This is a genomic window from Bacteroides sp. D22 (assembly GCF_000163675.1).
Classification (GTDB): domain Bacteria; phylum Bacteroidota; class Bacteroidia; order Bacteroidales; family Bacteroidaceae; genus Bacteroides; species Bacteroides xylanisolvens.
This window is the reverse complement of the sequence record NZ_GG774799.1, coordinates 167,907-225,577: the sequence shown is the minus strand read 5'-3', so window position 1 is coordinate 225,577 and position 57,671 is coordinate 167,907. Positions and strand designations below refer to the sequence as shown.

General features: G+C 43.2%; 48 protein-coding genes (1 of these 48 only partly in view). 24 read left to right on the top strand and 24 right to left on the bottom strand.

Annotation, left to right across the window (positions count from 1 at the left end):
* The 12 genes from HMPREF0106_RS18425 to HMPREF0106_RS18480 all read left to right on the top strand — a co-directional run.
* A protein-coding gene (locus tag HMPREF0106_RS18425; protein WP_009039298.1) for a TonB-dependent receptor crosses the window boundary here: on the top strand, nucleotides 1-267 show its end. The gene continues 2,580 nt to the left of window position 1, outside the view; only the last 267 of its 2,847 coding nucleotides appear in the window; its start codon lies off the left edge, out of view; its stop codon occupies nucleotides 265-267.
* A gap of 135 nt (nucleotides 268-402) precedes the next feature.
* A complete protein-coding gene (locus tag HMPREF0106_RS18430; RefSeq protein ID WP_009039297.1) occupies nucleotides 403-1,083 on the top strand; it encodes a hypothetical protein in 681 nt (226 codons plus the stop codon).
* 40 nt (nucleotides 1,084-1,123) lie between these two features.
* Nucleotides 1,124-2,998, top strand: coding sequence for an alpha-L-fucosidase (locus HMPREF0106_RS18435; RefSeq protein ID WP_009039296.1), 1,875 nt, complete (start codon nucleotides 1,124-1,126; stop codon nucleotides 2,996-2,998).
* A gap of 103 nt (nucleotides 2,999-3,101) precedes the next feature.
* The gene (locus HMPREF0106_RS18440; protein ID WP_009039295.1) at nucleotides 3,102-3,416 is read left to right on the top strand and encodes a nucleotidyltransferase domain-containing protein; all 315 of its coding nucleotides are present in this window, start codon (nucleotides 3,102-3,104) and stop codon (nucleotides 3,414-3,416) included.
* Nucleotides 3,413-3,817: a HEPN domain-containing protein gene (locus HMPREF0106_RS18445; protein ID WP_009039294.1), complete on the top strand. Its 405-nt coding sequence runs from the start codon at nucleotides 3,413-3,415 to the stop codon at nucleotides 3,815-3,817. Before HMPREF0106_RS18440 ends, HMPREF0106_RS18445 begins: the two co-directional genes overlap by 4 nt.
* Nucleotides 3,818-4,055: 238 nt before the next feature.
* Nucleotides 4,056-4,928, top strand: a complete 873-nt coding sequence (locus HMPREF0106_RS18450) for an electron transfer flavoprotein subunit beta/FixA family protein (protein ID WP_004314244.1) — start codon at nucleotides 4,056-4,058, stop codon at nucleotides 4,926-4,928.
* A 2-nt stretch (nucleotides 4,929-4,930) separates the two neighbouring features.
* Nucleotides 4,931-5,950 carry an electron transfer flavoprotein subunit alpha/FixB family protein gene (locus HMPREF0106_RS18455; protein WP_007748503.1) on the top strand — a complete coding sequence of 340 codons (1,020 nt, stop codon included), beginning with the start codon at nucleotides 4,931-4,933 and terminating at the stop codon, nucleotides 5,948-5,950.
* A gap of 6 nt (nucleotides 5,951-5,956) precedes the next feature.
* On the top strand, nucleotides 5,957-7,663 hold the full coding sequence (locus HMPREF0106_RS18460) for an acyl-CoA dehydrogenase family protein (RefSeq protein ID WP_008644789.1): 1,707 nt from the start codon (nucleotides 5,957-5,959) through the stop codon (nucleotides 7,661-7,663).
* Nucleotides 7,664-7,814: 151 nt separating this feature from the next.
* Nucleotides 7,815-9,569: a rhomboid family intramembrane serine protease gene (locus HMPREF0106_RS18465; protein WP_009039293.1), complete on the top strand. Its 1,755-nt coding sequence runs from the start codon at nucleotides 7,815-7,817 to the stop codon at nucleotides 9,567-9,569.
* 7 nt (nucleotides 9,570-9,576) lie between these two features.
* Nucleotides 9,577-9,996, top strand: coding sequence for a hypothetical protein (locus HMPREF0106_RS18470; RefSeq protein WP_008644787.1), 420 nt, complete (start codon nucleotides 9,577-9,579; stop codon nucleotides 9,994-9,996).
* Between the two features lie 37 nt (nucleotides 9,997-10,033).
* Complete coding sequence (locus tag HMPREF0106_RS18475) at nucleotides 10,034-15,094, top strand: DUF4132 domain-containing protein (RefSeq protein ID WP_009039292.1); 5,061 nt, start codon at nucleotides 10,034-10,036, stop codon at nucleotides 15,092-15,094.
* 7 nt (nucleotides 15,095-15,101) lie between these two features.
* Nucleotides 15,102-15,572, top strand: coding sequence for a GAF domain-containing protein (locus tag HMPREF0106_RS18480; protein WP_009039291.1), 471 nt, complete (start codon nucleotides 15,102-15,104; stop codon nucleotides 15,570-15,572).
* A gap of 112 nt (nucleotides 15,573-15,684) precedes the next feature.
* Here the strand turns inward: HMPREF0106_RS18480 and HMPREF0106_RS18485 are convergent, their stop codons facing one another.
* From HMPREF0106_RS18485 to HMPREF0106_RS18510, 6 genes are all read right to left on the bottom strand, one after another.
* Nucleotides 15,685-15,999 carry a chaperone modulator CbpM gene (locus HMPREF0106_RS18485; RefSeq protein ID WP_008025905.1) on the bottom strand — a complete coding sequence of 105 codons (315 nt, stop codon included), beginning with the start codon at nucleotides 15,997-15,999 and terminating at the stop codon, nucleotides 15,685-15,687.
* Nucleotides 16,000-16,013: 14 nt separating this feature from the next.
* Nucleotides 16,014-16,979: a DnaJ C-terminal domain-containing protein gene (locus HMPREF0106_RS18490; RefSeq protein ID WP_009039290.1), complete on the bottom strand. Its 966-nt coding sequence runs from the start codon at nucleotides 16,977-16,979 to the stop codon at nucleotides 16,014-16,016.
* 94 nt (nucleotides 16,980-17,073) lie between these two features.
* The gene (locus HMPREF0106_RS18495; RefSeq protein WP_009039289.1) at nucleotides 17,074-18,777 is read right to left on the bottom strand and encodes a phosphoethanolamine transferase; all 1,704 of its coding nucleotides are present in this window, start codon (nucleotides 18,775-18,777) and stop codon (nucleotides 17,074-17,076) included.
* Complete coding sequence (locus HMPREF0106_RS18500; RefSeq protein ID WP_009039288.1) at nucleotides 18,764-19,963, bottom strand: BamA/TamA family outer membrane protein; 1,200 nt, start codon at nucleotides 19,961-19,963, stop codon at nucleotides 18,764-18,766. The genes HMPREF0106_RS18495 and HMPREF0106_RS18500 overlap by 14 nt, the downstream gene beginning before the upstream one ends.
* An 89-nt stretch (nucleotides 19,964-20,052) precedes the next feature.
* Nucleotides 20,053-21,066, bottom strand: coding sequence for a threonine aldolase family protein (locus HMPREF0106_RS18505; protein ID WP_032851077.1), 1,014 nt, complete (start codon nucleotides 21,064-21,066; stop codon nucleotides 20,053-20,055).
* 170 nt (nucleotides 21,067-21,236) lie between these two features.
* Nucleotides 21,237-21,455, bottom strand: coding sequence for a winged helix-turn-helix domain-containing protein (locus tag HMPREF0106_RS18510; RefSeq protein ID WP_004301053.1), 219 nt, complete (start codon nucleotides 21,453-21,455; stop codon nucleotides 21,237-21,239).
* Between the two features lie 236 nt (nucleotides 21,456-21,691).
* Between HMPREF0106_RS18510 and HMPREF0106_RS18515 the strand changes: the two genes are divergently transcribed.
* From HMPREF0106_RS18515 to HMPREF0106_RS18530, 4 genes are all read left to right on the top strand, one after another.
* Entirely contained in the window at nucleotides 21,692-23,431 is a 1,740-nt protein-coding gene (locus HMPREF0106_RS18515) for a thiamine pyrophosphate-dependent enzyme (RefSeq protein ID WP_032851109.1), read from the top strand.
* Between the two features lie 155 nt (nucleotides 23,432-23,586).
* Nucleotides 23,587-24,504: a DUF2157 domain-containing protein gene (locus tag HMPREF0106_RS18520; RefSeq protein WP_009039285.1), complete on the top strand. Its 918-nt coding sequence runs from the start codon at nucleotides 23,587-23,589 to the stop codon at nucleotides 24,502-24,504.
* Entirely contained in the window at nucleotides 24,488-25,462 is a 975-nt protein-coding gene (locus HMPREF0106_RS18525; protein WP_009039284.1) for a DUF4401 domain-containing protein, read from the top strand. Before HMPREF0106_RS18520 ends, HMPREF0106_RS18525 begins: the two co-directional genes overlap by 17 nt.
* A complete protein-coding gene (locus HMPREF0106_RS18530) occupies nucleotides 25,449-25,946 on the top strand; it encodes a GDYXXLXY domain-containing protein (protein ID WP_004314003.1) in 498 nt (165 codons plus the stop codon). The genes HMPREF0106_RS18525 and HMPREF0106_RS18530 overlap by 14 nt, the downstream gene beginning before the upstream one ends.
* A gap of 286 nt (nucleotides 25,947-26,232) precedes the next feature.
* Here the strand turns inward: HMPREF0106_RS18530 and HMPREF0106_RS18535 are convergent, their stop codons facing one another.
* From HMPREF0106_RS18535 to HMPREF0106_RS18550, 4 genes are all read right to left on the bottom strand, one after another.
* Nucleotides 26,233-29,088 carry a PL29 family lyase N-terminal domain-containing protein gene (locus HMPREF0106_RS18535; protein WP_032851076.1) on the bottom strand — a complete coding sequence of 952 codons (2,856 nt, stop codon included), beginning with the start codon at nucleotides 29,086-29,088 and terminating at the stop codon, nucleotides 26,233-26,235.
* Nucleotides 29,089-29,462: 374 nt separating this feature from the next.
* Entirely contained in the window at nucleotides 29,463-30,401 is a 939-nt protein-coding gene (locus HMPREF0106_RS18540; protein WP_008025888.1) for a tyrosine-type recombinase/integrase, read from the bottom strand.
* Nucleotides 30,402-30,562: 161 nt separating this feature from the next.
* A complete protein-coding gene (groL, locus tag HMPREF0106_RS18545) occupies nucleotides 30,563-32,200 on the bottom strand; it encodes a chaperonin GroEL (RefSeq protein ID WP_004314006.1) in 1,638 nt (545 codons plus the stop codon).
* Nucleotides 32,201-32,243: 43 nt separating this feature from the next.
* Nucleotides 32,244-32,516: a co-chaperone GroES gene (locus HMPREF0106_RS18550; RefSeq protein WP_004314007.1), complete on the bottom strand. Its 273-nt coding sequence runs from the start codon at nucleotides 32,514-32,516 to the stop codon at nucleotides 32,244-32,246.
* Nucleotides 32,517-32,760: 244 nt separating this feature from the next.
* Between HMPREF0106_RS18550 and HMPREF0106_RS18555 the strand changes: the two genes are divergently transcribed.
* The gene (locus HMPREF0106_RS18555) at nucleotides 32,761-33,810 is read left to right on the top strand and encodes a L,D-transpeptidase (protein WP_008025885.1); all 1,050 of its coding nucleotides are present in this window, start codon (nucleotides 32,761-32,763) and stop codon (nucleotides 33,808-33,810) included.
* Nucleotides 33,811-34,220: 410 nt separating this feature from the next.
* Here HMPREF0106_RS18555 and HMPREF0106_RS18560 read toward each other — a convergent pair whose 3' ends face one another.
* From HMPREF0106_RS18560 to HMPREF0106_RS27370, 3 genes are all read right to left on the bottom strand, one after another.
* A complete protein-coding gene (locus HMPREF0106_RS18560) occupies nucleotides 34,221-34,928 on the bottom strand; it encodes a DUF5039 family protein (RefSeq protein ID WP_009039282.1) in 708 nt (235 codons plus the stop codon).
* Nucleotides 34,929-34,987: 59 nt separating this feature from the next.
* A complete protein-coding gene (locus tag HMPREF0106_RS18565) occupies nucleotides 34,988-35,536 on the bottom strand; it encodes an NUDIX hydrolase (RefSeq protein ID WP_004314010.1) in 549 nt (182 codons plus the stop codon).
* 70 nt (nucleotides 35,537-35,606) lie between these two features.
* Nucleotides 35,607-35,780, bottom strand: coding sequence for a hypothetical protein (locus HMPREF0106_RS27370; protein ID WP_008015767.1), 174 nt, complete (start codon nucleotides 35,778-35,780; stop codon nucleotides 35,607-35,609).
* A gap of 147 nt (nucleotides 35,781-35,927) precedes the next feature.
* Between HMPREF0106_RS27370 and HMPREF0106_RS18570 the strand changes: the two genes are divergently transcribed.
* From HMPREF0106_RS18570 to hydF, 4 genes are all read left to right on the top strand, one after another.
* Nucleotides 35,928-37,397 carry a 4Fe-4S dicluster domain-containing protein gene (locus tag HMPREF0106_RS18570; RefSeq protein WP_009039281.1) on the top strand — a complete coding sequence of 490 codons (1,470 nt, stop codon included), beginning with the start codon at nucleotides 35,928-35,930 and terminating at the stop codon, nucleotides 37,395-37,397.
* Nucleotides 37,378-38,454, top strand: coding sequence for a [FeFe] hydrogenase H-cluster radical SAM maturase HydE (gene hydE / locus HMPREF0106_RS18575; RefSeq protein ID WP_009039280.1), 1,077 nt, complete (start codon nucleotides 37,378-37,380; stop codon nucleotides 38,452-38,454). Before HMPREF0106_RS18570 ends, hydE begins: the two co-directional genes overlap by 20 nt.
* A gap of 52 nt (nucleotides 38,455-38,506) precedes the next feature.
* Entirely contained in the window at nucleotides 38,507-39,928 is a 1,422-nt protein-coding gene (hydG, locus tag HMPREF0106_RS18580; RefSeq protein ID WP_009039279.1) for a [FeFe] hydrogenase H-cluster radical SAM maturase HydG, read from the top strand.
* Nucleotides 39,929-40,003: 75 nt separating this feature from the next.
* Nucleotides 40,004-41,194: a [FeFe] hydrogenase H-cluster maturation GTPase HydF gene (hydF, locus tag HMPREF0106_RS18585; protein WP_009039278.1), complete on the top strand. Its 1,191-nt coding sequence runs from the start codon at nucleotides 40,004-40,006 to the stop codon at nucleotides 41,192-41,194.
* Nucleotides 41,195-41,310: 116 nt separating this feature from the next.
* Here hydF and hisS read toward each other — a convergent pair whose 3' ends face one another.
* The 8 genes from hisS to HMPREF0106_RS18625 form a co-directional block, all read right to left on the bottom strand.
* Nucleotides 41,311-42,696 (bottom strand): histidine--tRNA ligase, encoded by a 1,386-nt coding sequence (hisS, locus tag HMPREF0106_RS18590; protein ID WP_009039277.1) that lies wholly within the window; start codon nucleotides 42,694-42,696, stop codon nucleotides 41,311-41,313.
* 240 nt (nucleotides 42,697-42,936) lie between these two features.
* A complete protein-coding gene (locus HMPREF0106_RS18595; protein WP_004301089.1) occupies nucleotides 42,937-43,617 on the bottom strand; it encodes a zinc metallopeptidase in 681 nt (226 codons plus the stop codon).
* 120 nt (nucleotides 43,618-43,737) lie between these two features.
* Nucleotides 43,738-45,036: an alpha-L-fucosidase gene (locus HMPREF0106_RS18600; RefSeq protein ID WP_008644769.1), complete on the bottom strand. Its 1,299-nt coding sequence runs from the start codon at nucleotides 45,034-45,036 to the stop codon at nucleotides 43,738-43,740.
* Between the two features lie 109 nt (nucleotides 45,037-45,145).
* Nucleotides 45,146-46,417 carry an adenylosuccinate synthase gene (locus HMPREF0106_RS18605; RefSeq protein WP_004301093.1) on the bottom strand — a complete coding sequence of 424 codons (1,272 nt, stop codon included), beginning with the start codon at nucleotides 46,415-46,417 and terminating at the stop codon, nucleotides 45,146-45,148.
* Nucleotides 46,414-46,902, bottom strand: a complete 489-nt coding sequence (locus tag HMPREF0106_RS18610) for a Fur family transcriptional regulator (RefSeq protein WP_008025868.1) — start codon at nucleotides 46,900-46,902, stop codon at nucleotides 46,414-46,416. The genes HMPREF0106_RS18605 and HMPREF0106_RS18610 overlap by 4 nt, the downstream gene beginning before the upstream one ends.
* Nucleotides 46,903-47,158: 256 nt before the next feature.
* Entirely contained in the window at nucleotides 47,159-47,824 is a 666-nt protein-coding gene (locus tag HMPREF0106_RS18615) for a DNA alkylation repair protein (RefSeq protein WP_004314019.1), read from the bottom strand.
* Between the two features lie 6 nt (nucleotides 47,825-47,830).
* Complete coding sequence (locus HMPREF0106_RS18620) at nucleotides 47,831-49,879, bottom strand: dipeptidyl-peptidase 3 family protein (RefSeq protein WP_008644768.1); 2,049 nt, start codon at nucleotides 49,877-49,879, stop codon at nucleotides 47,831-47,833.
* A 95-nt stretch (nucleotides 49,880-49,974) separates the two neighbouring features.
* Nucleotides 49,975-50,439, bottom strand: coding sequence for a helix-turn-helix domain-containing protein (locus HMPREF0106_RS18625; protein ID WP_004301101.1), 465 nt, complete (start codon nucleotides 50,437-50,439; stop codon nucleotides 49,975-49,977).
* Nucleotides 50,440-50,709: 270 nt separating this feature from the next.
* Between HMPREF0106_RS18625 and recQ the strand changes: the two genes are divergently transcribed.
* Nucleotides 50,710-52,518 (top strand): DNA helicase RecQ, encoded by a 1,809-nt coding sequence (gene recQ, locus HMPREF0106_RS18630; RefSeq protein WP_008025863.1) that lies wholly within the window; start codon nucleotides 50,710-50,712, stop codon nucleotides 52,516-52,518.
* Between the two features lie 206 nt (nucleotides 52,519-52,724).
* On the opposite strand, the gene HMPREF0106_RS18635 is transcribed toward recQ, so the two are convergent.
* Both HMPREF0106_RS18635 and cysK read right to left on the bottom strand, forming a co-directional pair.
* Nucleotides 52,725-53,543 carry a tetratricopeptide repeat protein gene (locus tag HMPREF0106_RS18635; RefSeq protein WP_009039275.1) on the bottom strand — a complete coding sequence of 273 codons (819 nt, stop codon included), beginning with the start codon at nucleotides 53,541-53,543 and terminating at the stop codon, nucleotides 52,725-52,727.
* 27 nt (nucleotides 53,544-53,570) lie between these two features.
* Complete coding sequence (gene cysK / locus HMPREF0106_RS18640) at nucleotides 53,571-54,521, bottom strand: cysteine synthase A (RefSeq protein WP_009039274.1); 951 nt, start codon at nucleotides 54,519-54,521, stop codon at nucleotides 53,571-53,573.
* Between the two features lie 131 nt (nucleotides 54,522-54,652).
* Between cysK and HMPREF0106_RS18645 the strand changes: the two genes are divergently transcribed.
* Both HMPREF0106_RS18645 and HMPREF0106_RS18650 read left to right on the top strand, forming a co-directional pair.
* Entirely contained in the window at nucleotides 54,653-56,488 is a 1,836-nt protein-coding gene (locus tag HMPREF0106_RS18645) for an LTA synthase family protein (protein WP_083787888.1), read from the top strand.
* A gap of 95 nt (nucleotides 56,489-56,583) precedes the next feature.
* Nucleotides 56,584-57,273: a phosphatase PAP2 family protein gene (locus HMPREF0106_RS18650; protein ID WP_009039272.1), complete on the top strand. Its 690-nt coding sequence runs from the start codon at nucleotides 56,584-56,586 to the stop codon at nucleotides 57,271-57,273.
* 137 nt (nucleotides 57,274-57,410) lie between these two features.
* Here HMPREF0106_RS18650 and HMPREF0106_RS18655 read toward each other — a convergent pair.
* A partial coding sequence (locus HMPREF0106_RS18655; RefSeq protein ID WP_008997636.1) for a transposase occupies nucleotides 57,411-57,671 on the bottom strand: 261 nt, incomplete at its 5' end.

The following is a 57,671-nucleotide window of genomic DNA, read 5'->3' as shown; positions in this document are numbered from 1 at the left end:
GATGAACGTCCGAAAACACAACTCGACTTGATGGATTACGTTCGCGGCATCGCGTTCGGTTATTCTAAAGGAGAGACTTTGGCTACTTATTGGAAAAAACATAATACGGACTACGCCACTGTGGATATGCGCCTTGGAGTAAAAGCGTCCAAAGAGGTAGCTTTTCAGTTTATGGTCAACAACTTGTTAAATAAAGAATACAGCTACCGCCCGATGGCAGTTGCCGCTCCACGCACGTTTGTTGTTAAGATGGATATTACCTTCTAAATAACTTTTAGAATTTACAACCGATTCAGAAGCGGCTGCACGATGCAGCCGCTTTCTTTTTTTCCGCATCTGTCATCATTTATCTATATATTGCGTATCTTTACCCCGCGAAAACGAGAAAAAACAGTCGATAAAATGAAAAAACAAATCCTACTTATTGCTATCTTATTATGTACAGCCTTTGTACAGGCACAAGAAGTTTTTGTAACCGCAGATTTTGTAAGTAGCTACATCTGGCGTGGTATGGACAGCGGCAACGCAAGTGTGCAACCCTCACTCGGCCTCAACTGGAAAAGCCTGACCGTCTATGCATGGGGTTCTACCGAATTTCGCGAAAAGAATAATGAGATAGACTTATCACTGGAGTACGAATACAAAAACCTGACTCTCTACGCCAATAACTATTTTACTCAAACAGAAGAAGAACCTTTCAAATACTTCAATTACAATTCACATTCCACCGGACATACTTTTGAAGTAGGAGCCGGATATATGCTTAGCGAGAAATTTCCATTATCAGTCAGCTGGTACACCACCTTTGCCGGAAACGACTACCGTGAAAACGGAAAACGTGCCTGGTCCAGCTATTGCGAATTGAGTTATCCGTTCAGCGTAAAAGATGTAAACATGAGCGTCGAAGCAGGTTTTACCCCTTGGGAAAGTATGTACTCCGACAAATTCAATGTAGTCAATATCGGATTATCCGCAACGAAAGAAATCAAAATAACGTCCAACTTCTCTCTGCCCATATTCGGAAAGCTAATAGCCAACCCCTATGAAGAGCAACTTTATTTTGTATTCGGAATTACGTTGTAGATGATTCTTACACTCAATTATTAACAAATAAATTACCCCCATGAAAAAACACTTTCTTATTTTCGGAGCAGGCCTCCTTCTATTAAGTGCCTGTAATTCAGTCAAAGCACCGGAAGCTATCCTGCCCATTCCCGAAGCCAAACAGGTAGAATGGCAAAAAATGGAAACATACGCTTTCGTACACTTCGGACTTAACACATTCAACGACCGCGAATGGGGATACGGTGATTCCGATCCTAAAACATTCAATCCTACCCGACTAGATTGCGAGCAATGGGTACAGACGTTTGTGAAATCCGGCATGAAAGGAGTGATCCTGACAGCCAAACATCACGACGGATTCTGCCTGTGGCCCACTCAACTGACAGAATATTGCATCCGTAACACCCCGTATAAAGACGGAAAAGGCGACATCGTTCGCGAACTATCGGATGCCTGCAAGAAGTACGGCATTAAATTCGCTGTTTATCTGTCTCCCTGGGACAGGCATCAAGCCAACTATGGTTCTCCCGAATACGTAGAATACTTCTATAAACAGCTCAACGAGCTATTAACCAACTATGGTGATGTTTTTGAAATCTGGTTTGACGGTGCCAATGGCGGAGACGGCTGGTATGGCGGAGCAAAAGACAGCCGTACTATCGACCGCAAAACTTATTACGATTATCCGCGAGCCTATAAGTTGATCGACGAGTTGCAACCACAAGCTGTTATCTTCTCGGATGGAGGTCCGGGCTGCCGTTGGGTAGGTAACGAAAACGGATTTGCAGGAGCTACCAACTGGTCTTTTCTCCGTGCCGGAGAAGTTTATCCGGGTTACCCCAAATATCGTGAATTGCAATATGGCCATGCCGACGGCAACCAATGGGTAGCCGCAGAATGTGACGTATCCATCCGTCCGGGATGGTTCTATCATCCGGAAGAAGACGACCGTGTGAAAACAGCAGATGCATTGACCGATCTGTATTACCGTAGCGTAGGTCATAACGCAACATTGTTACTCAACTTCCCGGTCGATCGTGACGGACTGATTCATCCGACAGACTCTGCCAACGCCGTAAACTTCCACCAGAACGTACAAAAGCAACTGGCACACAACCTATTGGCGGGACTTTCTCCCAAAGCATCGGACGAACGGGGAAAAACATTCTCTGCAAAAGCGGTGACCGATGGTGACTATGATACTTATTGGGCTACCAATGACGGTGTCAACTCTGCCACCATCGAGTTTGCCCTGCCTCAAACGGAAAAGATTAACCGCATGATGTTACAGGAATATATACCTCTGGGGCAACGTGTCAAATCATTCGTTGTAGAATACAACCAGGAAGGCGAATGGCTTCCGGTAAAATTGAATGAAGAGACGACCACTATCGGATATAAACGTCTTCTTCGTTTCGAAACAGTCACCACAGATAAGATCCGTGTACGTTTTACAGATTCGCGAGCTTGCCTCTGTATCAATAACATAGAAGCCTACTATGCAGGAGAGACTTCCGATACATATACCGCAAAAGCAGAAGAGTTGAAGAGTTATCCGTTCACGCTCACCGGAGTAGATGCGGAGGAAGCACAAAAATGTATGGATAAAAACAATCAGACCACCTGCTTCATCAACGGAAATACATTATTGATTGATTTGGGAGAGGAACGCACAATTACCTCCTTCCATTATCTCCCCGACCAGAGTGAATATAATAAAGGAATAATCAGCTCTTATGAAATCTCTGTCGGAACGGATAGTAATGCTGTCAATCAGGTAGTAGCCAAAGATGAATTTTCCAATATAAAGAATAATCCGATTCTGCAATCGGTTTACTTTACTCCGGTTAACGCCCGCTATGTCCAACTGAAAGCAACACGGATGATACATGATGGTGAACCAATGGGACTGGCCGAAATCGGTATACAATAAAATAAGTAACTGTCATTTTAACACTTAAAGAGAATAAATAGCTGTATCTCTTGACTTCTCGAATAATTTATATAACTTTGTTCGTAAATAAAAAGCAATAAATATGAAACGTCCACAAATTGTAGAACGAATACGGAAGGCTTTAACACAGGTGGCACCGGAAGCTCAAGCCATTTTATATGGTAGTGAGGCACGTGGGGATGCCCGTCCTGATAGCGATATTGATTTATTGATATTGGTTGACGGTAATAAATTGACCGTCAAAGAAGAAGACCGTATCATCACTCCGCTCTACGATATAGAAATAGAAACGGGAGTGCAAATAAATGCACGTGTCTTGCTGAAAAAGATTTGGGAAAACCGTCCTTTTCAGACACCTTTTGGTATGAATGTAATGAAAGAGGGGATCGTACTATGAAAGAACAATTAAACAGGGAAAATATTGAGGCACTGTCAGCTTACCGTTTTCTACGTGCTAAAGAAACGCTGAAAGAAATACCCTATCTAAAACAACAAGGCTATTATAATACAGCTGTAAACCGTCTTTATTATGCCTGTTATTATGCAGCAGTCGCTCTGCTTATTAAACACGAGATAAATCCTGGTACCCATGCAGGTGTCAAACAGATGATAGGATTGCATTTCGTCGCTACCGGTCGTATGTCACGTGAATTGGGACGTTGTTTTTCCTTACTTTTCGAACGTCGGCATAGTAGTGATTATGATGATTTTGCCTATTCAAGTGAGGAAGAAATAGACGAATTGCTGCCTAAAGCAACTGACTTTATTGAAGCCATCGAAGTTCTGCTGAAGGAATAAAAGGATGTTATATTTGTAACTTCCATTTCTATTCCGCCATTTTAAGAACCCTATAAAAACCCTCCTATTTTGCTCAAAATTCTTAAACCTGTGCATTTTTTACTCGGATTTCTTGTCAGAACCAAGTGTTTGAGTAAATTTGCACGCTGATAGTTAACCGGATAGTTTGGATAGCAAGAGATTACTACTTGACTACTGGCTGCTAACTTGTAGAAATACTAATACTAAAATTTATAGCATGAGTTTGAAAATTGTTGTATTGGCAAAACAAGTTCCCGACACACGTAACGTTGGGAAAGATGCCATGAAAGCCGACGGAACGATTAACCGCGCGGCACTCCCCGCCATCTTCAACCCCGAAGACCTGAATGCTCTCGAGCAAGCTCTCCGATTGAAAGATGCTCATCCAGGCTCTACCGTAACCGTTCTGACAATGGGACCGGGACGGGCAGCCGACATTATTCGTGAAGGACTTTTCCGTGGTGCAGATAACGGTTACTTATTAACCGACCGTGCTTTCGCTGGTGCAGACACACTGGCTACGTCTTACGCACTTGCCACTGCCATCCGCAAAATCGGTGAGTATGACATTATTATCGGTGGTCGCCAAGCAATCGACGGTGACACGGCACAAGTGGGTCCGCAGGTAGCAGAAAAGCTGGGATTGACGCAAATCACATACGCAGAAGAAATCCTGGAAGTGGGCGATGGTAAGATTAAGGTGAAACGTCACATCGACGGTGGTGTTGAAACTGTAGAAGGCCCGTTGCCTATCGTGATTACTGTCAACGGTTCTGCAGCTCCTTGCCGTCCGCGTAACGCTAAATTGGTTCAGAAATACAAGCATGCCAAAACTGTGACTGAAAAACAGCAAGGCAATCTTGATTATACCGACCTGTACGACAAGCGCGATTATCTGAATCTGGCAGAATGGAGCGTAGCCGACGTAAACGGTGACCTCGCACAATGCGGTCTGTCCGGTTCGCCGACAAAAGTGAAAGCCATCCAGAACATCGTGTTCCAGGCTAAAGAGAGCAAAACCATCAGCGGCAGCGACCGTGACGTGGAAGACCTGATTGTTGAACTATTAGCTAACCACACCATCGGATAATCATGAATAACTTATTTGTATATTGCGAAATAGAAGAAGGTAACGTTTTAGACGTCAGCCTCGAACTTCTCACCAAAGGTCGTTCGTTAGCCAACCAGTTGAACTGTCAACTCGAAGCAGTGGTTGCCGGAACCGGCCTCAAAGATATTGAAAAACAAATCCTTCCTTACGGAGTAGACAAACTTCACGTTTTCGACGGCGAAGGACTTTACCCTTATACTTCACTTCCTCACACAGCTATTCTGGTGAACCTTTTCAAAGAGGAACAGCCGCAAATCTGTCTGATGGGTGCCACTGTAATCGGTCGTGACCTCGGTCCGCGCGTTTCTTCTGCTTTGACCAGCGGATTGACTGCCGACTGTACTTCACTTGAAATCGGTGACCACGAAGACAAGAAAGAAGGCAAGACTTACAAGAACCTGTTGTATCAGATCCGTCCGGCTTTCGGCGGTAACATCGTTGCTACGATTGTGAACCCGGAACACCGCCCGCAGATGGCAACCGTTCGCGAAGGTGTGATGAAGAAAGAAATCCTCTCTCCGACTTATCAGGGAGAAGTGATCCGTCACGATGTGAAAAAATACGTAGCCGATACGGACTATGTAGTGAAAGTAATCGAACGCCACGTAGAAAAGGCAAAGAACAACCTGAAAGGTTCTCCGATCATCATAGCCGGCGGATACGGTGTAGGCTCGAAAGAGAACTTCGACCTGTTGTTCGACCTCGCTAAAGAACTTCACGCAGAAGTAGGTGCCAGCCGTGCTGCTGTTGACGCAGGTTTCGCAGATCACGACCGCCAGATCGGTCAGACAGGTGTTACGGTTCGTCCGAAACTCTACATCGCTTGCGGTATCTCCGGACAGATTCAGCATATCGCCGGTATGCAGGAAAGTGGTATCATCATCTCCATCAATAACGATCCGGATGCTCCGATCAACACAATTGCCGATTACGTAATCAACGGAACTATCGAAGAAGTTGTGCCGAAGATGATTAAGTATTATAAACAAAATAGCAAGTAAGGAAAGATGGCTAATTATTATACAGACATACCGGAACTCAAGTTTCACTTGAACAATCCGATGATGAAACGTATTTGCGAACTCAAAGAACGCAATTACAGAGATAAAGATGAATTCGATTATGCTCCGCTGGACTTCGAAGATGCTGTAGACTCTTATGACAAAGTGTTGGAGATTACTGGAGAAATCACAGGAGAAATCATTGCCCCTAACGCAGAAGGTGTAGACGAAGAAGGTCCTCACTGTGCCAATGGTCGCGTAGAATATGCATCAGGAACCAAACAGAACCTGGACGCAATGGTAAAAGCCGGCTTGAACGGTATGACCATGCCACGTAAATTCGGCGGTTTGAACTTCCCGATCACCCCGTACACCATGTGTGCAGAAATCGTGGCTGCTGCCGATGCAGGTTTCGGAAACATCTGGTCATTGCAAGACTGTATCGAAACTCTTTATGAGTTTGGCAATCCCGACCAACACAGCCGCTTTATCCCACGCATCTGCCAAGGTGAAACCATGTCAATGGACTTGACAGAACCGGATGCTGGCTCCGACCTTCAATCTGTTATGCTGAAAGCTACTTACAGTGAAAAAGACGGATGCTGGTTACTGAACGGTGTGAAACGTTTCATCACAAATGGTGACGCGGATATTCACCTCGTACTGGCACGTTCGGAAGAAGGAACGAGAGACGGCCGTGGTTTGTCTATGTTCATCTATGACAAGCGTCAGGGTGGCGTGAACGTACGTCGTATCGAAAACAAACTCGGTATCCACGGTTCTCCTACCTGCGAATTGGTATATAAGAATGCAAAAGCTGAACTTTGCGGTGACCGCAAGCTCGGTTTGATTAAATACGTAATGGCTCTGATGAACGGTGCCCGTCTGGGTATTGCCGCACAATCTGTAGGATTGAGCCAGGCAGCTTACAATGAAGGTTTGGCATACGCTAAAGACCGTAAGCAGTTCGGAAAAGCAATTATCGAATTCCCGGCTGTATATGACATGCTGGCTATCATGAAAGGTAAACTGGATGCCGGACGTGCTTTACTGTATCAAACATCTCGCTACGTAGACATCTACAAAGCATTGGACGACATCGCCCGCGAACGTAAACTGACTCCGGAAGAACGCCAGGAACAAAAGAAATATGCTAAATTAGCAGACAGCTTTACTCCGCTGGCTAAAGGTATGAACTCTGAATATGCCAACCAAAACGCTTACGACTGTATTCAGATTCACGGCGGTTCAGGTTTCATGATGGAATATGCTTGCCAACGCATCTATCGCGACGCACGCATCACCAGCATCTACGAAGGAACTACCCAGTTGCAGACAGTAGCCGCTATCCGTTACGTAACCAATGGTTCGTACATCGCTACTATTCGCGAGTTTGAAACCATTCCTTGCTCACCGGAAATGGAACCGCTGATGTCTCGTCTGAAAAAGATGGCTGACAAATTCGAAGCAAGCACCAATGCAGTGAAAGAAGTACAAGACCAGGAATTGCTTGACTTCACCGCTCGCAAACTGGTGGAAATGGCTGCTGACATTATCATGTGTCACCTGTTGATTCAAGATGCCAGCAAGTCTTCCGAACTGTTCTCCAAATCCGCACATGTATATTTGAACTATGCAGAAGCGGAAGTAGAAAAGCACTCAAACTTCATCGAAAACTTCGATAAAGAAGACTTGGCATTCTACAAAAAGTAATAAATACTCTATCAAATCTCATAAAAGCATCCCTTCTTAGGAAGTGGATGCTTTTTTATTTGTCACATTCTATTATTTTTCATTATTATTCTATACATTTGTCAGTGAGATAAGTAATTTTTAATCGACGACTCTATATAAGAATAGAAATATGGCACTCAAACCTTCATATAACGACAAACTGCATTTACCGGGTTTATCAAAAACAGAAATCCTTATACTGGCTCTTGAAGCTTCGCAAAAGCTGGAGTGGAATATCGAGGAAGTGACTCCGGAAGGAGCACGATTCGAAGTCCCGTTCAATATGTATTCTCATGGAGAGGAAATAACCTTTACCATAGAACCGGGAAACGACGGAGAAGTAGCTGTGCGCAGCCAATCCTCTTCCGTACAATTTGTAGACTATGGAAAGAACAGAAAAAATATACAAAAGCTACGGGAGACGATGGAAGAAATAAAAACATCCCTTACCCCGGAAGAGCTAACCCAAAAGGCAAAAGATTTCGAGGAAGAGTGTAACCGTCCGCTCACAGAAGAAGAGAAAGCCTATCTGGAAGAAGAAAAGAAGAGGAACTCTTTCTGGTCGTTCTTTATTCCCCGCAAAGGTTTTATAGCAACGCCTATCCTGATAGACCTCAACATCCTTGTATTTATTGTGATGATTGCATCCGGAGTGGGAATCATGTCTCCTTCCACCTTATCACTGCTGAAATGGGGAGCCGACTTCGGACCGCTGACCCTTACAGGCGACTGGTGGCGTGCAGTGACCTGCAACTTCATACACATCGGTGCTTTTCATCTCCTGATGAATATGTATGCCTTCATGTATGTAGGTCTTCTACTGGAAGATCTGATAGGAAGCCGTCGGATGTTCATGTCCTATTTACTGACCGGACTATGTTCGGCAGTATTCAGTCTTTATATGCACGGCGAGACAATCAGTGCCGGAGCCTCCGGAGCTATCTTCGGACTTTACGGTATATTCCTCGCCTTCCTCTTCTTCCATCGCATCGCAAAGGAACAACGAAAAGCATTATTGACCAGTATCCTTATTTTTGTCGGTTACAATCTGGTTTATGGCATGAAAGCTGGGATTGATAACGCTGCACATATCGGCGGGTTATTAAGCGGTTTCCTACTGGGAATCATCTATGTATGCAGCTATAAATTTGAAAAAGCCGATGCGCAACGTACCGTTTCAATCCTTGGGGAGCTTGGTATCTTTTGCATTTTCCTGTTCAGCTTCTTGATGCTTTGCAAGAACGTTCCCCCTCTTTATCAGGACATACGCGGCGAATGGGAAAGCGGTATTGTAGAAGCCTATCTGAATGGTGAACTGGAAGAAGAAAACGAGAACGGCAACCAAGCTGGCAGGAAGACTGCCAACAGTTCTTCTACCAGCCAATATCCTCCATACGTTCCGGTAGGTAATAACGATACATGGCTTTCTTATTACGATGCAGAAACAAATTTCAGTTGCCAGTATCCTACCAACTGGAGGAAAATAACAGGAGCGAAAGGATTGACTCCCAGCGCAGAACCTCCGTTGCTTAGGCTCGTCAACGGCGCCAACCAACTGACGGTTACCGCTCTGACCTACGATACACAAAAAGAGTTTGAACATATCAAGAAGTTATCGCTCACTCTCCCGCGAAATGCACAAGGAGAACCAGCGGAAGACTATAAGCAGAGCAATGTCAACATCAACGGGCTATCCATGACAAGAACTACAAACCCTCTGCACATCGGAGCTCCTGATGAACCGGGAGAAGACATACAACAAATTGTATTACACTATTTCCAAGAAAGCAAGAAGCGAACTTTTACCATTGTTATGCTTGTCTATGACGAAGAAGCCGAAACCGATCTGAATGCTATTACATCAAGTATTCAGATCACCCAATAAAGAGAATATGAGAGTATATGTCCAAGTCAAACAATTAGGAAAGCGAAAGTGCAATATCGAAAAGATTCCTGTCGATTTTCCTGTTCCGCCTGTCGATGTACAGGGGTTGATTGAAGCCATCGTCAGTTGGCAAGTCTGTGAATATAATGAACGCTTGCAACAAAGCGAAGTACTGAAATACCTCACACAGGAAGAAGTGGAAAATAAAACAGCTTCCGGCAAGGTTGGTTTTGCAGTAAACTATAACGGCAAACCTGCCGCAGAAGTAGAAGCAATCACCAACGCCCTGCAATCTTACGAGGACGGAATTTTCCGTATCTTCATTGACGATACGGAAACTGAAGACTTATCCTCTCCCACCGGACTCAAAGAAGAATCTACCATCACCTTCATCCGATTGGCTATGCTGTCGGGAAGACTTTGGTAATCATTTTCTTATAAACACACTTAAAACGAAAATAATCATGAGACTCATTTATAATGACGCATTAAACAAACGGATTGCTCCGTACCTGGAAAGGTTAACGAAAAAGAGAACCAGTTTAGACAAAGAGACAATGACACTGTTGGATGTATTTATGCAATACTTCAACATGGATACCCGGTATGGCACATACAGCGATAAACTAGAGCCTTGCATCATACATATTATTCAGGAAGAGAAGATAAAGAGTGTTGCCAATCTTTTCGACGGAAAGTTGAACAAAGTGCTCCGTTATCTATTGGGAGACGAATATGCTAACCTGTTCCACACCTATCTGAAGCTCAAAGCACGGTGTCCGTACACTCATGGATATTCGCGCCGGTCACAGCGGTCGGCGAATCCCCTTCTGCATTTCAGTCACATCATAGATGCGCTGACGGAATTTCTAAAACTACGTGCCACCGGATTCAGCGAACAAGCCATACTGAACGGAGGAAACACTCCGGAAGAAATAGAAACATACAAGGATGCGATGAACTGTCAAAACTGGATGGCCGCCCAAATAGCAGAAGGCAACCAGACTGTCATTGAATACCTCAACAACGTATTGACCAGCGAGAATAATGCCAACCGCCTCAACCAGGGACATCTCCAGGCTATCGCCGTGAGCGGTTACCGCCCGTTGCTGGAACTGGAAGGGAAGTTACTGCTGGCAGCCAAACTGCAGGAAGGTCTCCGTCAGGCTATCGTGGAAACGATGGACGAAGGATGCCCCGAAAGTTATCTCCATCTGTTCTCGGTGATCTGCGACAACGGCCTGCAACGATTTGCCTCCGTGAAACGCGGCATTGCAGTCTGTACGGGTATCGGAGAACAAGACAGCAGCGAGCGTATCACCAACAAATATGTGGAACTGATCCGCCGTTTTCTGAACGACCGGGAACAAGCACGCAAAGCCCTCCAAAGCAAAGATACGGTCGAACTTTATCTGGCTCTATGGAGTATCGGATTCTACAATACGGAAGAAATCCAGGCACTTGTTCCGGGAATAATTAAAGACGGTGCCAAATATCAGGTGCAGACCTTACTTTACTTTTTACGCTGTACGCAATACTCCGGCATGAACCACCGCATCAGTAAAGATGCTTTTGAAAAATGGTATAACGAACCGTCGGTAGTGGCGGCTATCCTGCCACTGTATCTGTCCGGACTCTATCTTAGCCGGTACGGAGGACATAAGGACGCCCCGTCGCTCCATGATTATTTTGATAGCAAAGAAGAAGCGATCCGCCATTATGACTATCTGAAGAACGTCTATCAGTCCATCTCTGCCAAAGAGATTTATTCTCCATACGTATTCCCATGGGAAAGTGCAGAGCTCACCCGTTCGGAAATCGTTCTCAAGATGGCGTATATCACCTGGATGACCAACGATTCTGCATTAAAAGACGATCTTTGCACCTGTCTGCCTTCTTTGGATACCTATATGCGGGCAGGCTATATCGGCGTCGTATTAAATCCCCCAACCAGCCATTTACAGGAAGAATATGTGCTGCAATCACTGGGCGACCGTTCGCAGGACGTTCGTGACGAAGCCTACAAAGTCTTGTCCGAGATGACTTTGGCGCCCGAACAGAATCAGAAAGTAGAAGAGTTGCTGCGCTTCAAATATAGTGAGATGCGTATCAACGCCATCAATCTATTGATGAAACAGCCGAAAGAACAACTGTCCGACAGTATCCGCCGCTTACTAACAGACAAGGTGGCCGAACGCCGCCTGGCCGGATTGGATATGATGAAGACTATCCACAACGTAGAATTTCTGCAAGATACCTATCAGGAACTGATCCCCACCGTCAAAGAAATTCAGAAACCGAACGCGAAAGAAAAAGTGTTGATAGAATCTCTGATTGGAGACGGAACGGAAGAAAACACCGCACAGCACTATACCAAAGATAACGGCTTCGGTCTGTACGACCCGGCTCTTGAAGTCAATCTGCCGGAGATTACCCAGGATAAAGGATTCAACGTGAAAAAAGCATTCGAATTCATTTGTTTCGGAAGGGCCAAACTCGTATTTAAAAAACTAAGCAAATACATCGAAATCTATAAGAACGAAGAGTTCAAGAATGGATACGGAGAAGCACGCCTGGTAGGCAACAGTGTCCTGATAAACTGGAGTAACTACGGAGGATTGAGCGGACTCGGTTTCCCGGAGCTGTGGAAGGCCTTCTACGAAGAAGAAATAGGAAGCTATGACAAATTACTGATGATGAGTTTCATGCTTGCATCGACAGGCGCTCCTAAAGACGATGACGACTACGATGAAGAGGATGAAGAAGACATCAAGGCAGACCAGAAATCAAGCAACACTTTCGAGCCGCTTGTTAACCGGATGTATGCCGGCATCACTTACCGCGGATTGCAGAAGGAACTCCGCAAGATGCCGTACTACGAACAGATGAGTGATATTATCGAAGCATTGTCATACGAGTATAAAGACGAAGCAGTCTACCAACGATTGGCTGTCAATATGCTGCTCCAACTGTTGCCTTTGCTGAATACTAAAAACATTTTCCGCCAGTACACCAACAAGCATGCATGGCTTCGGGACAAACTGGAATATGGAGAAAAAGAGATCGTTTACCCGATACATAACAACAAGTTCGTGAATTTCTGGCTTGAAATGCCTCAAAAGCCCATGAGTGATGATCTGTTTATCCGCTACTTCACGGTGCGCTACCAACTTTACAAGCTCACCAACTACATGGAACACACACCCGAACTGGAAGAAACAGACTCTTACCTTCATGCCACAGACTTCGCCCGTGCATGGATGCTCGGAATCATCCCGACAGAAGAAGTATACCGCGAAATGATGGGACGCATCAGCTCGCCCACCCAGATCAAGGCAATCACCACGGTATTGAACGACAACGTTCGTTTCAATAAGGAAAAAGAAAGGTACGCCGACATCAAAAACGTCGATTTCTCTCTCTTCCGTTCTCTTGCACAGAAGATAGTAGACCGGATTCTTGAAATCGAACTAAAACGGGGAGACTCCGAGACACAAGTAACCAGCCTTGCAGAGGAATTAAGTTATATTTATGGAGCGGACACATTTATCCACATTCTGCAAGCATTCGGCAAAGATACGTTCATACGCGACAGCTACAACTGGGGCAGTACCAAACGAGGTGTATTGAGTAGCTTGCTCCATGCTTGCCATCCCCTGCCGACAGATACCAGCGAAAATCTGAAGAAACTGGCGAAGCAAGCCGAAATCAGTGACGAACGACTGGTAGAAGCCGCCATGTTCGCTCCGCAATGGATTGAACTGACCGAAAAGGCAATAGGCTGGAAAGGACTGACAAGTGCCGCCTATTATTTCCACGCCCATACCAATGAAACATGTGACGACAAGAAAAAAGCAATCATCGCCCGCTACACCCCTATCGACGTGGAAGACTTGCGGGAAGGTGCTTTTGATATCGACTGGTTCAGGGATGCATTTAAGACAATTGGCAAACGACGCTTCGAAGTGGTCTACAATGCCGCCAAATATATCTCATGCAGCAATAGCCATACCCGTGCCCGCAAGTTTGCCGATGCCACCAACGGTGCAGTGAAGGCGGCAGATGTAAAGAAAGAAATAGTTGCCAAACGCAACAAAGACTTATTGATGAGCTACGGCCTCATCCCATTGGGACGGAAACCGGACAAAGAACTGCTGGATCGTTATCAATACCTGCAAAAGTTCCTGAAAGAGAGTAAGGAGTTCGGTGCTCAAAGGCAGGAAAGCGAAAAGAAAGCGGTAAACATCGCCCTGCAAAATCTGGCGCGTAACTCCGGCTACGGAGACGTTACCCGTCTGACCTGGAGCATGGAAACGGAACTAATCAAAGAACTTCTCCCCTACCTGTCTCCCAAAGAGATAGACGGCGTAGAAGTGTATGTGCAAATCAACGAGGAAGGCAAATCGGAAATTAAACAAATCAAAGACGGCAAAGAGCTCAACAGTATGCCTGCCAAACTGAAAAAGCATCCGTATATAGAAGAACTGAAAGCGGTACACAAAAAGCTGAAAGACCAGTATACCCGCTCCCGCGTGATGCTGGAACAGGCGATGGAAGACTGTACCCGTTTTGAAGAAAACGAATTGCGCAAGTTGATGCAGAACCCTGTCATCTGGCCATTGTTGAGACATCTTGTCTTTATCTGTAACGGACAGACGGGCTTCTACACCGACGGATTGCTGGTGACTGTGAATGCCGTTTGCCTACCGTTAAAACCGAAAGACGAGTTACGCATCGCCCATCCCACAGACTTGTACGCAAGCGGTGACTGGCACGCTTATCAGAAATTCCTGTTCGACAAAGCAATCCGCCAACCTTTCAAACAGGTGTTCCGTGAACTCTACGTTCCGACTCCGGAAGAAGTGGAAGCCACTCAATCCCGCCGTTATGCCGGCAATCAGATTCAACCGCAGAAAACGGTTGCCGTACTGAAAGGCCGTCGCTGGGTAGCCGACTACGAAGACGGTTTGCAAAAGATCTATTACAAAGAGAACATCATCGCCACCATCTATGCGATGGCAGACTGGTTCTCTCCTGCCGACATCGAAGCTCCGACGTTAGAATATGTCTGCTTCCACAACCGCAAGGACTACAAGCTGATGAAAATCTCGGAGATTCCTCCTGTCATCTTCTCGGAAGTGATGAGAGACGTAGACTTGGCAGTAAGTGTAGCCCATGCCGGAAGCGTCGATCCGGAAACCAGCCACTCTACCATCGAGATGCGCAGCGTGCTGGTGGAACTGACAATGCCGTTGTTCCATTTCAAGAACGTGACGATAAAAGGAAGTTTCGCTCACATCGAAGGCAAACTGGGTAAGTACAATATCCATCTGGGCAGCGGCGTGATCCATCAGGAAGGCGGCGCGCAAATTGCCGTTCTTCCGGTACATTCGCAAAATCGCGGACGCCTGTTCCTGCCTTTTGTAGATGAAGATCCGAAGACAGCCGAGATCTTGACTAAGATTATCTTCTTTGCAGAAGACGATAAGATAAAAGACCCGAGCATCCTGAACCAAATCAAATAGAAAAGAGATGGCAGAGAATTTAATCATCGGCACAGGAAATAAGGAAGATAAATACCGGGAGTTACTTCCGCAACTACACGCTCTGGTAAGTACGGAAACGGATCTCATAGCTAACCTTGCCAACGTTGCAGCAGCGCTCAAACAGACTTTCGGTTTCTTTTGGGTAGGCTTTTACCTTGTGAAAGAGGATGAACTCGTACTGGGTCCGTTTCAGGGTCCCATTGCCTGCACCCGCATCCGCCTCGGCAAAGGAGTTTGCGGCACAGCTTGGAAAGAGGCCCGGACACTGATTGTTCCTGACGTAGAACAGTTTCCCGGACACATTGCTTGTAGTTCGGACTCGAAATCGGAAATAGTAGTACCGATCCTCCAACAGAGTGAAGTCATTGGAGTGCTGGATATTGACAGTGATGAACTGGATAGTTTCGACACCATCGACGCACGCTATCTGGAAGAGATTTGTACGTATATTGGATAAGTTGACAACCATGCAAACGTCCTGAAAAAACAGAGGCTCTGATTGAGTGAATCAGAGCCTCCGTTTACTATAAATAGAGCCTCTGTTCGGATCAAACAGAGGCTCTATTTTTTTACCAGTCCATATCTTCTATTTCCCGTTCCCGGTACAGCAGAAGTTGTTTGCGAAGCGAACTCATTTCGCGTCTCATATCTTCCATCTTTTCCAGTAAATGATGAATGGCATCGATACCTTCCATATTGATGGATAAGTCGTAGTACATTCTGCTGTAACGCTCCACGTTCGGGAGTTCCGACAAAAGCAGATAATGTTCGCCGCCTTCGGTATGTACGTTAATCAAACCGCCCTCTTCCAACAAATCGATGAATGAAGGCTCAATATGACATTTGTGACAGTATTCACTGACAATAATTAATTCGGTCTGCATAGTGCTCATTCATTTTAGTTCATACTCTGTAATTGACGGAACAACTCTTTCTGTTTGTCGGTCAAGTTCGTAGGAATCTTGACGGAATAGGTCACAATCAAGTCACCGAATTGTCCTTCCTTCTTATAAACCGGGAATCCTTTACCTTTCAGTCGGACTTTCGTACCGTTCTGCGTTTCCGGCTTTATCTTCAGTTTCACTTTACCGTCCAGCGTGTCGATCACTTTCTCACCTCCCAATACAGCAGAGTAAAGGTCTACTTCCACATCTACGTACAGGTCGTCGCCCAGGCGTTTGAACACCGGGTCTTCGGCTATCACGAACGTAATGTACAAGTCGCCCGCAGGTCCTCCGTTGACACCTTCGGCTCCGTAGCCCTTCAGTTTGATTACCTGTCCGTCGGCTACACCGGCAGGGATGGTGATACGCACTTGTTTACCATTGACGGTCAATATCTGCTTATGCGTTTGAGCAGCATCACGAAGGGAAAGATGAAGTTCGGCATTAAAGTCCTGTCCGCGGAATCCCGCAGAGCCTTGTCCTCTTCCTCCCCGATGTCCGAACATGGATTCGAAGAAATCTGAAAATCCACTGGCATTGCCACCGGAAAATCCCTCTCCATCGGAACTATACCAATAACTTCCGTTACCGTCAGAGAAACCTTGACCTGCACCGCCGAATCCGCCGAAACCTCCCGCACCGCCAAAGCCTCCGGCTTGTTGCTGTGCACGTTTCTGCGCTTCGAATTCATCGGCATGCTTCCAATGTTCTCCGTACTCATCATACTTTTTACGTTTCTCGGGGTCACTCAGTACTTCATTGGCTTCGTTGATTTCCTGAAATTTATCCTTTGCACTAGGGTCATTAGGATTCAAATCAGGGTGATATTTCCGGGCCAACTTACGAAAAGCCTTTTTGATATCATCCTGAGAAGCACTTTTGTCTACTCCAAGAATCTTGTAATAATCTATATAGGCCATGTTTTATGAATTTAATCGTTCATACATCATACGGCAAATAACACGCCAATCACGCTTTTGGATGCAAAAATTAACAAGGATTAATACCTAATACTTAATACTTGATATTCCTCTTTTCCAGCATCTGGAAGTCTTGCTTCTTCATACCCAAATCATCCAGCGGACGGGGTTCGTTGTGATCGTTCAGATAAACTCTCGGTTTTAGGACGTAGTGCGGAGCCGTTACAGATTGCGAATCATCCCGGTAAGGAGTTTCTATTCCGGCTAAAGACAACATGGTCGGGAAGAAAGAGCTGCTGGAAGAAACATTCTTATCCTTATTATCAATGGCGGTATCCCAGTATTCGGGATAGGTTTCAAGGTAGTTGTCGGACATCCAGATGAGGAACGGCACGTGAAGTTGATAATAAGAAGGTACGGGAGAAGCGTGGAGGAACAGATGGCGGGAATCGTCGAAAATATCCTCACCATGATCGGAAGTGTAGAGCATGGCGGCATCTATCTGCTGTTTTTCCAACATGTGGATAAGGCGTGACAAGAAACCGTCCGTATAACGGATGGAGTTGTCATAGGCATTGACCAGGTTATCCCGGTATTTTCTTTCTGCTTCCATCGGATAATCGGGCGTAAAGAAAGCACTTTCCGACGGGTAACGTTCGCGGTAATTAAAGTGAGAACCGTAGGTATGGAGCACGATAAATTGTTTCGTCGCACCTTTAGCCAGTTCCTGCTCCACCAATTTCAGAAGTTCGTCGTCAGAAGGATTATAGGAGGAACTGACAGAATCTTCTTTTATAAAATCGTACGTATCGGCTTCCATTCCGAAGAAGTCAATAAACGAATGGTTGTAACGTTGGTTGGAGAAAAAGGCTGTCCGGAAACCTGCCTCTTTAAAGGCAGTGATGATTCCCTTCTGATGATAGATAGAATCGTAGTTGCAGGCGGTAGCGTCCGACATCAACATGGGGACACTTTTATGTGTCGTATTCGACTCTGTCAGTACTTTCGGGAAAGCAATCAGACCCGATTGCCGGGATAAAAGCGGGTTTGTTTCACGTTCGTAACCATACAGTTGCCAGTTCAGGGCACGGGAGGTTTCTCCTACGACCATTACGTATACTTCCCGTTTCTCTTTCGGATGCGTAGGCAGGGCATGGAAAGTAAAGTCCTTCGAAGTACGGTGATAATTCTGCGTCAAGGCGGTTCGTTGGAAGGCTAGACCTACGTTATAGCATACGTTCAGCGGATATAAATCGGACTTCAACTCATATCCCGGGTCCTGCATATATGCTCCGACAAGGCTAAGGAGGGAGATTCCAAAGACTATGGAGGCTCTCTTCCGTTCTCTGCGGATAAATTCTGCCGTGAGTTTCCGCTTGCGTACAATTGAAATGGTCCCTAATATCAAAGCAGGTACATAGAGTACGATGACAGCAATAATGGCAGGTGTGAGGTTATCAAGCAGTTCGAGGGCTTCACTCGAATTGGTAGTCACCAAGTTCAAAAACATATCGACAGCGATAATGGACTGGCCGAACAAATAAAGCAATACAATCTGAAAGGCTCCGAAAAACAGGAACAGGAATAAAATCCAAAGCATCTTGCCACAGTTTCTCGACAAAGTCATCAACAGATAATAGCAGCCGAAAGGCAAAAGCACATTACACACCTTTGCCATCAACGGCAAAGGCTCTGTCAAACAGAGCACAAGGTTGGGTACTATCAAGATGAAGAGGAACAGATAAAACAAATGTTCCTGATTCTCCAACCAATTCTTTATATTCTTAAAAAGCTTCATTGATATTAAAAATAAGTCCGGTCTGGTGTTTGCCAAACCCTAAATCCAAACGTACATTTACTCTCTTCTTAAACTCCCAACGATAACCGAAACCATAATTAGGCAGAATATGTTTCGGAGTAAACTCGGAGAGTCGTGGAAAAATCGTTCCCGCTCCTGCCCATACTGCCACTCCATTCCGTTTCCAGACGTGTTGCCGGAGTTCTATTTGCGCATCCATTGCTCCTTTATCCCGATAGCGTCCTTCGTAATATCCGCGCATGGAGTAAGAGCTTCCCAGCGTTGCCATCAATCCCCACGGGGTATCGCCATAGGTGAGCAATGTGTGGAATTGTCCTGCCAGCACTCCGCCTTTCCATACGGGCTGATAATAGCTGGTAGTCAGTTCGGTGCTGCTAAACGCATATTTATTGCCGAGAAAAGCCGGGCTGAATCGCTGGTCTATCCGCAAGTAGTAGCCGTGAAATGCATTTGTCAGGAAATCACGTGAATCGTAAAGGAGGGAAAGCCCCAAGCTGGTATTGGTGGTCCGGGCCGCCATTCCTTCCCATAGTTCCGGTTTATCAAAGTCCCGCCCGTCAATATAATCGAATATGGCCATCGGGCCGATGTAGAAGTTCTTTGCCAGCCGGAACATAAAATCGACTTTCACCTGTGCTTGAAAACGTTTATAGTCGCTTTCATTATCAGAGTTGGCTCCATTGTCATATCCCCGTCCCCAATACAGGCTGGGGAAAGAATAGAAATAGAGATTGTAATTCAAGCGGTATTTGTCTTGCGGAAACAGATGGTTCCCACGGACTCCCAACAGGTAGAAGCCGACCGTCGACACATCTCCGTAAAGAGAGACATTGGAGGGAGGAAGAAGCGAATCGTTCCGATCGGTGCGATATAGTCCGGCTGCCACCAGTCCGAGTCCGAACTTGGTGTCACTGGAGTAGTGAGGACCACCTATCACACTGAAATCAAACTTTTTATTCTTTTTTTCCTTATTGGCGTCATTGAAGTAATCAAGAAACTTTTTAAAGAAGCTGCGCTTTGCCGGAATGGAATCTTCCATGGTTGCAGATATAGAATCCTCCGGCAGTTCAATTTTAGTAGAATGCAGCTGTGCGCCCAACGGGGTTTGTGTCAACAACAAAAGCGCGAATATGATTAGCCTGTTCTGTCTAGTATTCATAATCATAAGAAGTAGAAAACTTTGCGGACAAAGTTAGTTTCAAACTTCTTATTACAACAGAGTTTCAGAGGCTTTTGTTGTCCTGAATTTCCTTTTTAACGTTTCAAAAGTCCTATAAACTCGTCAACATCTTCTTCTGTCGTATCAAAAGAAGTTACCAAACGGATTTCATCCTTCTCTTCGTTCCAGAAATAAAAGAAATAAGACTCCAGCATCCGGTCGATAACCGGGCGGGGCAGGATGAGGAATAGTTGGTTGCTCTCGGCTTTTTGAGTAAAAGTGACTTCGGGCAGTTTCTCTAATTCCGCACGAAGTTTGGCAGCCATCGCATTGGCGTGGCTGGCATTCTTCAGCCAAAGGTCGTCAGTGAGGTATGCCGTAAACTGGCAAGAGAGGTAACGCATCTTCGAAGCGAGCTGGGCGGATTGCTTACGGATGAAACGGGCTTCCGGTTGCAGGTCTTTATTAAATACAATCACGCACTCTCCCATCATCAGTCCGTTCTTCGTTCCGCCGAAACTAAGAATATCGACTCCGCAATCCACCGTCAGTTCTTTAAGGGAAAGATTCAGGGCGGCACAGGCATTGGCTATTCTGGCTCCGTCCATGTGTACATACATACCATTCAGATGGGCAAAGTCAGTCAGGCGTTTCAACTCTTCGGGAGTGTAGATGGTGCCAAGTTCGGTACATTGGGAGATGTAGAGAGCTCTGGGTTGCGAATGGTGCTGATCGCCGAAACCGTGCAGGTAAGGTTGCATTAATTCCGGGGTAAGTTTACCGTCGGAAGTAGCAATCGGACGAATCTGACAACCTGTCATTTTCACGGGAGAGCCACACTCATCTACATAGATATGAGCCGTTTCCGCACAAAAGATAGAATGATACGGGCGGGTCATCAGTTGCAATGCTACCACATTGCTGCCTGTTCCGTTGAATACAAACAAAGGGACACAGTTCGGGGTGAAGGTTTCTTTGATCTTCGCTACGGCTTCTTCTGTCCATTTGTCATCGCCATATCCTAAAGAATGGTCTATATTGGCCCGGTTCAAGGCTTCCATTACCAACGGATGCACACCGGAATTATTGTCAGAGGCAAAACTTCTCATTGTTTCTTGCATTTTAATTCGTGGTGCAAAGTAACAGAATTATTTCCGGAAATCAATTGAAAGGAAGATACATTAAAAGGAAAAAGGATAAAAACGAGAATCTCCGAAGGACTGACCGGGCTGTCATCCCTCCGGAGATTCTGCTGTTTTCGTTAAAGTGCCAAATTCTTTTAGCCAATATAAACATTCACACAGAGATATACATAGAGTTCTTCATCACACTGATCGAACTCAATCTTGCTCTCTCTTGACAACCACCCTAAAGCGGCACCCAGCTCTTTATCTTTCAACCCGGATTTTCTCTTCAGAAGTCCGTAGCTCCACTTCTCGTTATTGCTAAGCAGTTGCCAAACCTTACCGGCATTTACACCGATTTCATTTCTATTCATTTTTCTAGAGTAATTAAGAGGTTTAATACATTAGGTTAAGATTTCGCCTATAAAGATAACAAAAGGATATTGCATTTGTTTATACGTCTTTACTAAAAAGTTGTTACAGAATTATTTTTAACATAAAAGCGGTGATGTGTCCCGACACAAAGGCGTTATTAGCATATGTTAAATTAGAACTTTTCCTTGCAGACATCTGTTATTACATAAAAATCAATCCTAAACCAATTACAGCTATGGCAAAAAAAATAGCAGAACAACTGATAGATACTTTGGTTAAATCCGGAGTTGAACGTATTTACGCCGTAACAGGCGACAGTCTGAATGAGGTAAACGAAGCAGTCAGAAAAAACGATCAAATAAAATGGATACATGTGCGCCATGAAGAGACAGGAGCGTATGCCGCTGCTGCAGAAGCACAACTGACCGGCCATCCGGGATGCTGCGCGGGAAGTAGCGGACCGGGACACGTTCATCTTATCAACGGTTTGTATGACGCGCACCGTTCCGGGGCACCGGTAATCGCCATCGCTTCTACGATTCCTACCGGAGAATTCGGTACGGAGTATTTTCAGGAGACGAATACAATCAAACTTTTTAACGATTGCAGTTATTATAATGAAGTAGCCACTACTCCCAAGCAATTTCCACGTATGCTCCAATCGGCCATACAAACGGCTGTCACCCGTAAAGGGGTGTCCGTCATCGGGCTACCGGGAGACTTGGCAAAGGCTTCTGCCGTCACTGTCGACTCGTCGGTCCGGAACTATCCTGCCCCACCGGAGGTTTGCCCGTCGGAAGAAGATTTGGCTCAATTGGCCGACTTATTAAACAAACATACACGTATCACTCTTTTCTGCGGCATCGGTTGCCGGGGAGCTCACGAGGAAGTGATCGCGCTTTCCGAGAAGCTGAATGCTCCGGTGGTATATACTTTCAAAGGAAAGATGGAGGTGCAATATGAGAATCCGTATGAAGTGGGTATGACGGGATTGTTGGGAATGCCTTCGGGATATTACAGTATGCATGAAGCTGAAGTACTTCTCATGCTCGGCACTGACTTTCCGTATTCTGCTTTCCTGCCGGATGACATCAAGATAGCCCAGATTGATATAAAGCCCGAACGTCTGGGACGTCGTGCAAAGGTGGATATCGGACTTTGCGGAGACGTCAAACTTAGCATCCAGTCTTTATTGCGTATGCTGAATCCGAAAACGGATGATTCTTTCTTACTGAAACAACTCAAAAGATACGAGGGAGTAAAGAAGGATTTGGCCGCTTACACAGAAGATAAAGGGGACGTAAATAAGATTCATCCCGAATATGTGATGTCTGAAATAGACAAACTAAGTTCGGACGATGCTGTGTTTACGGTAGATACGGGAATGACTTGTGTATGGGGAGCACGTTATCTGCAAGCAACGGGCAAACGGCACATGCTGGGTTCCTTCAATCATGGTTCGATGGCAAATGCGTTGCCGCAAGCTATCGGTGCCGCGTTGGCTTATCCGGATCGTCAGGTGGTTGCGCTTTGCGGAGATGGCGGATTATCGATGACTTTAGGAGACTTGGAAACCGTTGTACAATATAAGTTGCCGATTAAAATCATCGTATTCAACAACCGTTCATTGGGAATGGTGAAGTTGGAAATGGAAGTAGACGGACTGCCGGACTGGCAAACGAACATGTTGAATCCTGACTTCGCCCAAGTGGCCGAAGCAATGGGAATGACCGGGTTTAATGTCAGTGATCCGGAAGAAGTGTTGACTACTTTATTGAATGCATTCGAGTTGGATGGTCCGGTACTTGTTAATATCATGACCGATCCGAACGCACTGGCCATGCCTCCCAAAATAGAATTCGGGCAAATGGTGGGCTTTGCGCAGTCAATGTATAAGCTGTTAATCAACGGCCGTTCACAAGAAGTGATTGATACGATCAATTCTAACTTTAAACATATACGGGAGGTATTTTAAGTTATTCTATTTTTAATATTTTCATTATCTCTCTCAAAGTATGACTTGCTATTATTGTCTATTACAATAAGGTAAGTCATACCTTTTTATAGTCTATCTTGAGGTGATAATCATTTTATTTTCTTATGTTTGTAATCATCAAAAAGTAAAAACACATGGAAAAGACCGACTCTTCGCCTTTATCCCGACAAGCACTGTACGCTGATAAAAAACAATGGAATCAATTCCTTTCTGTTTTTTTATTGGCAGTGGGCGTTGGTTTTACAGTGGCAGGCATTATCTTCTTTTTTGCCTACAACTGGGATGAATTACCTAAATTTGCAAAGTTAGGAATAGTAGAGGTGTTATTAATAGCTTCTGTCCTGCTCGTTACATTCACCCGTTGGAATAAGCTCGTCAAACAGATTCTTCTGACCGGCGCTACGTTCCTGATAGGTACGCTTTTCGCTGTCTTCGGACAAATCTACCAAACGGGAGCCGATGCTTACGATCTTTTTCTGGGATGGACTCTTTTCACCATTCTCTGGGCGGTTGCTACCCGTTTCGCTCCGTTGTGGCTGACGTTCATCGGATTACTTTGCACTACGATATGGTTGTACAATATACAGATAGCTAATACCAACTCTTGGGAAATGACTTTGTTGGCCAATGCAGTAACCTGGATATGCGCCTTGGCAACGATCATCACGGAATGGATGAGCACAAAAGGTCATTTGGACAGAAACAATCGTTGGTTTGTCAGTCTTCTTTCACTGGCTACTATTCTACACACCAGTTTTCTGTTAATGATGGCAATCTGCGAAGAGAGCGCCATATTGTCTGTTCCCCTCATAAGCACTGTCCTTCTATTTTCTGCGGAACTTTGGTATGGATGGAAAGTAAAAAGCTTGTTCTATCTGGCTATCATCCCATTTGCCGCATTAATGATTCTATTGACTACATTCATATCACAAAGCAATCTTAGGGATGTTCAGATATTCTTCTACGGAGGAGTTATTGTCATCACCGGAACAACTTTGCTCATTTACATCATTCTTCATCTAAAAAAGCAGTGGTATGGCACAGAAGCATAACCTCACTATTCAAGTCGTATCCATTATCGGGGGAATCCTGACGGCTATTTTCTTTTTGGGATTTCTGGCACTTGCCAGAATCCTCCGCTCCGATATTTCTTGCTTGATTGCCGGAAGTATATTAATTCTCACTACGCTAACAATCAGCCGCATGGTAGTCCGGTCTTTTCTGGATGCAATGAACATCACTTTATACATAGCCGGATGTGTATTGATTGGCTTCGGTATAAATGCCAGCATTAATCTCCTCTTCATTACACTTATGGGAATCAGTATTCTCACATTCTTATTATCAAGAGGATTTATTCTCCCCTTTCTTTCAGTCATTCTGTTTAATATATCTTTCTTCGGAGAAGCTGCCCATGTCTTTTCTTCGTTTTATCCCTTGCAAATAGCCGTAGTCCCTATCCTTGGAGTATTTCTATTTACCAACATCTTTGAAAACAAGTTGTTTGAGTGTATAGGAACAGAGAATTACCTTTCCAAATACAAATCATTTCATTTCGGATTATTCGTATCCGGTATCGTCTCACTGGGAGGATTATCAATCAATTACATGATATCAGAAACAAATAGTTGGCTTGTGTCCTGCATACTGTCTGTTTGTATATGGATCGGAATTCTTATCATGGTTCAACGAATCATGCAGGTCATGAAAGTGGATCATCCGGTGAATCAGGTTGGTATCTACATTCTTTGTATTGTTATCTGTCTGCCTACCGTGTTTGCTCCTTATTTATCCGGTAGTTTGTTACTGATTTTAATATGTTTCCATTATGGTTACAAAGCGGAGTGTGCTGCCTCGCTCCTTCTCTTTATCTATGCTGTTTCCAAATATTATTATGATTTGAATTTGAGCCTGCTTACCAAATCCATAACGCTTTTCTTCATCGGAATTGCATGTATTACAGCCTGGTATTTCTTCACTCAAAAAAGAACAAGACATGAAAAAGTATAGCCGAATATTGATTATCGTAAACCTGATACTGCTATTGGGGTATTTCAACTGGTCGGTTTATCAGAAAGAGCAAACCTTGAAAGACGGACAGTTGGTTTTGTTGCAGCTAGCCCCCGTCGATCCCCGCTCTCTTATGCAAGGAGACTATATGAGACTTAACTACAAGGAAGCCTCATCAAATCTGCCAGATGAGCAAACCGACACACGCGGTTATGCCATACTCCGAACGGACAGTAATCAGGTAGGAGAAATTGTACGATTACAAAACACGTTGGAACCTGTAAACGACAATGAGCTAGTCATCAGATATAAAATAATAAATAGACGCCTCTTCCTCGGCGCCGAATCTTTCTTCTTTGAAGAAGGACAGGATACTCTTTATCAAAAAGCCGTATATGGCGGACTGAAAGTAGATGATAAAGGGCAAAGCTTACTCGTGGGATTGTATGATGAGGACTTTCATCTTATTCAATCCGATAAATAAAGACTAATAAGAAAACCCGGACTTTCGCAAGCCCGGGTTTTCTATATTCTCAAAACGTCTCCTTAATCTATAGGGAAATAAGGGACTAGCAAATTGGTTTCTAGTGCAAATAAGGAGACATTATGAAATAAAGAAAAGGGATACCTGTGGGAAATAAGGGAGGTATCCCTTTCTATAAGAAGAACAGAATTGGAAGGATTGACTTTCACAAGCCAAATCCTTCACTCTGTTTCTTCTCGGCGTATTCTTCACACAAGGTGAAGAAGGGTTTTCTTTTTATAGTTACTTAGTTAGCTCCATCAGCTTTCATTACTATCGGACATTTAACTTCTGTAACAGCTCCCCATGTATCTGTAATCTTCACTAAGGCATAACCTTCAACTTTAGATGCAATGGATAGGGTAGTAGCTTTCAATTGTACAGTTAATTCACCTTCAAACGCAACGGGAGTAGAAGTTGCCCCGGCTATTTCAGCATATTTGGCAATCTCTGAACTTAGTTCTATAGTAACATCTGTAACTCTACTATCTCTACTACTTGTCTTAGCAATTGTTACGGCAACGTCTTTTACATCTTTAACAGTAAAATCAGCAGGTTTAATCTTGAATAATTTTTCAGATTCCTTTATTGACAATACTTTAGCTTTACTAGCAGCAATATCAGGATGTGAACCTTCTTTGATTGCAGATCTTACAGTTAAGTTAAACTCTTTAGAAATTGTAGCCAAACGTTTATTTCCAAACGGCTGGTATGCAATGGTCATACGACGCGTTGAATATACACCATCATTCTTAGTTGATTTGTACAACGGAACTGCAATTACAGAGTTTGTTTTGTTAACTAACCAATTTGCACCCATTTCCGGATTATCATCAGTACCAAAGTTAGGAGCTTTCTCATCAAAAGATATATGTCCCTTATCTTCAGCGCTCATTTCATCAAAGAGTGCATACAAGTCTTGATTTACAACTGCATTAGATTTACCAGGGGTACCATAAGCAATAGCAGTTTCAGAACTTGTGAAATAAGCACTTAACGGTGTAAATGCAAATATACCTGCATTCTTAACTTCCACTTTCACATTTACCTTCTTAATTACTTCATCTCCCAATGTTGGTTGATAGTCCGGATTAATAATTTCCAAAACAGCATTATGCATTACAGCTGCAACCATAGTCGGATTAAATTGGAAGGCAATCTTATATCCTGTAACTTTACCTTTATTATCTGTTATAGTAACAGGTTGCGCACCAACAAGATCAATAGAACCACTTTCATAAGCATACTCATTGCCATTAACAGAAATCTTATCTCCAGCAGCAAATCCAATGCTCTTCAATCTTACAGTAGGTTTCTTCTTGCCAGTAAACTCTTTGTTCAGAATAGCGAATAAATCATCGGTTGAGTTAACAACAAGATCAGAGGTATTATTTGAAGGATCTGTGGCATCTGCACCCTTAGTCAGATTCCAAACAACAGCATCAGCGATAGTAATATCAGCACCCGTGTCATAAGTAAAGTTCACTGTAAAGGTTTTAGCATTACCTCCTTCAACTTTTGTACCGTCTGTTTTCAAGTAATTAACTTTCACTTCAATAGTACCTTGTTTTGTAGGTGAGGAAATAGTATTTGTAGCTTCGTCAAATACAGCACCAATAGCTTCCAAATCAGCTTTTTCAATAGAATAATAATGAGCTGCAACTTTGGACAATTCAGCAGCAAACAATTCATCAAGTTTTGCAGATGATGTATAAACCACATCTACTTCTTTATTAGTAATATCCAAAGCCTCATTTTTAGCAATAACCTTCACATCATAATTTGATATGATGTTATTTCCCCAAGCATCTTTAGCACGTAAAGCATAAGCTATCGCTTTATTATTCAAGTTATTATCGGCTGCTTTATCAGCAATCAAAGAAACTGTAAGATCATAAATTCCCTGATTCCATTTCTTTTCGCCATCCGCACGGGTGGTTAAAGGATTTTCAGAAAGATTCTTTTCTTTTGATAGAACTGTATAACAAACCTCCCCATGAGAATTAATCAATTCAACAGGATATTCAGAGAAGTCAACACTAACCGGATTGATTAATGCATGCATTACAGAGCTATTTGCACCAACTAAAGTAGTAGCTTTTTCTGTAGAACCATAAGTTACATTATGGAACTTAACAGTAGTACCTTTAGCCAATATACCATAATACATTGTTACCTCACTCATACCTTCACTAATTTTTCCATCAGCAATTGACACAACAGTCATGCTTGACAATTTATCAGCTGTTGGCAATATAATAGTTTTATCAGTATAAGTTCCATCTTCATTGAGTGCACCGACATGAAGTTCCCATGCTGGTCTGTCCGCTGCTTCAACAACATATACACTTGTTTGGGCATAATCTCCACGTACTAATTTGCCCTTAGTTCCATCTTCATTTACAGCATTGATATCCCAATAACACCAATAACCATCTTCGTCAATGAAAGGAGATACTCCGTCTGTACCTGCAGCCTGAGAACCTTTTACAAATTTGCCGGCGGCATCATCATAATAATACCAGTATCCATCTTCAATATAAGGAGACTTGCCATTTGTTCCTTCCGTGACTTCGCCGCGGTCGCCTTGTGCTTTATCTCCTTTTACGAAACCGCCCTTTCCATCATTAGCCTTATCATCCCAAAAATACCAATAGCCTTTATCACCATTAGTTCCATCCGCGATGTAAGGTGAATGTCCGTCTGTGGCTTTTGCATACCATCCGGTACCTTTTTTATCAATCAACCATTCTCCGGTCTCCGGATCAATAGTCACTTTCGATCCCGGAGTTCCCTGTCCACCAGCTACTCCCGGAGCACCTGTATCACCCTTGTCACCCTTATCACCTTTAGCACCATTTATGATACTATAAGATTTTCCATCGTTAAATGTTACCTTGAATCCACCAGTAACAGGTTCTACACTCTTCACCCAATTACCAGCATCTACAAATTTCTGCAGATCAGCGATGCTAGCCTTATTAGCATCAATCTGTGTTTGCAGATTGTCAATGTCATCATCGTAGTCTTTACAGCCTACATAGGTGACAGTAGAAAGTGCCAGCGCCCCGAAGAACATCACTTTTACAAATTTTCTTTTCATAACTACTTAAAAATTACATTAATAATATATTATTAAACACTAAGTTTCAATAATAGCATGCCCGTTACTTTGTAGGTAACGGAAGAACCTTTGTCCTGCTCTTCGGGAGTAGTCAATACTGAAAAACGATACGATATGCTACGAAACATTTTTACCCCTGCTTTTGAAAGCAAGTAGCGGGGAGGGGAAATCTTGTGCAAAATTTAGAAGTTAACAAAGCCCTAATACAAAGAATCCGCGTGTTTTATCTGTCCTATTCCTTTTTTGAGTGGTTTATTAGAAAAAATGTATGATTTCGTTTGGTTGTTTTAAGAAATATGCTCATATTTGCACCGGTATTTATTCCCGTTACCTACAAAGTAACAGACTATTTATCAAGCGATTAATCCACTAATAGTACGCTTCACAAACTCAACGACCTGTCTATTAGCTTCATCTATTTTCTTATTCCTGAAAGGCTTCAGATACGTTTCAGTCACAGTGATGGAAGAGTGTCCCATTGCTTCGGAAATAATACCCGGATGAATCTCACAATAATAGGCTGTCGTAGCCCAAGTGTGACGTGCAGTATAAGAGCTCAATCTATCACCCAATCCCAGTAATTCGCCCAGCAACATCAACTGACGATTGAATGTGCGCAATGCCAACTGATATTCACGATAAGCCTCCGGAGTCCCTTCACGACTCTTTAACAAAGAAAACAGATAAGGAGAAGAACTGTCACGGTTCATATATCTCTTTACCAGAATCATCGCTTCTGCAGTTAGAGTCACCGACAAGGTGCGGCCTGTCTTACGTCTGCGATATGTAATCACATTGTCACGTAAATCACTTTTACGCAAATAGGCGAGATCGACAAAAGGCAAACCGCGCAATAAAAACATAAGGATAAATAATTCCTGTGCCTTGCGTAATGACGGAGAACCGACAAAAGCCTGTGATAACCTGGCAAATACTTTCTTTATATCCTCCTCACCTAACGCACGTTTATGATCGGCACGAGTACCTGTATAAACAGAACGGAACAAGTGAGGAACATAAGGTGCCTTACGAAGATCGACAGCACGATTATAAACTGCACGAAACGTGCGCAAATAAGTGGAGACGGTATTCCAACTACATCCACGACTACGAAGATGCACTTCGAACCCTTTTAACCACTCCGGACTCACCTCATAGAAGGTGAAATCCTCTTTCCCACAATAAGCAATGATGGCATTGAGACTGCTACGGTATACATGGGCAGTACCAAAGTTTCCCTCCATCTGTAGCCCACGGGCTACTTGCTTCATAAATGTTACTACTTTCAACATCTCTCGATTTATTAATAAATTAGACAATAAATATAAGGGTATTCCAACAATCGAACAAATTGAAGGCAGAGATGTTGCAGGAATGCAAAAAAAGAACCACCTTCCCTTATTAGGGAAAGTGGTTCTTATCTTCTTTATATATTCTTAAGCGAAAGCTGGAATTACATCATTCCGCCCATGCCTCCCATTCCGGGAGCGCCCATCGGCATTTCGGGCTTATCTTCCTTCTTTTCTACAATTACACATTCAGTAGTCAGGAACATACCAGCGATAGAAGCTGCATTTTCCAAAGCTACACGAGCAACCTTAGCAGGGTCTACTACACCGGCAGCATGCAAGTTTTCGTAAATGTCCAGACGAGCGTTGTAACCAAAGTCACCCTTGCCTTCACGTACTTTCTGAACAACTACCGCACCTTCTTTACCAGCGTTAGCAACGATCTGACGAAGTGGTTCTTCGATAGCACGTTTGATGATTTCAACACCGGTTGTTTCGTCAGCATTGTCACCCTTCATGCCGTCAATAGCATCAATTGCACGGATATAAGCTACGCCACCACCCGGGATGATACCTTCTTCAATTGCAGCACGAGTTGCACGCAAAGCATCATCTACACGGTCTTTCTTTTCTTTCATTTCCACTTCTGAAGCAGCACCTACATAGAGAACAGCTACACCACCTGACAATTTAGCCAGACGTTCCTGCAATTTCTCGCGGTCATAGTCAGACTTAGTTGCCACGATTTGTGCTTTGATCTGTTCGCAACGTTCTTTGATGCTATCTTTGTTACCTGCACCGTTTACAACAGTTGTATAGTCTTTAGTAACTGTAACTTTGTCAGCAGTACCCAACATTTCGATAGTAGCTTGTTCCAGTTTCAAACCTTTTTCTTCGCTGATAACAACACCACCTGTCAGGATAGCGATATCTTCCAACATTTCTTTACGACGATCGCCGAAGCCCGGAGCCTTCACAGCACAGATCTTCAATTGAGAACGCAGACGGTTTACTACCAATGTAGTCAACGCTTCGCTATCTACATCTTCTGCAATTACTAACAGAGGACGACCTGTTTGTACAGCCGGTTCGAGGATAGGCAAGAAATCTTTCAGGTTAGAAATCTTCTTGTCATAGATCAGGATGTAAGGTTTCTCCATCTCACATTCCATTTTTTCTGTATTTGTCACGAAGTAAGCTGACAAATAACCACGATCGAACTGCATACCTTCTACTACACCGATAGTAGTGTCTGTACCTTTTGCTTCTTCGATAGTGATTACACCGTCTTTAGAAACTTTACGCATAGCGTCAGCAATCAATTTACCGATTACCGGGTCGTTGTTTGCAGATACGGTTGCAACTTGTTCGATCTTGTCATAGTTGTCACCTACAGTTTCAGCCTGATCCTTGATTGATTCTACCACTTTGGCAACAGCCTTGTCGATACCACGTTTGATATCCATCGGGCTAGCACCGGCAGTTACGTTCTTCAAACCTTCAGCTACGATAGCTTGTGCAAGAACGGTTGCAGTAGTTGTACCGTCACCGGCATCGTCACCTGTCTTAGAAGCAACTTCTTTTACCAGCTGTGCACCAGTATTCTGGTAAGCATCTGCCAATTCGATTTCTTTTGCTACTGTCACACCGTCTTTTGTGATGTGCGGAGCACCGAATTTCTTCTCAATGATAACGTTACGTCCTTTCGGGCCCAGAGTTACTTTTACTGCATTTGCCAAAGCATCGACACCTTTTTTCAATTGGTCACGGGCATCGATATTGAATAATATTTCTTTTGCCATCTCTTTATTTACTATTTAAAGATTTACTATTTACTATTATTAATTAACCCAAAACAGCGAGAACATCGCTCTGACGCATGATAAGATATTTAGTACCTTCAACGTCAAGTTCTGTTCCGGCATATTTACCATAAAGAACTGTATCGCCTACTTTCAATACCATCTCTTCATCTTTCGTACCGTGACCTACTGCCACAACTTCACCCTTCAAAGGTTTTTCTTTTGCTGTATCAGGAATAATGATACCACCAATTGTTTTTTCTTCTGCAGGTGCAGGGAGGATAAGCACTCTGTCTGCTAATGGTTTAATGTTCATAGTTACTTGTTATATTTTAGTTATACATTTAATTGTAGATGTTATCCACCGTCTTTCAGGCGGAACGCTAAAGTTATTGCGAAAAGCGTGCCAAAGTAAATAAATGATTCTTTGTCAGAAATAGACTGACAAAATGACTGACAACTTGCACTGTATGGCAAAAAAGTATATTTGTCACCTACTTTTTAAACAAAACAAAAGGATTATTCCTTATAATGATGTATATTCGTAAACGAACCATCAAATGCACTGTATAAATAATATGAATAGAATAGCATCCGGCCTCATCATTGCCTCTTGCGTCTTCTACTCCTGCACTTCGCGTACAGGGGAGATTTCTCCTGTACATGAACAACAACAGACAGATTCGCTGTCGCAAGATACAATAACTCAACCCGAGGTTAAACCTGTTGAAAAGAAACTCACAGCAGAACAGATACAAATCACCAAAGATTTATTGTATGACCAATATACATTGGAAGACACCTATCCTTATAAAGACACTACCCGGCAATTTCAATGGGACAAAATCAAAGAACGGCTGGCTTTGCTTGAAAATATACAGTTGCAGCCTTCCACTTGGGCAATTCTCCAGAATTACAAAAATAGAAATGGAGAAGCACCGCTTGTGAAGAATTTCAAAAGAAACGCTTACGGACGGGTGGCGGATACTCTCGGCATAGAACGTTACCAATCCGTTCCGCTTTATTTGTTGACCGACACATTAGTGCCCGAACGATACGGGCAGGATGGAGAACTAACCCGTTTTATCGAAGATGGGGAAAAATTCATAACAGCAGAGCCAATGTTTACCGGAGATGAATGGATGATTCCTAAAAAGTATGTCAAAGTAATCGGAGATACGATTGTTTTCAACAAAGCTGTTTTCGTAGACCGCCACAATCAGAATATCGCTGCTCTCGAACGTAGCGGAGAAGGGCAATGGATGGTTCGTAGCATGAATCCTTCCACTACGGGACGTCACCTGCCGCCGTATGCACAGGAAACTCCTTTAGGAATGTTTGTATTACAGGAAAAGAAAGCGAAGATGGTATTTCTAAAAGACGGTTCGAAAGAGACAGGAGGTTATGCTCCTTATGCGAGTCGTTTCACGGATGGAGCCTATATTCACGGAGTACCGGTCAATGCTCCCCGCAAGACACAGATAGAATATAGTCCGTCGTTAGGAACGACACCGCGTTCGCACATGTGCGTACGAAATGCAACTTCCCATGCCAAATTCATTTATGATTGGGCGCCTGTAAATGAAACTATTATTTTTGTATTGGAATAAACGTTGAACAAACATACACCACTATTCCCGAATCGCTACTACCTATCGTCCAAAGTATAACTAGAAAAGTTCTTTTCTATAAGGTGAGAACTTGCTTTTCTCTTGGGGAAAAGTTACTTTCCCCTTACCTCAAACTATAACCGCAAGTTCCGGTTATAAAACTGAAAGCTTCAGTTATGTAATCAAAACTTCCAGTTATATAATCAGAACCTTCGGTTATAGTTTACCTTATGCCCTAAACTAGTTTTCTCCCTATGCAAAAGAAGTTTGCATAGGAGGGGAAAGAACTTTTCTATACGTACTTGAGGGGAAAGATAAAGAGGTCTGAACTTTTCAGTCCAGACCTCCCAGTATAGAAAAGGATTTCTCCATCCCGTATTACCTTAATCAATTATGTGTGAAACTCTCTTTTATTTATCTTCAGTCTTACCCAACCCATACCTTGCTCTTGTTATATTCTGAACAAGTTCTCTCTGCACACTTTCCAATGCGTTTATTTCTTTCTGCAACAACTCCAAAGCAGAACCTTTCTGCAATAAATAAGACCGTTCAGCATATTTTATATAAGAAGTCGGAATCTCCTGCTTCTTTTCTTTATAATGGGCAATCACATACCGCAAAGCTTCCGCCCGATATTTGCTGATCGCTTTCCGTTCGGCATAATACAAATCTTTATAAGGATTTTCTTCACTTCTCAATTTCTTCCAGAATGCAGAAAAAGCAGTCGATACAGCATCCTTCTCCTCTTTGGTTACTGCTTCTTTCTGCTTCTTTGTCAGATCCTTATATTCCTTATATGTATTTAGAAACTTATCCAATTCATCTTTACTGGCTTTATGCGCCAGTCGGTAAGTTTCCAAAGAAGCAGGCCGTTCATATTCGACAACTGTTTGTAGATAAGGCAAGTCGTTCCAGCTTATATATTTATTGTTTGCTTCACAATAATCTGCATAAGCCGCCGCAAGCTGCCAACTATATTCTTTTGTCTTTTGATTCAAATCCTCATTGATAGCGGACAAGTTCTTTTCCATCTCTTGCAAGTCCTGCGCTGACACCGTTTGCATACTTCCCCATCCGGAGAGAACCAAACAAAGAATACTCCATAATATAGTTTTCATAATTAGATAATTTAAATTTTCTCCAAAGTTATTATTTCTCTACAGAATTCCAAACGATATTACAGATTTGCTATATATTTCCACAATGGAGCAGCATTCAGCGCCTGCATAATTTCGTTCTTATCAAGCAGGCTTCTCACCTCTTCCAATGTAAGCAGATGTACACTAATATCTTCAGTAGCTTCCAGATGCTGATGGTCTATCAGTTCCACGTCTGTAGCAAGAAAGCAATAAGTCAGATTGGTATGAGTGCTCGGATTAGCGGAAATCACCATATATTCCTGCCAGTTTCCTTTTCCGTAGCCTGTTTCCTCCCACAATTCACGTTGGGCGGACACTAACGGTGAAGCGTCTTCCTTCTCACAGACACCGGCACAAAGTTCATAACAAGTTCGTTCAATTCCCGGACGGTACTGGCGGACAAAAACAAATTTACCATCTTTTGTAATGGCAATCGTATTTACCCAGTCGGGATACTCAAGAATATAATATTCGGGGATATGGTTACCGTTGGGAAGCAACATATCTTCGCAACGCACAGTCAGCCACGGACGGCGAAATAGATATTTACTACTCACCGTTTTCCAGGCTCTATTCTTTTCTTCCATAAGGTCTGTTTTTTCTTCCGGCAAAAATACAAATTTCCCCCGGGTTATCCTACCTTTCGGTTGCTTGTTTTTATTCGTCTGTGTCGATACAAGTGATCTCTATCCCTTGTATCTGCTCCAGATATTTTTTGGTAGAACTTACCAAAGAACTTCCCATGTAGAATAAAAACAGCAGGCTGATAATAACCATCAATGCGCCAATCATGGCAAAACGACTACGTTGCTCGAAAATACTGCTATTCATAACTCTGCCTCCTCTAAGTTTTTTTGTCCACCACAAAGATAACACGCGAGGGCTACAAAAAAGTTACAAGAATGTTTCAAAAAACTTAAATATTGAAATTCTGTTCGTATCTTTGCACCAACTAACTAACAACCTTTTTATTGCAATATGGCATTTACGAATAATATTATGATTGTCCGGCATAAATTGCTGGCAGACCTCGTTAAACTCTGGAAAAACGACGAATTAGTGGAAAAGATAGACCGGCTCCCGATTGAATTGAGTCCACGAAAATCAAAACCCCTAGGACGGTGTTGCGTACATAAAGAACGCGCAGTGTGGAGGTACAAGACTTTTCCTCTGATGGGACTGGATATGACAGACGAACACGACGAAGTTACCCCGCTTTCCGAATATGCGCTATTGGCATTGAGCCGCCCCGAACCGGACAAGGAAAATATCATGTGCGTCATCGACGAGGCCTGTTCTTCCTGTGTACAGATCAATTATGAAATAACCAACCTTTGTCGCGGATGCGTGGCACGTAGCTGTTACATGAATTGCCCCAAAGATGCGATACGTTTCAAGAAAAACGGTCAGGCAATGATTGACCATGACACATGTGTCAGTTGCGGTATTTGTCACAAGAGTTGTCCTTATCACGCTATTGTATATATTCCCGTGCCTTGTGAAGAGGCTTGCCCGGTAAAAGCTATCAGCAAAGATGAACACGGCATAGAACACATTGATGAGAGCAAGTGTATCTACTGCGGAAAATGCATGAATGCTTGTCCGTTCGGTGCTATCTTCGAAATCTCGCAAACATTCGATGTATTGCAACGCATCCGTAAAGGAGAAAAGATGGTTGCCATCGTTGCTCCGTCTATTCTGGGACAGTTTAAGACTTCTATCGGACAAGTGTACGGTGCTTTCAAAGAAATAGGATTTACGGATGTGATCGAAGTGGCCGAAGGTGCTATGGCAACCACCAGCAATGAAGCACACGAATTACTGGAGAAATTGGAAGAGGGACAGAAATTTATGACTACTTCCTGTTGCCCTTCTTATATCGAACTGGTTGAGAAACATATTCCGGATATGAAACCTTACGTTTCTACCACCGGATCACCGATGTACTACACCGCACGGATTGCCAAAGAGAAGCATCCGGATGCTAAGGTTGTGTTTGTCGGCCCTTGTGTGGCTAAACGCAAAGAAGTACGTCGCGACGAAGCAGTGGATTATATTCTGACGTTTGAAGAAATCGGTTCGATTCTCGACGGACTGGGTATTGAACTGGAACAGGTACAGGAGTTCTCTGTATTACATACGTCTGTTCGCGAAGCACATGGATTTGCACAGGCAGGTGGTGTGATGGGAGCTGTCAAAGCTTATCTGAAAGAAGAAGCGGATAAAATCAATGCAATACAAGTGTCGGACATCAATAAAAAGAATATCGCTCTGTTGCGTGCCTGCGCCAAGACAGGAAAGGCTGCGGGGCAGTTTATTGAAGTAATGGCATGCGAAGGTGGATGTATCACCGGACCAAGTACGCATAATGATATTGTTTCGGGACGTCGCCAATTGGCACAAGAGCTGCTCAAACGAAAAGAGAGCTATGAAACAATGGATCGATAAACTACGGCAGGAAAGAACACTTAGCCCGGAAGAGCTCCGGCAACTGTTGACCGGATGTGACGCAGAAACCCTGCGTTACATCAATAAACAGGCGCAGGAAGTTGCTCTCCGCCACTTCGGAAATAAGATTTATATCCGTGGACTGATTGAAGTCAGCAATTGCTGCCGGAACAACTGTTATTACTGTGGTATCCGAAAAGGAAATCCCAATATCGAACGTTACCGATTGAACCTGGAAAGTATACTGGATTGTTGCCGGCAAGGATATAAATTAGGTTTCCGCACTTTCGTGCTGCAAGGAGGAGAAGATCCCGCACTAACAGACGATCGGATAGAAATGACTGTTGCCCGTATCAGGCAGAATTATCCAGATTGTGCCATTACACTGTCGCTCGGAGAAAAGTCGCGTGATGCATACGAACGTTTCTTCCGTGCCGGAGCCAACCGTTATCTGTTACGTCACGAAACATATAATGAGTCGCATTACCGGCAACTGCATCCGGCAGAAATGTCCGGCAAACAGCGCCTGCAATGTTTAGCGGATTTAAAAGACATCGGCTATCAGACAGGAACCGGAATTATGGTCGGCAGCCCAGGGCAAACAGTAGAACATATCATCGAGGATATCTTGTTCATTGAAAAGCTACAGCCGGAAATGATTGGCATCGGTCCTTTTCTACCCCATCATGATACGCCTTTTGCCCAATATCCCAGCGGAACGGTGGAACGGACGATTCTTTTATTATCGATCTTCCGTTTGATGCATCCATCCACATTGATTCCGGCAACAACGGCTCTCGCCACTCTTATTCCTGATGGTAGGGAGCGGGGTATATTGGCAGGTGCAAATGTGGTTATGCCCAACCTGTCTCCCCGGGAGGAACGGAAAAAATATGAATTATACAATGACAAAGCTTCACTCGGAGCGGAATCCGCCGAAGGACTGGCTACCTTACAAAAGCAGTTGAATGCCATCGGCTATGAGATATCTACCGAAAGAGGCGACTTTAAGCGCACCACAAATTACACGGATTCACACAGATTTATTTCAAATTAAATTTTAATCTGTGTGAATCCGTGTAATCTGTGGTGAAAAAACAAAGAATATTATGATATACCAAAAAGATTCATCCAAAGCAGAAGAGTTTATCCATCACGAAGAAATTTTGGATACGCTGGAATATGCACAGAACAATAAGGATAATCGTGTCCTGATTGAACAACTGATTGAAAAGGCAGCGTTGTGCAAGGGACTGACACACCGGGAAGCGGCTATTCTGCTGGAGTGTAACCAACCTGACCTGATAGAACGTATCTTTCATCTCGCTAAAGAAATCAAACAGAAGTTTTACGGCAACCGTATCGTCATGTTCGCACCGCTTTATTTATCTAATCATTGCGTAAACGGTTGCGTATATTGTCCGTATCATGCCAAAAACAAAACTATTGCACGCAAGAAACTGACACAGGAAGAAATCCGCCGGGAGGTAATTGCTTTGCAGGATATGGGACATAAGCGACTGGCTCTTGAAGCCGGTGAGCATCCGTCACTGAACCCGATAGAATATATTCTGGAATCTATTCAGACGATTTATAGTATCAAGCATAAAAACGGAGCTATCCGCCGGGTAAACGTAAATATCGCAGCCACTACAGTAGAAAATTATCGCCGATTGAAAGAAGCGGGTATCGGCACGTATATCTTATTCCAAGAGACTTATCACAAAGATAACTACGAAGCTCTCCATCCCACCGGACCTAAAAGCAATTACGCCTATCACACCGAAGCAATGGACCGCGCGATGGAAGGAGGAATCGATGATGTAGGCATTGGCGTCCTTTTCGGTTTGAATACTTATCGGTATGATTTTATCGGATTATTAATGCATGCCGAACATTTGGAAGCCAAATTCGGTGTAGGGCCGCATACAATCAGTGTGCCGCGCATCTGTTCGGCAGATGACATCGATGCGGAAGATTTCCCGAACGCAATTTCGGATGAGATATTCAGCAAGATTGTAGCTGTTATCCGAATTGCCGTTCCTTATACGGGAATGATTATTTCTACACGTGAATCGCAAGAATCACGCAAGAAAGTGCTCGAATTGGGTATTTCACAAATCAGTGGCGGTTCGCGTACCAGTGTAGGCGGATATGCTGAAACGGAATTACCCGATCATAATTCTGCCCAATTTGATGTGAGCGACACCCGGACATTGGACGAGGTGGTCAACTGGTTGCTCGAACTCGGATATATCCCCAGTTTCTGTACAGCCTGTTACCGGGAAGGACGGACGGGAGACCGTTTCATGTCATTAGTAAAATCCGGTCAGATAGCAAACTGTTGCGGACCGAATGCCCTAATGACTCTGAAAGAGTATCTGGAAGATTATGCTTCAGAAGATACGCGACAGAAAGGATTGGAACTGATTCTAAAAGAAACGGAACGAATCCCCAATCCCAAAATCAGGGAAATAGCTATCCGGAATCTCAAAGCAATAGCTGCAGGACAAAGAGACTTTAGATTTTAATGATTAACAGGTTAGTGATTAAACAAATCATTAACTACTAACTACCAATCACTAATAAACTAATCACTAACAAACATGGGCTTAACAGATACTCCAAATGCTAACAGACTTCATATCACCCTTTTTGGTAGACGGAATAGTGGTAAGTCTTCTCTTATCAATGCGTTGACAGGACAGGACATCGCGCTCGTTTCAAATACTCCCGGAACGACTACCGACCTTGTGTCTAAAGCAATGGAGATTCAAGGTATTGGTCCTTGTCTTTTTATAGATACTCCGGGATTCGATGACGAAGGAGAGCTTGGAGAACTGCGTATCAGCCGGACTTTAAAGGCTATTGAGAAAACGGATATTGCATTGTTATTATGTGAAGACACTACCTTTTTTCATGAAAAAGAGATACTGGCGCTATTGAAAGAGAAGAATATCCCTGTCATTCCGGTATTGAATAAAATAGATATACGAGAGAATAGCGATCATTTAGCTACATATATCGAGGAACAATGTAAAATACACCCCTTGCTTATCAGTGCCAAAGAAAAGATAGGAATCGAACTGATCCGGCAAGCCATCCTCGAAAAATTACCTTCGGACTTCGGTCAACAAAGTATCACCGGGGAACTTGTTACAGAGAATGACCTTGTACTTTTAGTAATGCCGCAGGATATCCAAGCTCCCAAAGGCAGACTGATCTTACCGCAAGTGCAGACTATCCGTGAATTGTTGGATAAAAAATGCTTCGTAATGACTTGCACCACTGATAAGTTTTCTGCAACCCTACAAGCCCTTGCCCGTCCTCCGAAGTTAATCATCACCGATTCACAAGTTTTCAAAGCGATTTATGAACAGAAACCAAAGGAAAGTGAACTGACTTCTTTCTCGGTGCTTTTCGCAGGTTATAAGGGTGATATTCACTATTATGTAGAAAGTGCAGCTGTCATCGAAAGACTGACGGAATCGTCACGTGTACTGATAGCGGAAGCTTGTACGCACGCTCCCCTTTCAGAAGATATAGGAAGAGTGAAACTTCCTCGTTTGTTACGGAAACGGATTGGAGAGAATCTGCAAATTGATATGGTAGCAGGAACCGACTTTCCACAAGATCTGACTCCTTACTCTTTAGTTATCCATTGCGGAGCATGTATGTTTAACCGTAAATACGTACTTAGTCGCATCGAACGTGCGCGGGAGCAGCACATTCCTATGACGAACTATGGAGTAGCAATTGCTTTCCTCAATGGAATACTAGATCAAATAAAATATTAAATCCCGATTAAAAGGAAAGAATCCGGTGAAATACCGGACTTTCGCAATATACATAAATTATTAACTGCTCTACTTTGAGAGCAGTTAATAATTTTATAATTTCCATTACTCTCTGCTTATTTCTTCACAACAGCAATCAGTTCTTCTGCCGAAACAAACTTATATTTTCCTGTTTTCATATTCTTCAATCTAATATTCTTTTTATTGTTCATTTCTTTCTCTTCCACTATAGCAACAAAAGGAATATTCTTAGCTTTAGCATAACTCATCTGCTTATTTTGTTGTTTATTTTTTCTTGCTATATCAGGGAAGATTTCCGCATGAATACCAGCATTACGTACTTTATTCAGTATATACATAGAAATTTTAGACTCCTTTTCACCAAGATTCAAAAAAAGGACTTTTGTACCATCTGTTGCTTCTTTTGGATAAAGTTCAAGCTGGTTCAATACATCAAAAATACGGTCAGCACCAAAGGAAATCCCTACACCTGATACATTTTCCAGACCAAATACTCCTGTCAGATTATCATAACGACCGCCACCTGTAATACTACCAATTTGCACATCTAACGCTTTCACTTCAAAAATAGCACCTGTATAATAATTCAATCCACGAGCCAAAGTCAAATCAATCTCCATCTTATTCTTCAATCGAGGAACGTCATTCCACAATGTCTTTCTAATAAAATCTATTTCTTCTACTCCTTGCAAACCAATTTCACTATCTCTCAATATTTTTCTGAGTTTGTTCAACTTTTCCGCATTCGTACCACTAAGAAGAATGATCGGCTGCAACTTGGCAATAGCCTCATCACTGATTCCCTTCTCTTTCAGTTCGGCATTTACATTATCCAAACCGATTTTATCCAATTTATCAATAGCTACGGTAATATCTACAATCTTATCCGATTCGCCTATAATTTCAGCGATGCCGGAAAGAATCTTGCGGTTGTTAATCTTAATACATACACGAATATTGAAACGACTAAAAACGGTATCGACAATCTGCATCAATTCCACTTCGTTCAATAACGAATCGCTTCCTACAACATCGGCATCACATTGATAAAATTCGCGATAACGTCCTTTCTGCGGGCGGTCGGCACGCCATACCGGTTGAATCTGATAGCGTTTGAACGGGAAAGTGATCTCATCACGATGCATCACTACATAACGGGCAAAAGGCACTGTCAAGTCGTAACGCAAACCTTTCTCACAGAATTTGCTTGCCAGTTTGGCAGCATTACGGCTTAACAATTCTTCGTCAGTAATCCCGGAAAAGTAATCTCCAGAGTTCTGAATCTTAAAGAGTAGTTTATCTCCCTCATCGCCGTACTTTCCCATCAATGTAGAAAGCATCTCCATCGAAGGAGTCTCTATCTGCTGGAATCCATACAAATGATATACGTCACGAATCGTATTGAATATATAATTACGCTTCGCCATTTCTACCGGCGAAAAGTCACGAGTTCCTTTAGGAATACTTGGTTTTGCTGCCATAATATTACTGTTTATAATTTTAATTGCGCAAATTTACTGCAAATTTCCGAGCAATACTTACATATATTTGAAAAAATCACCCGTATTGTGTCCATCCCCTATCAATATCGTAAAGAAACACTCAAGTAAGACCCTAAACAATACAAAAAATCCTCCATAGTCTTCGGAAAGACTGCGGAGAATCTTTTTATATTCTATGGAGAGAAGTTAATAAACGTACTTTTCTCCCTTTTTCATTTCTTAGTCTCTTCTACCCATGAAGATCATGATGTAGTATACCAATGTAGCCAGTGAGCCTAATGCAGCAACTACATACGTATAAGCAGCAGAACGAAGAGCATCTTCAGCCTGTGCATGATTGTACGAATTAGTAATGCCGGATGAACTCAACCAGACCAACGCACGTTTACTTGCATTGATTTCCACCGGCAGCGTGATAAAGCTGAACAATGTAGTCATAGCAAACAGGATAATACCTGCCAGCAATAACTGCGGGAAAGAGTTTATCAACAAGATACCACCCAACAATACCCACGTCATAATGGAAGAGGCAAAGTTTACCACCGGAACCAGCGCACTACGCATTTTCAACGGAGCATACATGCGTGCATGTTGTACAGCGTGTCCACATTCATGGGCTGCTACGGCAGCTGCCATTATACTGTTACTTTCATACACCCCTTCACTCAAATTCACCGTTTTGTTAGTAGGATTGTAGTGGTCGGTCAACCGTCCCGGCGTATGTGTAACCTGTACGTCATAAATTCCATTGTCATGCAACATTTTTAAAGCAACGTCGCGTCCTGTCATTCCATTTCCTGTAGGAATCTTAGAGTACTTCTTGAATTTGTTTTGCAAATTCATCTGTACCAACCAACTTACAACAGCGATTCCTATAAATAATACCCAATAAGACATCATATACTTTTCAATTTTAATTATTACTCTATATCTTTATAAACAAATTGTTTGCCAAAAATAAGGGGAAACGTTCAATGTCAGAATAGTTTCCCCTTGCTTTTATGAAGAATTAGCTAAAAATTAGTCAATTGTCAGTTCTACCACATAGTCAATATCTTTCGGAACCTCGGCGAATTCGAGCAAAACACCGGCTTTCGTCTTTGTGAAACGAACCGGAGACTGGTCTTTAAACAAGACTGCCTTCTTGACCTTCTTATCTGACAACGGCAGGAACAAAGCCGCATCTTTCAGGTCGAGAATATGCACATAGAGTTTATTTCCTTTTTGTGTTGTCACTCCCCAATCATGTGGAGCAACTGCACCGCTTCGTGTTCCATAAATCGTTTCACCATATTGTTTCATCCACTCTCCCATCTCTGCCAAGCGTTGTACAGCTACCGCAGGAAGTTCCCCATCGGGTTGAGGGCCGATATTCATCAAAAGATTGGCATTCTTACCGGCTGCCTTCACCAGATAGTGAATCAATGTCTTTGTTGATTTATAATTCTGATCGGTAATCTTATATCCCCACATACCATTCATTGTTTCACAAGTTTCCAACGGCAGACGACTCACCTCCTGTCCGGAAAGTCCCGAAGCATTCTCACCCGGCAGATCGCGTTCGAAAATCTGAATATCTTCTCCATCAAAAGGCGTCTGATGATGATTATTACCCACCAGACACCCCGGTTGGAGTTTGTGAATCAGAGCATACTGTTCCGGTAATTCCCAGTTAAAAGTTTTGGGCTGATCCCACCATCCGTCAAACCAAATAGCACCTATCGGACCGTAATTCGTCAGCAATTCTGTCAACTGGTTATTCATAAATTGATAATAACTTTTCCAATCTCCTTTCGAGTTCAAGCGACCTGTGCCCTGTCCTGTACGTCCCCAGGGATAGTCCTCGCGCGCCCAGTCAAGATGTGAATAATAAAAATGGAGCTTGATGCCCTGCTTGGCACAGGCTGCTGCCAGCTCTTTCACAATATCTCTTTTAAAAGGAGTAGCTTTGACTACGTTATAATCCGAATACTTAGTGTCAAACATAGAAAAACCTTCATGATGACGGGTAGTAAAACAGATATATTTGGCTCCCGAAGCTTTAATAGCCTCCACCCATTTATCCGCGTCAAACTTGGAAGGATAAAATCCGCCTGCCAGTTTGGCATACTCTTTATAATTCAGATTATTGTTTGTCATAGTCCACTCACCGGTAGCGAGCATAGCGTATAGCCCCCAATGAAGAAAAATACCAAACTTATTATCCTGAAATTCCTGCCGTGCTTTCAGATTCTCTTCGGTAGGCTGATAGGAGGATTGCGCAAATACTCCCAAGTTCATTACGAACAACAAAAGGAAAGTTATAAAACGTGTTTTCATAAGGCATACATTATTTTTGTGTGTTTAGGATAGACTATACAAAGGATTGAACAAGAAAGGCGGAGTTTTTCTTCAATCTCCGCCTTTCCTCCATATAATAAATCAATTGTTATTCTTCAGTATAACGCTCGATGGTCTGTGCTCTGTCTGGTCCTACAGATACAATCTTGATTTCTACACCAAGCTGTTCTTCCAGGAAAGTCAGGTAAGCATTGAATTCTTCCGGGAATTCATCTTCGCTCTGCATCTTGGTCATATCTGTCTGCCAGCCCGGAAGCTCTGCATATACAGGTTCTACGCCTTCTGTGATGTCATACGGGAAGTAGTCGATCTCTTCACCGTTCACTTTGTAAGCAACACACGCTTTGATTGTTTCGAAAGTATCGAGTACATCGCTCTTCATCATAATCAATTTGGTAACTCCGTTTATCATAACGGAATACTTCAACGCTACCAGGTCGATCCATCCGCAACGACGTTTACGACCGGTTACAGAACCGAATTCATGTCCCAACGTACACATCTTGTCGCCTGTTTCGTCAAACAGTTCTGATGGGAACGGACCTGCTCCTACACGAGTACAGTATGCCTTGAAGATACCATATACTTCACCGATACGGTTAGGTGCCACTCCAAGTCCGGTGCAGGCTCCCGCACATACGGTATTGGAAGAAGTCACAAACGGATATGAACCGAAATCAATATCAAGCATAGTACCCTGCGCTCCTTCACAAAGCACGCTCTTACCATCCTTCAACAGGTTATTCACTTCATGTTCGCTATCTACGAAATGGAATTGTTTCAGGTATTCGATACCTTCCAACCATGCTTTTTCCAGTTCAGTAAGATCGTATTCATAATTCAAGCTCTTCAGAATTTGTTCGTGACGAGCTTTTGCGGCAGCATACTTCTGATCGAAATTATGAAGAATATCACCTACACGAACACCGTTACGGCTCACTTTATCCGTGTAAGTAGGGCCGATACCCTTACCAGTAGTTCCTACTTTAGCATCACCTTTGGCTGCTTCGTATGCAGCATCCAGAATACGGTGTGTCGGAAGAATAAGATGAGCTTTCTTTGAAATGTGCAAACGTTCTTTCAGCGGATGACCCGATGCTTCAAGTGCTTCTGCCTCTGCTTTAAACAATGCCGGATCAAGTACCACACCGTTACCGATGATGTTTACCTTGTTTCCTTGAAAAATACCGGAAGGAATAGAGCGAAGCACATATTTCTGTCCTTCAAACTCAAGCGTGTGACCGGCATTCGGGCCGCCCTGAAAACGAGCAACCACATCATACTTAGGTGTTAAAACGTCGACTACTTTTCCTTTACCTTCGTCGCCCCATTGTAATCCTAATAGAACATCTACTTTCATTTTTCTTTTTTATTGTTGTTATTTACTTTTTTCCGTTTGTTAGCTCTGTCGCACTTACTACATACTCCATATATATATAAGGAGTAATGCGAAAGCTGGAAGCGGCTCAATTTCGTATTTTCAATGGCTTGCTGCAGTTCCTCGTTCTGAAACTCGGTCACTTTACCACATTGAGTACATATCTGATGATGATGTGTCTCGCGATTATATGATTTTTCGTATTGGGAGGAAGTACCGAACTGATGCTTAATGACCAGCCGTGCATTGATAAGAAGAATAATGGTGTTGTAGAGAGTCGCCCGGCTCACCCGGAAATTCTCCTGGTCCATCATTCGTGAATAAAGCATGTCAATATCGAAATGACCGTCGATAGAATAAATAGTATCGAGTATGGCGTAGCGTTCAGGAGTCTTTCGATGCCCGTTCGCCGTGAGATATTCCGTGAATATCTGCCTTACTGTATCTTTCACGTTTTGAGTTTCCATCATCAGCCAAAATTAGCGCGAACAAAGTTAAGCCTTTTTTGCGGAAAGCAAATGATAAAGAGAAGTTTTTTTAGTTCATCACAGAGTTAGACAGTTTTTTTATAAATTAAATGGAGGCTATCATTCGTTTTGTAGATTGGCTTATATAATAAACGAATAACAAGACGGTTTATTTTTTAGACGCGTCATCCGTGTTATCCGCGTCTAAAAAATTAAACCGTTATTTAATAAAAGGACTTACTCCATGAAAATAAGATTAGTCTACAGCAAGCTCTTCTTTCACCATATTGTAGAGCATCTGCTCTCCTTCCAAAGTAGAATCAGCCATACCTTCCACCAGGCGGCATACTTGAAAAGCATGTTCCTCGCTATGCTGCATATATTTGCGGATAACCAGCAAAGCTGCGTTACGAATATGATAGCTGTCGGAATGTACCGCACAAATCGCCTGGTCGAGCAATTCGCCGGAGGCACGTTCGGTCATATCCCCTTTCTTCATCAGAAGACGGGCGGCAGTCAGGAAACCACAAGTCTGCACGTACTCCTGTTCGTCGGCAATCCAGTGAAAAGATTTGGCCGGAGCATACGGTAAATGCTGGAAGAGATTCATACAAGTCAGTTCTGCTATTTCGATATTCCGGATGTTTTCCACCCAAATATCGGCTATCTCGGGATAAAACGTTTCGATCGGCTGAAGCATTCCCGCCAGAATCTTACACTCACGAATTTCCTCTTTCCATAAAGCCTGCGCCAGGTCATGATTCTTTTCGTAACCTTCGGCAATCATCTTGATACGAGGCAGTTCCACTCCGAAATTGAGTTTATAAACCAGCCCTTTCTCGCGCATACTTTGGGACACAGCCCCGTTCATAGAGAGACGGAGCTGTGTCTTGATATCTTTCAATTGTTCTTTAATATCCATTTCAGATCAGTTGTTTATGGAAGGCAGCGGAGAATAATCAGTGCTGTAACGCAACATTTGTTCTACATAACCTTCATCATAAGAAACTGTGACATCCGTAACGTTTCCGTTTTCATCTGTCACCAGTTCGTATTTCGGATTCACAAAACCTTTATAAGGAGCCAGATTCAACTTCTTATAACGTTCCAGAACTTCTGCATGTAAAGCCGGATCTACTTTTACGGCATAGTTTTCTACCAATGAACGGGCACCTTCAAAGTCGCCTGTCGATTTGATTCGCTGGATTTCAGCCAACAATTCGCCGAAAAGCTCGCGTACTTTCTGATAGTCATTGATAACCACATAAGTCTTTCCGTCTTTCTTCACCAATTCCACCACTTTATCGGCAGCCCCCTTCTCAAATACCCAACGGGCTATCAACTGGCGGTTACGCATGTGAGCTTCTTCCACAGTATTTCCCGGTTCGATACGTACCAATTGCGTCATCAGACCGTTCATCAGATAAGTATAATATTGAGCTTTATAAGCATCGGGAGAAGAGAGAAGTCCCAGTTCCACCAGCTTAGGGTCAGCCACATAATACAATCCGAACAAATCGGCACGCGCCTCTTCGATGGTAGAGCCGTATGCTTTCAAAGCATCAGGATCTACCTCCGGAAGTAACTTACCGGAACCGTGTCCTAAACATTCGTGCAAGTCCGTATGCAGCTCATCCGTTAAATCAGAATACGCATCGATCAGTTGTATTTCCGCATCGCTATAAACAAATTCTTCGTTGAATCCGTTTCCGTGAGCGGCTTTATTATAAGCATCTGTTATATTTCCGATTGTCACCGATTTAGAGCCGTGGTGAGCACGAATCCAGTTTGCATTCGGCAGATTGATACCGATAGCCGTTGCCGGGTAAAGATCACCTGCAAGGATAGCGGCAGTAATCACTTTAGCCGATACCCCTTTTACCTTTTCTTTCTTGAAAGATTTATCTACCGGAGAATGATCTTCAAACCACTGCGCATTGCTACTGATTATCTCTGTGCGGTGCGTTGATTCCAAATCTTTGAAATTCACCAAAGACTCCCAGCTCGCTTTCATACCCAACGGGTCACCGTAACTTTCAGTAAATCCATTCACAAAGTCGATTCGTGAATCAAGGTCTTTCACCCAAAGAATGGCATATTCATCGAAATCTTTCAGATTGCCTGTTTCATAGAATTGAATCAGTTTGGTGATGACGGCCTTTTGTGCCTCATTCTCTGCTACACCTTCCGCTTTCTTCAGCCAATAAACAATCTTCTCTATTGCCTGTGTATAGAGTCCGCCTACTTTCCAAACTTTCTCCTCCAACTTTCCGTTTTCTTTGACCAGCCGACTGTTCAGCCCGTAAGAAACCGGTGTTTCGTCTTTCGGGTCTTTCAGGGCGCTATAAAAACTCTCTGCCTCTTTCTGCGTCACTCCGTCATAATAGTTACAAGCAGAAGTCAACACAAGATCTTCGCCATCTGCCTGGTTTACCCGTTTCGGCATAACAGTCGGATCGAAAATCACCGGAAACAGTTCGGCACAAAGTTGTTCGGCAGTCTGTCCTTTCGCCAACGGCAGCAACTTGGCATCTATACCGAGTACAGCCTGTTTCAAGAACTCCTGCGAGAAGTTGGGCACGAATTTCTCCGTACCATAGTGGTGATGAATACCATTGGAGAACCATACCCTTTTCAGATACACCTCCATATTTTTAAAATCAGGCGTTGTTTTATCTCCCTGATAGTTTGTATATACTGCTTCGAGCATCCGACGGATTCTCAAATTATATTTTCCATTCTGGTCAAACAGAATATCCCTTCCCTCCAGAGCAGCCTCTGTCAGGTAATAAATCAGTTCCTTCTGTTTCAGCGTCAGTTCTTCAAATCCGGGAACTTTATAACGCAATATCTGTAAATCAGCAAATTGTTCCACTGTATAATCAAATTTGTCTGCTTCAGCAGTTGTTGTTTTACTTCCTCCGCACGATGTTAAAAGCGTAGCGGCCACTGTCATTAAAATCAGATGTTTTTTCATAATGCTAGCATTGATTAATTAAAATGAGAAAAGGAATTATCTCCAAAATCTTTCATTTAGAGGTAATTCCTTTTGACTAATTTCGGAACGCGCAATTATTTCTTATTTTCGAGATGTTTTTTGCGATATCCATTAGGAGTCTCACCTACGTTTTTGTAAAATGCAGCGTAAAAAGATTGACGATTTGCAAAGCCAACCATGGCACTAATTTCTTCCACATTTTTGTCGGCATAACGTTTGTCAGTCAATAAATGCAAAGCATCTTTTACTCTGTATTCATTCAACAGGCAAGAATAGTTCATGCCAAAGCGTGAGTTTACTACTGCAGAAAGGTAACGAGTATTCGTCTTCAATTCTTTCGCCAAGTCCTTAGCTGAATAGTCAGGATCCTTGTACTTCTTCTGTACAACGATGATATTCAGGATCTTGTCATACAACTCGTCTGCCAATTCCGGTCTAATCAAAGACCTGTATGCAGCCTTCTTTTCTTTCTTTTCCCTCAAATTGTAGGGACGTTTTTTCGGAGTTTCTTCCGTTTTTTTGTTCTCTAAATCGCTCATTGAATTAACTGGTTAGGGTTTGTTCATTTGTTAATAATTGCTCATTTGCAACGTAACATGTTACAAATGTCTTACTTTTTTTTTAAACACACAATTATTTTGTGCATTTTTTTTCTAAATAAACAATCAAAAACCTTGAAAAAGAAGGAATGAGTCCGAATAATAAGAAACTTTAACTTATTTATAATTCATATCAGAAACAGAAATCTACACATGATGAAAAATTGCCAAAGAAAAATGTACCTTTGCAGCATGGATAAATCAGCATCAATGAGAGAGACTTTAAAGACATATTTCGGGTACGATAATTTCCGTCCTCTGCAAGAAGAAATCATCCGACACATCCTGAACAAACAGGATGCATTGGTATTAATGCCCACTGGTGGGGGGAAATCAATCTGTTACCAACTTCCCGCACTGCTTTGCGAAGGTACTGCCGTTGTCGTTTCTCCCCTCATCTCATTGATGAAAGATCAGGTAGAAGCATTGCTGGCAAACGGCATCGCTGCCGGAGCGCTGAACAGCAGTAATGACGAAACAGAAAACGCTAATCTGCGCCGCGCATGCATTGAAGGTCGCCTGAAGCTGCTTTACATTTCACCGGAAAAACTTTTAGCTGAAAAGGACTATTTGTTGCGGGATATGAACATCTCTCTGTTTGCTATTGATGAAGCTCATTGTATTTCGCAATGGGGACATGATTTCCGTCCGGAATACACACAAATGGGAGTGCTCCACCAACAATTTCCGCAAATACCAATTGTCGCACTAACTGCCACCGCGGATAAAATCACGCGTGAAGACATCGTACGGCAATTGCATCTGAACCATCCGCGTACCTTCATTTCCTCGTTCGACCGTCCCAACATCAGCCTGACTGTGAAACGTGGATTTCAAGCGAAGGAAAAGAACAAGGCTATCTTAGAATTTATCCACCGCCACGGGGAAGAAAGCGGGATTATTTACTGCATGAGTCGAAGTAAGACGGAAACCGTCGCACAGATGTTACAGAAGCAGGGTATCCGCTGCGGTGTTTATCACGCCGGGTTATCCACTCAACACCGGGACGAAACACAGAATGATTTTATTAACGACCGCATACAAGTGGTATGTGCCACCATTGCTTTTGGAATGGGGATTGATAAATCAAATGTCCGCTGGGTGATACATTATAACCTGCCTAAAAGTATAGAAAGCTTTTATCAGGAAATAGGACGTGCCGGACGTGACGGGCTTCCCAGCAATACTGTCCTGTTTTATTCATTAGGCGACTTAATATTACTAACTAAATTCGCTTCGGAAAGTAATCAGCAAAATATCAATCTGGAAAAGCTCCAACGTATGCAGCAATACGCAGAGGCCGATATTTGCCGACGAAGAATCTTATTAAGCTACTTCGGAGAAACAACAACAGAGGATTGCGGTAACTGCGATGTTTGTAAAAATCCCCCTCAACGATTCGACGGTACAGTCATCGTGCAAAAAGCATTAAGTGCCATCGCACGCACAGAACAACAAATCAGCACAGGAGTGTTGATTGATATTCTTCGTGGAAACTATTCTGCGGAAGTAACCGGAAAAGGGTATCAGGAACTTAAAACGTTCGGTGCCGGACGCGACATTCCTCCTCGTGACTGGCAAGACTATCTGCTTCAAATGCTGCAACTCGGCTACTTTGAAATAGCTTATAATGAGAATAATCATCTCAAAATAACGTCAAGCGGAAGTGATGTTCTCTTCGGAAGGACACAAGCGGCATTGGTAGTTATCCAGCATGAGGAAGCAGTTACCCGAAAAGGAAAAAAGAAAAAAGTGGTTATCGCCAAAGAACTCCCCTTCGGCGCGGCAGGCGGCGAAAGCCAAGATTTGTTCGAAGCATTGCGAGGATTAAGAAAACAACTTGCCGATCAGGAAGCTTTGCCCGCCTATATCGTCTTGTCAGACAAAGTGTTGCATCTGCTTTGCATCTCACGTCCCACCACCATCGAAGAGTTTGGAGAAATCAGTGGTATCGGCGAACACAAGAAAAAGAAATATGGAAAGGATTTCGTAAATCTGATTAGACAGTTCGTAGAATAAAAGAAATTCTTGAATAGTATATATTAACGAGTCACCTGACTAATGATTATTCGTTCCACTAAGGTTATCTTTCCGTTCCACAGTTGTTTCCCTTTAGTTCCACATAGGTAGAACTAAAGGGAAACAACTGTGGAACGAACTAATGCCTATAACAAAAGGCGCTCACTTATGTAAACCGGAAAGATATAGTTGGCTTATTAATAACTTCACTTGCATTGCCGCAATTGCTCGTGCAAATCAGCCGGAGGCACTCCCAATGAAATAGCTTTTTCAAAGTCAGCTTTTGCCAGTCCTTTCTTCTTCTGTGCCAGGTAGATATTTCCACGCAACAGATAAGCATCAGCCGAGGCAGCATCCAACCGGATGGCTTCCTCCAAATCGACCAATGCCAAATCTTCATGTTTCATCTCACGTTCCACATCGGCACGGGCAATATAGAGCGTCGCATCTTCAGGAGTGGCCGCAAGCATCTTATTCAATATCTCAAGAGCTTCCCGGAATTTTCCTTCTTTCTGCTCCAAAGTAGCCAGTCCCAGCCGTCCGCTATAGCTCTGCGGATCGAGTTCCAATAAACGATTATAATCTATTCTCGCAGCCGGATAATCGCGGCGGAGCACATAAATATAAGCACGCATCAACAGAGCTTCTTTGTTCTGTTTGTCCTCGTCCAACACCTGGCAATAATCCGTATAAGCACGGTCTGTTTTTCCCATTTCCATATAAATGGCGGCACGGTCGAGCAAAATAGGGACTGCCAAAGGAGCAAAGTTCAGTGCAAAAGAATAAGATTCCAATGCCTTATCAAACTCGCCCAAACGGCGCTGAACCAATCCCAAGTTAGAAAAGAGCAGTGCATTCTTTGCGTTTTTCGGTTCCAACTTCAAAGCCTGAAGCAAAAGTTCCTCTGCCTGGGGAAGACTGTCTTTTTCGATACACTCAATGGCTCTCTCGGACAATTGCTGATAGGTTTGCGCAAAGGTAACAGCCGGAAAACAAAAAAGCAAAACTATAATTATTCTTACCATGGTTCAGGTCTTTTTATAGTGAATGAATTAATCCAATGGATATGCGTCAAAAGCAAACAGTTCGGTCGACAAATAACGCTCTCCCGTATCAGGTAACAACGCTACTATTTTTTTGTTCTTAAATTCCGGGCGTTGTGACAGTTGACGGGCGGCATACACAGCTGCTCCCGAAGAAATACCCGCCAACAGACCTTCTGTTGCCGCTAACTCACGTCCTGCACGAATCGCGTCATCATCTGGCACGCCTATTACTTCATCCACCACCGAAGCATCATAAAGCTTCGGGATAAAATTCGCTCCAATACCTTGAATACGATGCGAAGCCGCCTCTCCGCCTGCCAACACAGGAGATGATGCCGGTTCCACAGCAACAATATAAATATTCGGATTATGTTTCTTCAAAGCACGGGCTACCCCGCAGACTGTTCCTCCGGTACCAACTCCGGCTACAAAAACGGCCACTTCACCATCTGTATCCCTCCAAATTTCTTCACCCGTTGCCCGTTCATGAACAGCAGCATTGGCCGGATTCTCAAATTGTTGCAAAATCACCGAACCGGGGATACTATCACGCAACTCCTGCGCTTTGGCAATGGAAGCTGCCATCCCTCCCAGCCCATCTGTCAATACAATCTGCGCACCCAACGCTTTCAACAGATTCCGCCGTTCCAGACTCATCGTTTCGGGCATGGTCAATATTAGGTGATACCCTTTAATAGTAGCCACCATTGCCAACCCTACACCTGTATTTCCGCTTGTCGGCTCAATAATCGTTGCACCGGGTTTCAATGCTCCACGAGCTTCCGCATCTTCAATCATCGAAAGAGCGACTCTGTCTTTTACACTTCCCGCCGGATTAAAAGCCTCCAGTTTGGCAATAATATTTTGTTCCAGACCATACTTTCCACTATAACCGGAAAGTTCCATCAAAGGGGTATTCCCCACTAAATCTGTTAGTTTCTTTGCAATCTTTGCCATCTTATTACTTCATTTTTGTCACAGACACGACAAAGATATGGAAAAAAAGGTATGTTTTACATCACATCATGAGAAAGATAAGGAAAAGTATAGTAACTTTGTATCCGTTCAATCTTTTTAAGTTTACATATATGAAAAAGAGAATTATACAATTTCTCACGACCTATTTTTTATTTGTTCTTTTATTCGTTCTTCAGAAACCAATCTTCATGGTTTACTACCATGACTTATATACTAATGCATCTTTGGGTGACTATTGCCGCGTCATGTGGCACGGATTACCACTGGATTTATCTCTTGCAGGCTATCTGACCGCTATCCCCGGCATCCTGCTCATTGCTTCCGCCTGGACAAATTCATCCATACTCCGCCGCATCCGGCAAGGATATTTCGGAGTAATAGCCTTTGTCATGGCCTGCATTTTTATCATTGACTTGGGATTGTACGGATTTTGGGGATTCCGTCTGGACGCCACTCCTATTTTCTATTTCTTCTCTTCTCCCAAAGATGCCATGGCAAGTGTCAGTTTTTGGTTTGTTCTACTTGGAATTCTGGCTATATTGATCTATGCAGCAATTCTATACTGTATTTTCTATTGTGTCCTTATCCGGGAGAAAAAGCCTCTGAAAATACCTTATCGACGCCAGAATGTCTCGCTTGCACTGCTTTTGCTGACAGCGGCACTCTTCATCCCTATCCGGGGCGGATTCAGCGTATCCACCATGAATTTAAGCAAAGTGTATTTCAGTCAGGATCAACGCATGAATCATGCAGCCATTAATCCGGCATTCAGCTTCATGTATTCTGCCACCCATCAGAATAATTTCGATAAGCAGTATCGCTTCATGGACCCGAAAATAGCCGACGAATTATTTGCAGAGATGGTAGACAAACCCGTCGCAGCAACAGACAGCATCCCTCAATTATTGAATACACAACGCCCGAACATTATTTTCATTATCCTTGAGAGTTTCTCCACACACTTGATGGAAACTTTCGGAGGACAACCCAATGTGGCTGTCAACATGGATAAATTCGCAAAAGAAGGCGTATTATTCAGCAACTTCTACGGCAGCAGTTTCCGCACAGACCGCGGACTGGCATCTATCATCAGCGGATATCCCGGACAGCCGAGTACCAGCATCATGAAATATCCCGAAAAGACGGACAAACTTCCTTCCATCCCCCGCAGCTTGAAAAATGCAGGATACAGCCTCGAATATTACTATGGAGGAGATGCCGATTTCACCAATATGCGCTCTTACCTGGTATCTTCCGGTATCGAGAAGATTATTTCCGATAAAGATTTCCCTCTGTCCGAACGTACCGGAAAATGGGGAGCACAAGATCACGTTTTGTTCCAGCGCCTGATGAAAGACCTGAAAGAAGAAAAACAAGAAGAGCCATTCCTGAAACTTGTACAGACATCAAGCAGCCACGAACCATTCGAAGTCCCGTTCCACAGACTGGATGACAAAATCCTCAATTCTTTTGCCTATGCCGATAGTTGCGTGGGAGATTTCGTGAAACAGTATCAAGAGACACCGCTATGGAAAAATACACTGTTTGTACTCGTTCCCGATCATCAGGGTGCATATCCGTATCCAATAGAAAATCCGCTGGACGGACAAACCATTCCGCTGATTTTAATCGGAGGTGCAATTAAACAACCTCTGGTAGTAGATACCTATGCTTCGCAAATTGACATTGCCGCCACTTTGCTCGCTCAATTAGGATTACCGCACGATGAATTTACTTTCAGCAAGAATATCCTGAATCCGGGCTCTCCTCATTTCGCATACTTTACCCGGCCGGATTATTTCGGAATGATTACTGCCGACAACCAATTGGTGTATAATCTTGACGCCAATACCGTACAACTGGACGAAGGCACCGCCAAAGGAGCTAATCTGGAAAAAGGAAAAGCGTTCTTACAGAAGCTCTACGATGATCTTGCCAAACGCTAATTATTAAGAAATATGGAATATTTATAAGGTAATATAGGACATTTACTATTCTTTATTGTATATTTGCGACGTTAAAAATAGATCAATAAAGCCTGATGATACATAGCGAAATCGTCCAATTCCTTTCGGAGATAGATACAAATATCTTCTTATCTTTCAATGGTATACACTCCCCTTTCTGGGATTATTTCATGAGTTCCTTCACGGGTAAAATAATCTGGGTTCCCATGTATGCCACCATATTATATATATTATTAAGAAATTTCCACTGGAAAGTTGTCGTATGTTATGTGGCAGCTATCGCGCTCACGATAACCTTTGCCGACCAAATGTGCAGCAGTATCATCCGCCCGGTAGTGGCACGCCTGCGTCCCGCCAATCCGGACAACCCTATTGTGGATATGGTATATATCGTAAACGGGTATCGTGGAGGAAGTTATGGTTTCCCATCGTGCCATGCGGCCAATTCATTGGGTCTTGCCATGTTTGTAGTATTTCTGTTCCGTAAACGTTGGCTAAGTATTTTCATCGTAACTTGGGCAATTCTTAACTGCTATACACGTATATACTTGGGTGTACATTATCCCGGTGATTTACTCGTAGGAGGTATTATCGGAGGATTCGGCGGTTGGCTATTCTGTACTATCGCTCACAAAATAGCCATTTATTTGGAACCTTCCACCCGTACGAAGAGAAAAGATATAAAACAATGGCCAGTCACTATTTATGTAGGATTGCTGACAATGCTCGGTATCATTATATATTCCATAATTAAAAGCTGGTAAGGTTCACCACAGATTACACAGATTCACACAGATTTCAAATGATAAAAAAGATATTCCATAAAAAGAATGAAGAGTAAGTGGAGTTATCAAACAAAATCTGAATATTAAAAATCACCCACGTTATAGATAGTCGTCCCTTAAAAAGTACTCATCTGCGGGATATTGCAAGAAAACAGTGTCCCGCAGATTTTTTCAACAAGTAGCCAAAGAACCCTCATGGCTCTTTTGAAGTTGTACGCTGCTGCGGCTAAGAGCAGATTGACAACATCCCCGAACACACCTTTATAAAAGTTGCGTCCTAAACGAAAGTCTGATTTCAAATGCCCGATAGTCGGCTCTATTCCTGCACGCTTGCAGAATAGCTTATGTTTCTTCTTGCGTGTGTAATAACTGTCTTT

What these genes read in the sequence shown, in the direction of transcription:
- HMPREF0106_RS18495 (WP_009039289.1), bottom strand. Translation starts at nt 18,777, where the DNA reads ATGAAGCTTTTTAAGAATATAAAGAATTGGTTGGAGAATCAGGAACAT.
- HMPREF0106_RS18430 (WP_009039297.1), top strand. Translation starts at nt 403, where the DNA reads ATGAAAAAACAAATCCTACTTATTGCTATCTTATTATGTACAGCCTTT.
- HMPREF0106_RS18490 (WP_009039290.1), bottom strand. Translation starts at nt 16,979, where the DNA reads ATGGCCTATATAGATTATTACAAGATTCTTGGAGTAGACAAAAGTGCT.
- groL (WP_004314006.1), bottom strand. Translation starts at nt 32,200, where the DNA reads ATGGCAAAAGAAATATTATTCAATATCGATGCCCGTGACCAATTGAAA.
- hisS (WP_009039277.1), bottom strand. Translation starts at nt 42,696, where the DNA reads ATGGCAGCAAAACCAAGTATTCCTAAAGGAACTCGTGACTTTTCGCCG.
- hydG (WP_009039279.1), top strand. Translation starts at nt 38,507, where the DNA reads ATGATATACCAAAAAGATTCATCCAAAGCAGAAGAGTTTATCCATCAC.
- HMPREF0106_RS18485 (WP_008025905.1), bottom strand. Translation starts at nt 15,999, where the DNA reads ATGCAGACCGAATTAATTATTGTCAGTGAATACTGTCACAAATGTCAT.
- HMPREF0106_RS18560 (WP_009039282.1), bottom strand. Translation starts at nt 34,928, where the DNA reads ATGAAAACTATATTATGGAGTATTCTTTGTTTGGTTCTCTCCGGATGG.
- HMPREF0106_RS18450 (WP_004314244.1), top strand. Translation starts at nt 4,056, where the DNA reads ATGAGTTTGAAAATTGTTGTATTGGCAAAACAAGTTCCCGACACACGT.
- HMPREF0106_RS18500 (WP_009039288.1), bottom strand. Translation starts at nt 19,963, where the DNA reads ATGATTATGAATACTAGACAGAACAGGCTAATCATATTCGCGCTTTTG.
- HMPREF0106_RS18615 (WP_004314019.1), bottom strand. Translation starts at nt 47,824, where the DNA reads ATGGATATTAAAGAACAATTGAAAGATATCAAGACACAGCTCCGTCTC.
- HMPREF0106_RS18550 (WP_004314007.1), bottom strand. Translation starts at nt 32,516, where the DNA reads ATGAACATTAAACCATTAGCAGACAGAGTGCTTATCCTCCCTGCACCT.
- HMPREF0106_RS18505 (WP_032851077.1), bottom strand. Translation starts at nt 21,066, where the DNA reads ATGAGAAGTTTTGCCTCTGACAATAATTCCGGTGTGCATCCGTTGGTA.
- HMPREF0106_RS18610 (WP_008025868.1), bottom strand. Translation starts at nt 46,902, where the DNA reads ATGGAAACTCAAAACGTGAAAGATACAGTAAGGCAGATATTCACGGAA.
- HMPREF0106_RS18435 (WP_009039296.1), top strand. Translation starts at nt 1,124, where the DNA reads ATGAAAAAACACTTTCTTATTTTCGGAGCAGGCCTCCTTCTATTAAGT.
- HMPREF0106_RS18520 (WP_009039285.1), top strand. Translation starts at nt 23,587, where the DNA reads ATGGAAAAGACCGACTCTTCGCCTTTATCCCGACAAGCACTGTACGCT.
- hydE (WP_009039280.1), top strand. Translation starts at nt 37,378, where the DNA reads ATGAAACAATGGATCGATAAACTACGGCAGGAAAGAACACTTAGCCCG.
- HMPREF0106_RS18645 (WP_083787888.1), top strand. Translation starts at nt 54,653, where the DNA reads ATGAAAAAGAGAATTATACAATTTCTCACGACCTATTTTTTATTTGTT.
- HMPREF0106_RS18475 (WP_009039292.1), top strand. Translation starts at nt 10,034, where the DNA reads ATGAGACTCATTTATAATGACGCATTAAACAAACGGATTGCTCCGTAC.
- cysK (WP_009039274.1), bottom strand. Translation starts at nt 54,521, where the DNA reads ATGGCAAAGATTGCAAAGAAACTAACAGATTTAGTGGGGAATACCCCT.
- hydF (WP_009039278.1), top strand. Translation starts at nt 40,004, where the DNA reads ATGGGCTTAACAGATACTCCAAATGCTAACAGACTTCATATCACCCTT.
- HMPREF0106_RS27370 (WP_008015767.1), bottom strand. Translation starts at nt 35,780, where the DNA reads ATGAATAGCAGTATTTTCGAGCAACGTAGTCGTTTTGCCATGATTGGC.
- HMPREF0106_RS18565 (WP_004314010.1), bottom strand. Translation starts at nt 35,536, where the DNA reads ATGGAAGAAAAGAATAGAGCCTGGAAAACGGTGAGTAGTAAATATCTA.
- HMPREF0106_RS18540 (WP_008025888.1), bottom strand. Translation starts at nt 30,401, where the DNA reads ATGTTGAAAGTAGTAACATTTATGAAGCAAGTAGCCCGTGGGCTACAG.
- HMPREF0106_RS18600 (WP_008644769.1), bottom strand. Translation starts at nt 45,036, where the DNA reads ATGAAAACACGTTTTATAACTTTCCTTTTGTTGTTCGTAATGAACTTG.
- HMPREF0106_RS18525 (WP_009039284.1), top strand. Translation starts at nt 24,488, where the DNA reads ATGGCACAGAAGCATAACCTCACTATTCAAGTCGTATCCATTATCGGG.
- HMPREF0106_RS18460 (WP_008644789.1), top strand. Translation starts at nt 5,957, where the DNA reads ATGGCTAATTATTATACAGACATACCGGAACTCAAGTTTCACTTGAAC.
- HMPREF0106_RS18455 (WP_007748503.1), top strand. Translation starts at nt 4,931, where the DNA reads ATGAATAACTTATTTGTATATTGCGAAATAGAAGAAGGTAACGTTTTA.
- HMPREF0106_RS18620 (WP_008644768.1), bottom strand. Translation starts at nt 49,879, where the DNA reads ATGAAAAAACATCTGATTTTAATGACAGTGGCCGCTACGCTTTTAACA.
- HMPREF0106_RS18535 (WP_032851076.1), bottom strand. Translation starts at nt 29,088, where the DNA reads ATGAAAAGAAAATTTGTAAAAGTGATGTTCTTCGGGGCGCTGGCACTT.
- HMPREF0106_RS18570 (WP_009039281.1), top strand. Translation starts at nt 35,928, where the DNA reads ATGGCATTTACGAATAATATTATGATTGTCCGGCATAAATTGCTGGCA.
- HMPREF0106_RS18445 (WP_009039294.1), top strand. Translation starts at nt 3,413, where the DNA reads ATGAAAGAACAATTAAACAGGGAAAATATTGAGGCACTGTCAGCTTAC.
- HMPREF0106_RS18465 (WP_009039293.1), top strand. Translation starts at nt 7,815, where the DNA reads ATGGCACTCAAACCTTCATATAACGACAAACTGCATTTACCGGGTTTA.
- HMPREF0106_RS18555 (WP_008025885.1), top strand. Translation starts at nt 32,761, where the DNA reads ATGCACTGTATAAATAATATGAATAGAATAGCATCCGGCCTCATCATT.
- HMPREF0106_RS18635 (WP_009039275.1), bottom strand. Translation starts at nt 53,543, where the DNA reads ATGGTAAGAATAATTATAGTTTTGCTTTTTTGTTTTCCGGCTGTTACC.
- recQ (WP_008025863.1), top strand. Translation starts at nt 50,710, where the DNA reads ATGAGAGAGACTTTAAAGACATATTTCGGGTACGATAATTTCCGTCCT.
- HMPREF0106_RS18470 (WP_008644787.1), top strand. Translation starts at nt 9,577, where the DNA reads ATGAGAGTATATGTCCAAGTCAAACAATTAGGAAAGCGAAAGTGCAAT.
- HMPREF0106_RS18605 (WP_004301093.1), bottom strand. Translation starts at nt 46,417, where the DNA reads ATGAAAGTAGATGTTCTATTAGGATTACAATGGGGCGACGAAGGTAAA.
- HMPREF0106_RS18650 (WP_009039272.1), top strand. Translation starts at nt 56,584, where the DNA reads ATGATACATAGCGAAATCGTCCAATTCCTTTCGGAGATAGATACAAAT.
- HMPREF0106_RS18440 (WP_009039295.1), top strand. Translation starts at nt 3,102, where the DNA reads ATGAAACGTCCACAAATTGTAGAACGAATACGGAAGGCTTTAACACAG.
- HMPREF0106_RS18595 (WP_004301089.1), bottom strand. Translation starts at nt 43,617, where the DNA reads ATGATGTCTTATTGGGTATTATTTATAGGAATCGCTGTTGTAAGTTGG.
- HMPREF0106_RS18625 (WP_004301101.1), bottom strand. Translation starts at nt 50,439, where the DNA reads ATGAGCGATTTAGAGAACAAAAAAACGGAAGAAACTCCGAAAAAACGT.
- HMPREF0106_RS18510 (WP_004301053.1), bottom strand. Translation starts at nt 21,455, where the DNA reads ATGAATAGAAATGAAATCGGTGTAAATGCCGGTAAGGTTTGGCAACTG.
- HMPREF0106_RS18515 (WP_032851109.1), top strand. Translation starts at nt 21,692, where the DNA reads ATGGCAAAAAAAATAGCAGAACAACTGATAGATACTTTGGTTAAATCC.
- HMPREF0106_RS18480 (WP_009039291.1), top strand. Translation starts at nt 15,102, where the DNA reads ATGGCAGAGAATTTAATCATCGGCACAGGAAATAAGGAAGATAAATAC.
- HMPREF0106_RS18530 (WP_004314003.1), top strand. Translation starts at nt 25,449, where the DNA reads ATGAAAAAGTATAGCCGAATATTGATTATCGTAAACCTGATACTGCTA.